The organism is Mycolicibacterium tusciae, assembly GCF_002086795.1.
Lineage (GTDB): Bacteria > Actinomycetota > Actinomycetes > Mycobacteriales > Mycobacteriaceae > Mycobacterium > Mycobacterium tusciae.
Window position 1 is genome coordinate 1 of sequence record NZ_MVIM01000018.1, and the last position, 54,117, is coordinate 54,117.

The 54,117-nt window shown below is 66.2% G+C and carries 66 protein-coding genes (1 of these 66 only partly in view); 35 read left to right on the forward strand and 31 right to left on the reverse strand.

The annotated features are described in order from the left end of the window. The first annotated feature begins 64 nt into the window (after positions 1-64). On the forward strand, positions 65-811 hold the full coding sequence (yaaA, locus tag BST47_RS24795) for a peroxide stress protein YaaA (protein ID WP_083128344.1): 747 nt from the start codon (positions 65-67) through the stop codon (positions 809-811). 40 nt (positions 812-851) lie between these two features. On the opposite strand, the gene BST47_RS24800 is transcribed toward yaaA, so the two are convergent. After that, the gene (locus BST47_RS24800) at positions 852-1,361 is read right to left on the reverse strand and encodes a hypothetical protein (RefSeq protein WP_083128441.1); all 510 of its coding nucleotides are present in this window, start codon (positions 1,359-1,361) and stop codon (positions 852-854) included. Between the two features lie 97 nt (positions 1,362-1,458). On the opposite strand from BST47_RS24800, the gene BST47_RS24805 reads away from it, so the two are divergent. Further along, positions 1,459-2,319 (forward strand): oxygenase MpaB family protein, encoded by an 861-nt coding sequence (locus BST47_RS24805; RefSeq protein ID WP_083128345.1) that lies wholly within the window; start codon positions 1,459-1,461, stop codon positions 2,317-2,319. A gap of 1 nt (position 2,320) precedes the next feature. Here BST47_RS24805 and BST47_RS24810 read toward each other — a convergent pair whose 3' ends face one another. Continuing rightward, the gene (locus BST47_RS24810) at positions 2,321-3,952 is read right to left on the reverse strand and encodes a long-chain fatty acid--CoA ligase (RefSeq protein WP_083128346.1); all 1,632 of its coding nucleotides are present in this window, start codon (positions 3,950-3,952) and stop codon (positions 2,321-2,323) included. Positions 3,953-4,246: 294 nt separating this feature from the next. Between BST47_RS24810 and BST47_RS31545 the strand changes: the two genes are divergently transcribed. The 4 genes from BST47_RS31545 to BST47_RS24830 all read left to right on the forward strand — a co-directional run bounded on the left by BST47_RS31545 (position 4,247) and on the right by BST47_RS24830 (position 6,595). Continuing rightward, the gene (locus tag BST47_RS31545) at positions 4,247-4,414 is read left to right on the forward strand and encodes a hypothetical protein (protein ID WP_337360522.1); all 168 of its coding nucleotides are present in this window, start codon (positions 4,247-4,249) and stop codon (positions 4,412-4,414) included. A gap of 66 nt (positions 4,415-4,480) precedes the next feature. Further along, on the forward strand, positions 4,481-4,732 hold the full coding sequence (locus BST47_RS24820) for a hypothetical protein (RefSeq protein ID WP_207568693.1): 252 nt from the start codon (positions 4,481-4,483) through the stop codon (positions 4,730-4,732). Between the two features lie 62 nt (positions 4,733-4,794). After that, entirely contained in the window at positions 4,795-5,643 is an 849-nt protein-coding gene (locus BST47_RS24825; protein WP_083128347.1) for a hypothetical protein, read from the forward strand. Between the two features lie 37 nt (positions 5,644-5,680). Next, positions 5,681-6,595: an alpha/beta fold hydrolase gene (locus BST47_RS24830; RefSeq protein WP_083128348.1), complete on the forward strand. Its 915-nt coding sequence runs from the start codon at positions 5,681-5,683 to the stop codon at positions 6,593-6,595. A gap of 51 nt (positions 6,596-6,646) precedes the next feature. Here the strand turns inward: BST47_RS24830 and BST47_RS24835 are convergent, their stop codons facing one another. Then, positions 6,647-6,871 carry a hypothetical protein gene (locus BST47_RS24835; protein ID WP_083128349.1) on the reverse strand — a complete coding sequence of 75 codons (225 nt, stop codon included), beginning with the start codon at positions 6,869-6,871 and terminating at the stop codon, positions 6,647-6,649. Between the two features lie 104 nt (positions 6,872-6,975). On the opposite strand from BST47_RS24835, the gene BST47_RS24840 reads away from it, so the two are divergent. After that, positions 6,976-8,088 carry a carboxylate-amine ligase gene (locus BST47_RS24840; protein WP_234809849.1) on the forward strand — a complete coding sequence of 371 codons (1,113 nt, stop codon included), beginning with the start codon at positions 6,976-6,978 and terminating at the stop codon, positions 8,086-8,088. Here BST47_RS24840 and BST47_RS24845 read toward each other — a convergent pair. After that, positions 8,042-8,770, reverse strand: a complete 729-nt coding sequence (locus BST47_RS24845) for a 2OG-Fe dioxygenase family protein (RefSeq protein ID WP_083128350.1) — start codon at positions 8,768-8,770, stop codon at positions 8,042-8,044. The two genes, BST47_RS24840 and BST47_RS24845, sit on opposite strands and share 47 nt — an antisense overlap. A gap of 74 nt (positions 8,771-8,844) precedes the next feature. Then, positions 8,845-10,104: a competence/damage-inducible protein A gene (locus BST47_RS24850; RefSeq protein ID WP_083128444.1), complete on the reverse strand. Its 1,260-nt coding sequence runs from the start codon at positions 10,102-10,104 to the stop codon at positions 8,845-8,847. A 58-nt stretch (positions 10,105-10,162) separates the two neighbouring features. Here BST47_RS24850 and BST47_RS24855 point away from each other — a divergent pair, with 58 nt between their 5' ends. Then, positions 10,163-10,549 (forward strand): PaaI family thioesterase, encoded by a 387-nt coding sequence (locus tag BST47_RS24855; protein ID WP_083128445.1) that lies wholly within the window; start codon positions 10,163-10,165, stop codon positions 10,547-10,549. A 9-nt stretch (positions 10,550-10,558) separates the two neighbouring features. Here the strand turns inward: BST47_RS24855 and BST47_RS24860 are convergent, their stop codons facing one another. Both BST47_RS24860 and BST47_RS24865 read right to left on the reverse strand, forming a co-directional pair. Beyond that, positions 10,559-11,902, reverse strand: a complete 1,344-nt coding sequence (locus tag BST47_RS24860) for a pyridoxal phosphate-dependent decarboxylase family protein (protein WP_083128351.1) — start codon at positions 11,900-11,902, stop codon at positions 10,559-10,561. Positions 11,903-11,941: 39 nt separating this feature from the next. Next, positions 11,942-12,691 (reverse strand): glucose 1-dehydrogenase, encoded by a 750-nt coding sequence (locus BST47_RS24865; RefSeq protein ID WP_083128352.1) that lies wholly within the window; start codon positions 12,689-12,691, stop codon positions 11,942-11,944. A gap of 78 nt (positions 12,692-12,769) precedes the next feature. Between BST47_RS24865 and BST47_RS24870 the strand changes: the two genes are divergently transcribed. The 7 genes from BST47_RS24870 to BST47_RS24900 all read left to right on the forward strand — a co-directional run bounded on the left by BST47_RS24870 (position 12,770) and on the right by BST47_RS24900 (position 19,655). Beyond that, positions 12,770-13,846, forward strand: coding sequence for an NAD(P)H-dependent amine dehydrogenase family protein (locus BST47_RS24870; protein ID WP_083128353.1), 1,077 nt, complete (start codon positions 12,770-12,772; stop codon positions 13,844-13,846). A gap of 11 nt (positions 13,847-13,857) precedes the next feature. Next, positions 13,858-14,625: an HAD family hydrolase gene (locus BST47_RS24875; protein WP_083128354.1), complete on the forward strand. Its 768-nt coding sequence runs from the start codon at positions 13,858-13,860 to the stop codon at positions 14,623-14,625. Positions 14,626-14,636: 11 nt separating this feature from the next. Beyond that, positions 14,637-14,993, forward strand: a complete 357-nt coding sequence (locus BST47_RS24880) for a VOC family protein (protein ID WP_234809850.1) — start codon at positions 14,637-14,639, stop codon at positions 14,991-14,993. A gap of 103 nt (positions 14,994-15,096) precedes the next feature. Next, positions 15,097-16,230 (forward strand): nitronate monooxygenase, encoded by a 1,134-nt coding sequence (locus tag BST47_RS24885; protein WP_083128356.1) that lies wholly within the window; start codon positions 15,097-15,099, stop codon positions 16,228-16,230. Next, the gene (locus tag BST47_RS24890) at positions 16,227-16,676 is read left to right on the forward strand and encodes a hypothetical protein (protein ID WP_234809851.1); all 450 of its coding nucleotides are present in this window, start codon (positions 16,227-16,229) and stop codon (positions 16,674-16,676) included. The genes BST47_RS24885 and BST47_RS24890 overlap by 4 nt, the downstream gene beginning before the upstream one ends. Positions 16,677-16,756: 80 nt before the next feature. Next, the gene (locus BST47_RS24895; protein WP_083128357.1) at positions 16,757-17,350 is read left to right on the forward strand and encodes a TetR/AcrR family transcriptional regulator; all 594 of its coding nucleotides are present in this window, start codon (positions 16,757-16,759) and stop codon (positions 17,348-17,350) included. Continuing rightward, positions 17,343-19,655: a molybdopterin-dependent oxidoreductase gene (locus BST47_RS24900; RefSeq protein WP_083128358.1), complete on the forward strand. Its 2,313-nt coding sequence runs from the start codon at positions 17,343-17,345 to the stop codon at positions 19,653-19,655. Before BST47_RS24895 ends, BST47_RS24900 begins: the two co-directional genes overlap by 8 nt. On the opposite strand, the gene BST47_RS24905 is transcribed toward BST47_RS24900, so the two are convergent. Continuing rightward, positions 19,630-20,181 carry a TetR/AcrR family transcriptional regulator gene (locus tag BST47_RS24905; RefSeq protein WP_083128359.1) on the reverse strand — a complete coding sequence of 184 codons (552 nt, stop codon included), beginning with the start codon at positions 20,179-20,181 and terminating at the stop codon, positions 19,630-19,632. The two genes, BST47_RS24900 and BST47_RS24905, sit on opposite strands and share 26 nt — an antisense overlap. 60 nt (positions 20,182-20,241) lie before the next feature. Here BST47_RS24905 and BST47_RS24910 point away from each other — a divergent pair, with 60 nt between their 5' ends. Both BST47_RS24910 and BST47_RS24915 read left to right on the forward strand, forming a co-directional pair. Beyond that, positions 20,242-20,871 (forward strand): DUF2867 domain-containing protein, encoded by a 630-nt coding sequence (locus BST47_RS24910; RefSeq protein WP_083128360.1) that lies wholly within the window; start codon positions 20,242-20,244, stop codon positions 20,869-20,871. Further along, entirely contained in the window at positions 20,868-21,359 is a 492-nt protein-coding gene (locus BST47_RS24915) for a hypothetical protein (protein WP_083128361.1), read from the forward strand. Before BST47_RS24910 ends, BST47_RS24915 begins: the two co-directional genes overlap by 4 nt. 3 nt (positions 21,360-21,362) lie before the next feature. Here the strand turns inward: BST47_RS24915 and BST47_RS24920 are convergent, their stop codons facing one another. Next, positions 21,363-21,965, reverse strand: coding sequence for a hypothetical protein (locus tag BST47_RS24920; protein ID WP_083128362.1), 603 nt, complete (start codon positions 21,963-21,965; stop codon positions 21,363-21,365). 230 nt (positions 21,966-22,195) lie between these two features. On the opposite strand from BST47_RS24920, the gene BST47_RS24925 reads away from it, so the two are divergent. Continuing rightward, positions 22,196-23,440: a cytochrome P450 gene (locus BST47_RS24925; RefSeq protein ID WP_083128363.1), complete on the forward strand. Its 1,245-nt coding sequence runs from the start codon at positions 22,196-22,198 to the stop codon at positions 23,438-23,440. Here the strand turns inward: BST47_RS24925 and BST47_RS24930 are convergent. After that, positions 23,433-23,732, reverse strand: coding sequence for a hypothetical protein (locus BST47_RS24930; protein WP_083128364.1), 300 nt, complete (start codon positions 23,730-23,732; stop codon positions 23,433-23,435). The two genes, BST47_RS24925 and BST47_RS24930, sit on opposite strands and share 8 nt — an antisense overlap. Before the next feature lie 111 nt (positions 23,733-23,843). Between BST47_RS24930 and BST47_RS24935 the strand changes: the two genes are divergently transcribed. The 5 genes from BST47_RS24935 to BST47_RS24955 are packed head-to-tail and all read left to right on the forward strand — an operon-like array spanning position 23,844 to position 26,909. Beyond that, the gene (locus tag BST47_RS24935) at positions 23,844-24,632 is read left to right on the forward strand and encodes a helix-turn-helix domain-containing protein (protein WP_083128447.1); all 789 of its coding nucleotides are present in this window, start codon (positions 23,844-23,846) and stop codon (positions 24,630-24,632) included. A 31-nt stretch (positions 24,633-24,663) separates the two neighbouring features. Continuing rightward, positions 24,664-25,086 carry a lipoprotein LpqH gene (locus BST47_RS24940; protein WP_083128365.1) on the forward strand — a complete coding sequence of 141 codons (423 nt, stop codon included), beginning with the start codon at positions 24,664-24,666 and terminating at the stop codon, positions 25,084-25,086. Between the two features lie 2 nt (positions 25,087-25,088). Beyond that, positions 25,089-25,463, forward strand: a complete 375-nt coding sequence (locus BST47_RS24945; RefSeq protein ID WP_083128366.1) for a nuclear transport factor 2 family protein — start codon at positions 25,089-25,091, stop codon at positions 25,461-25,463. A gap of 52 nt (positions 25,464-25,515) precedes the next feature. Beyond that, positions 25,516-26,238 carry a FadR/GntR family transcriptional regulator gene (locus BST47_RS24950; protein ID WP_083128367.1) on the forward strand — a complete coding sequence of 241 codons (723 nt, stop codon included), beginning with the start codon at positions 25,516-25,518 and terminating at the stop codon, positions 26,236-26,238. Further along, complete coding sequence (locus BST47_RS24955) at positions 26,235-26,909, forward strand: sterol desaturase family protein (RefSeq protein ID WP_083128368.1); 675 nt, start codon at positions 26,235-26,237, stop codon at positions 26,907-26,909. The genes BST47_RS24950 and BST47_RS24955 overlap by 4 nt, the downstream gene beginning before the upstream one ends. Before the next feature lie 7 nt (positions 26,910-26,916). Here the strand turns inward: BST47_RS24955 and BST47_RS24960 are convergent, their stop codons facing one another. From BST47_RS24960 to BST47_RS24970, 3 genes are all read right to left on the reverse strand, one after another. Next, on the reverse strand, positions 26,917-27,654 hold the full coding sequence (locus tag BST47_RS24960; protein ID WP_083128369.1) for a L,D-transpeptidase: 738 nt from the start codon (positions 27,652-27,654) through the stop codon (positions 26,917-26,919). Positions 27,655-27,777: 123 nt separating this feature from the next. Next, positions 27,778-28,395, reverse strand: coding sequence for a Pr6Pr family membrane protein (locus BST47_RS24965; RefSeq protein WP_083128370.1), 618 nt, complete (start codon positions 28,393-28,395; stop codon positions 27,778-27,780). Further along, positions 28,392-29,801 (reverse strand): DUF7159 family protein, encoded by a 1,410-nt coding sequence (locus tag BST47_RS24970; protein WP_234809857.1) that lies wholly within the window; start codon positions 29,799-29,801, stop codon positions 28,392-28,394. The genes BST47_RS24965 and BST47_RS24970 overlap by 4 nt, the downstream gene beginning before the upstream one ends. A gap of 203 nt (positions 29,802-30,004) precedes the next feature. Between BST47_RS24970 and BST47_RS24975 the strand changes: the two genes are divergently transcribed. Further along, positions 30,005-31,471 carry a peptide MFS transporter gene (locus tag BST47_RS24975; protein WP_083128448.1) on the forward strand — a complete coding sequence of 489 codons (1,467 nt, stop codon included), beginning with the start codon at positions 30,005-30,007 and terminating at the stop codon, positions 31,469-31,471. A gap of 10 nt (positions 31,472-31,481) precedes the next feature. Here the strand turns inward: BST47_RS24975 and BST47_RS24980 are convergent, their stop codons facing one another. Continuing rightward, positions 31,482-32,423, reverse strand: coding sequence for a threonine ammonia-lyase (locus BST47_RS24980; protein WP_083128449.1), 942 nt, complete (start codon positions 32,421-32,423; stop codon positions 31,482-31,484). A gap of 72 nt (positions 32,424-32,495) precedes the next feature. Here BST47_RS24980 and BST47_RS24985 point away from each other — a divergent pair, with 72 nt between their 5' ends. From BST47_RS24985 to BST47_RS25000, 4 genes are read left to right on the forward strand one after another with little or no spacing between them, the layout of a single operon-like run. Then, positions 32,496-32,945, forward strand: coding sequence for an acyl-CoA thioesterase (locus BST47_RS24985; protein WP_083128372.1), 450 nt, complete (start codon positions 32,496-32,498; stop codon positions 32,943-32,945). 25 nt (positions 32,946-32,970) lie between these two features. Then, a complete protein-coding gene (gene speB / locus BST47_RS24990) occupies positions 32,971-34,014 on the forward strand; it encodes an agmatinase (RefSeq protein ID WP_107529083.1) in 1,044 nt (347 codons plus the stop codon). 35 nt (positions 34,015-34,049) lie between these two features. After that, complete coding sequence (locus BST47_RS24995; protein WP_083128373.1) at positions 34,050-34,427, forward strand: thiol-disulfide oxidoreductase DCC family protein; 378 nt, start codon at positions 34,050-34,052, stop codon at positions 34,425-34,427. Between the two features lie 7 nt (positions 34,428-34,434). Further along, entirely contained in the window at positions 34,435-34,959 is a 525-nt protein-coding gene (locus BST47_RS25000; protein WP_083128374.1) for a GNAT family N-acetyltransferase, read from the forward strand. On the opposite strand, the gene BST47_RS25005 is transcribed toward BST47_RS25000, so the two are convergent. Next, positions 34,949-35,491, reverse strand: coding sequence for a lipoprotein LppJ family protein (locus tag BST47_RS25005; protein ID WP_083128375.1), 543 nt, complete (start codon positions 35,489-35,491; stop codon positions 34,949-34,951). The genes BST47_RS25000 and BST47_RS25005 overlap by 11 nt on opposite strands. Continuing rightward, complete coding sequence (locus tag BST47_RS25010; protein WP_083128376.1) at positions 35,488-36,135, reverse strand: TetR/AcrR family transcriptional regulator; 648 nt, start codon at positions 36,133-36,135, stop codon at positions 35,488-35,490. The genes BST47_RS25005 and BST47_RS25010 overlap by 4 nt, the downstream gene beginning before the upstream one ends. Before the next feature lie 58 nt (positions 36,136-36,193). Between BST47_RS25010 and BST47_RS25015 the strand changes: the two genes are divergently transcribed. Beyond that, entirely contained in the window at positions 36,194-37,039 is an 846-nt protein-coding gene (locus BST47_RS25015) for an alpha/beta fold hydrolase (RefSeq protein ID WP_083128377.1), read from the forward strand. Here BST47_RS25015 and BST47_RS25020 read toward each other — a convergent pair. Then, entirely contained in the window at positions 37,036-37,920 is an 885-nt protein-coding gene (locus tag BST47_RS25020; protein WP_083128378.1) for a cyclopropane mycolic acid synthase family methyltransferase, read from the reverse strand. The genes BST47_RS25015 and BST47_RS25020 overlap by 4 nt on opposite strands. Before the next feature lie 388 nt (positions 37,921-38,308). After that, entirely contained in the window at positions 38,309-38,608 is a 300-nt protein-coding gene (locus BST47_RS25025; RefSeq protein WP_234809852.1) for a putative quinol monooxygenase, read from the reverse strand. A gap of 102 nt (positions 38,609-38,710) precedes the next feature. Here BST47_RS25025 and BST47_RS25030 point away from each other — a divergent pair, with 102 nt between their 5' ends. After that, entirely contained in the window at positions 38,711-39,016 is a 306-nt protein-coding gene (locus BST47_RS25030) for a hypothetical protein (protein WP_083128379.1), read from the forward strand. Here BST47_RS25030 and BST47_RS25035 read toward each other — a convergent pair. The 3 genes from BST47_RS25035 to BST47_RS25045 all read right to left on the reverse strand — a co-directional run bounded on the left by BST47_RS25035 (position 38,958) and on the right by BST47_RS25045 (position 41,356). Further along, positions 38,958-39,857, reverse strand: coding sequence for a cytochrome c biogenesis CcdA family protein (locus BST47_RS25035; protein WP_083128380.1), 900 nt, complete (start codon positions 39,855-39,857; stop codon positions 38,958-38,960). The two genes, BST47_RS25030 and BST47_RS25035, sit on opposite strands and share 59 nt — an antisense overlap. 13 nt (positions 39,858-39,870) lie before the next feature. Then, positions 39,871-40,374, reverse strand: coding sequence for a disulfide bond-forming protein DsbE (locus tag BST47_RS25040; protein ID WP_083128381.1), 504 nt, complete (start codon positions 40,372-40,374; stop codon positions 39,871-39,873). Between the two features lie 100 nt (positions 40,375-40,474). Continuing rightward, complete coding sequence (locus BST47_RS25045) at positions 40,475-41,356, reverse strand: TIGR03854 family LLM class F420-dependent oxidoreductase (protein ID WP_083128382.1); 882 nt, start codon at positions 41,354-41,356, stop codon at positions 40,475-40,477. A 108-nt stretch (positions 41,357-41,464) separates the two neighbouring features. On the opposite strand from BST47_RS25045, the gene BST47_RS25050 reads away from it, so the two are divergent. Then, the gene (locus tag BST47_RS25050) at positions 41,465-41,929 is read left to right on the forward strand and encodes an SRPBCC family protein (RefSeq protein WP_083128383.1); all 465 of its coding nucleotides are present in this window, start codon (positions 41,465-41,467) and stop codon (positions 41,927-41,929) included. 10 nt (positions 41,930-41,939) lie between these two features. Here the strand turns inward: BST47_RS25050 and BST47_RS25055 are convergent, their stop codons facing one another. After that, positions 41,940-42,902 (reverse strand): alpha/beta hydrolase, encoded by a 963-nt coding sequence (locus tag BST47_RS25055; protein ID WP_083128452.1) that lies wholly within the window; start codon positions 42,900-42,902, stop codon positions 41,940-41,942. Between the two features lie 265 nt (positions 42,903-43,167). Between BST47_RS25055 and BST47_RS25060 the strand changes: the two genes are divergently transcribed. Then, positions 43,168-43,671, forward strand: a complete 504-nt coding sequence (locus tag BST47_RS25060) for a Cif family virulence factor (RefSeq protein WP_083128384.1) — start codon at positions 43,168-43,170, stop codon at positions 43,669-43,671. 16 nt (positions 43,672-43,687) lie between these two features. After that, positions 43,688-44,191: a nuclear transport factor 2-like protein gene (locus tag BST47_RS25065; RefSeq protein ID WP_083128385.1), complete on the forward strand. Its 504-nt coding sequence runs from the start codon at positions 43,688-43,690 to the stop codon at positions 44,189-44,191. On the opposite strand, the gene BST47_RS25070 is transcribed toward BST47_RS25065, so the two are convergent. Continuing rightward, on the reverse strand, positions 44,188-46,113 hold the full coding sequence (locus BST47_RS25070) for a flavin-containing monooxygenase (RefSeq protein ID WP_083128386.1): 1,926 nt from the start codon (positions 46,111-46,113) through the stop codon (positions 44,188-44,190). The two genes, BST47_RS25065 and BST47_RS25070, sit on opposite strands and share 4 nt — an antisense overlap. 134 nt (positions 46,114-46,247) lie before the next feature. On the opposite strand from BST47_RS25070, the gene BST47_RS25075 reads away from it, so the two are divergent. Then, entirely contained in the window at positions 46,248-47,483 is a 1,236-nt protein-coding gene (locus BST47_RS25075) for a cytochrome P450 (RefSeq protein WP_107529086.1), read from the forward strand. Here the strand turns inward: BST47_RS25075 and BST47_RS25080 are convergent. Next, positions 47,446-48,771 (reverse strand): FAD-dependent oxidoreductase, encoded by a 1,326-nt coding sequence (locus BST47_RS25080; protein WP_083128388.1) that lies wholly within the window; start codon positions 48,769-48,771, stop codon positions 47,446-47,448. The two genes, BST47_RS25075 and BST47_RS25080, sit on opposite strands and share 38 nt — an antisense overlap. 56 nt (positions 48,772-48,827) lie before the next feature. Between BST47_RS25080 and BST47_RS25085 the strand changes: the two genes are divergently transcribed. Further along, positions 48,828-49,481, forward strand: a complete 654-nt coding sequence (locus BST47_RS25085) for a TetR/AcrR family transcriptional regulator (RefSeq protein ID WP_083128389.1) — start codon at positions 48,828-48,830, stop codon at positions 49,479-49,481. Here the strand turns inward: BST47_RS25085 and BST47_RS25090 are convergent. The 7 genes from BST47_RS25090 to BST47_RS25120 form a co-directional block, all read right to left on the reverse strand. Further along, positions 49,478-50,179: an HAD family hydrolase gene (locus tag BST47_RS25090; protein WP_083128390.1), complete on the reverse strand. Its 702-nt coding sequence runs from the start codon at positions 50,177-50,179 to the stop codon at positions 49,478-49,480. The genes BST47_RS25085 and BST47_RS25090 overlap by 4 nt on opposite strands. Further along, on the reverse strand, positions 50,176-50,613 hold the full coding sequence (locus BST47_RS25095; RefSeq protein ID WP_083128391.1) for a hypothetical protein: 438 nt from the start codon (positions 50,611-50,613) through the stop codon (positions 50,176-50,178). The genes BST47_RS25090 and BST47_RS25095 overlap by 4 nt, the downstream gene beginning before the upstream one ends. Before the next feature lie 119 nt (positions 50,614-50,732). Then, the gene (locus BST47_RS25100; RefSeq protein WP_083128392.1) at positions 50,733-51,134 is read right to left on the reverse strand and encodes a cupredoxin domain-containing protein; all 402 of its coding nucleotides are present in this window, start codon (positions 51,132-51,134) and stop codon (positions 50,733-50,735) included. A gap of 74 nt (positions 51,135-51,208) precedes the next feature. Further along, positions 51,209-51,601, reverse strand: coding sequence for a hypothetical protein (locus tag BST47_RS25105; protein WP_083128453.1), 393 nt, complete (start codon positions 51,599-51,601; stop codon positions 51,209-51,211). A gap of 14 nt (positions 51,602-51,615) precedes the next feature. Continuing rightward, entirely contained in the window at positions 51,616-52,305 is a 690-nt protein-coding gene (locus BST47_RS25110; RefSeq protein WP_083128393.1) for a YoaK family protein, read from the reverse strand. A 30-nt stretch (positions 52,306-52,335) separates the two neighbouring features. Then, complete coding sequence (locus tag BST47_RS25115; protein ID WP_083128394.1) at positions 52,336-53,442, reverse strand: glycosyltransferase; 1,107 nt, start codon at positions 53,440-53,442, stop codon at positions 52,336-52,338. A 101-nt stretch (positions 53,443-53,543) separates the two neighbouring features. Next, positions 53,544-54,117: the 3' portion of a dienelactone hydrolase family protein gene (locus tag BST47_RS25120; protein ID WP_083128395.1), read on the reverse strand. Its footprint extends 338 nt past the window's final position; only the last 574 of its 912 coding nucleotides appear in the window; the start codon falls outside the window, past its right edge; its stop codon occupies positions 53,544-53,546.

Here is a 54,117-nt window from a genome sequence, read left to right on the forward strand (position 1 = left end):
GCCCCCACCCCCCGCTGCCCCGGCGCCACCGGCCTGACCCGAAGGGCGCGATAACGTCTGCGGCGTGATCGTGCTGTTGCCGCCGTCGGAGACCAAGCATCCCGGCGGCGACGGGCCACCGCTGCGCCTGGACGCGCTGTCATACCCCGAGCTGACGCCGCTGCGCGCCGAACTCGTCGACGAGCTGGTCGAGCTGGCCGCCGACGAGTCGGCGTGCAGTCGCGCACTCGGGCTCTCGGCTTCTCAACACGCCGAGATCGAGCGCAACGCCGCACTATGCGATGCGGCGACGCTGCCTGCTATCGACCGCTACACCGGCGTGTTGTACGACGCGCTCGACATCGCATCGCTGACGCGCGTCGCGGCGAGCCGTGCCCGGGCCAGGCTCGCAGTCGGCTCGGCACTGTTCGGGCTACTGCACGCCGACGATCACATACCCGCATACCGGCTCTCCGCGACATCGAAGCTGCCCGGTCAACCCGCCCTGTCGACGCGCTGGCGACCACTGCTCGAGCCGGCGCTCGCAAAGGTCGCAGCGCATGAGCTGGTCGTCGACCTGCGGTCAGGCTCGTACGCGTCGCTCGGAAGGTTGCCCGATGCCGTGCGGGTCGACGTCGTGTCCGAGAATTCTGACGGCAAGCGCACGGTGGTCAGCCACTTCAACAAGGCGCACAAAGGGCGGCTGGCCCGCGCGCTGGCCTCCACCCGATCCGAGCCTGACACCGCGGCCGCGGTCGCGACGATCGGGCGGCGCGCCGGCATGCGCATCGAACGCGAAGGCAGTCACTTGACGGTAGTGGTGCCGACTTGATGCGGTCAGAAACGACTTTGCCGCCAATACAATTCGCGTTCTAGATGGGAGCGATCAAGTCCGTCGTGTAGAACTCCGCCGGATTCTGCGAGAACCTGTCTGGGCGACTGATGAACACCCAGGCGCCCGTCGCCCATGGCTCGATGGAGTCCTGCAGAGAGGTCGACCCCGCGCCGGCGCCATCGGTGTTCAACGAAGTCTGCGCGACGCCGGGATCGGCACCCCAACAATGCTGCGCAGGGGTACGCGGTACCTGGATCATCCTGACGTCGTAACGCATGTTCGGCACGGCGGTAGCGAGCTGAACGTCAGCGGTCAGCGTGGAACCGTCCGACCGCAACGTGCCGAGCGGCCTCCCCATCCCGCTCGGGCCGTTGTAGTCGGTCTCGCTGAAATCGCAGCGGCGCAGAATCTGCGAGAACGGCAACACGGTGCCGCCCGCTCCAGCGGCGACCCCCGCGTCGTTGGTACCGTCGGCGAGCGCTGCCGCAGGAGGCGCCGCCAAAACCATCGCTGCCGTCAGCGTCAAAATCCGCGTCGTTCGTCGCATAGTCCCGAGTAAATCACCGATCAGTGGCGCGATGGGCAATTCCGGCCGGTCGATCGATCGGCAGGGCAGCACCGTCGCGCTCCCGTACGGTTGAGTCATGACGGTGTTGCCGGACGTTGCGGCCGTACGGAAGCAGCTGGGACGCAGCCTGTTCGGTTTGGTTGCGGGCCCGGACGGTCCGGAGAAGCGTTCCCGCATTCACGACACGCCCGGCCCGCGGTGGTTCGACGAGGACCGCCCGATTCGCCGTGTGCACGCCGACGCGTCGATGTTCGTCGGCGGGCTGCGCGCACTCCTGCTGCAGTCCCTGCATCCGCTGGCGATGGCGGGCGTCGCCCAGCACTCCGACTATCGGGGTGACCCGTGGGGCCGCCTTCAGCGCACCAGCACCTTTCTTGCGGTGACCACATTCGGTACGGCTACCGATGCGCAGCGCGCGGTCGATCGGGTGCGCGGTATCCACCGACGGGTGAGCGGTGTGGCTCCCGACGGCAGGCCCTATACCGCCGGCGACCCGCACCTGCTCGAGTGGGTACACATCGCGGAGGTCGACAGCTTCCTGCTCGCGCACCAGCTTTACGGGGCGCACCCGCTCGATCAGAGTGGCCGGGACGGATATGTGGCCGACACCGCCCGCGTCGCCACGGCACTCGGTGTCGTCGACCCGCCGCGGACTGAGCGGGAACTGGCCGAACGTATCGAAGCCTTCCGCCCGGAGTTGACGAGCACGCAGTCGGCCCGAGAGGCGGCCCGCTACTTGTTGTTGACTCCCCCGCTGCCCGTTTTCGCGCGAGCTCCTTACGGTCTGCTCGCGGCGACGTCGGTGGCGATGTTGCCGCCATGGGCACGGTTGCCGCTGCGGCTGCCCTACTTTCCGCCGGTCGAGGCCACGCTCATCCGGCTGTCGGGCCGTGTCGTCGTCGGCGGAATCCGGTGGGCACTGACCGCGACCAGTTGAGTCAGTCCCGGCACTCGACCACGTCGTACACGCCGTCGGCGTAGAGCGACCGGATGTGCTTTTTGTCGAACTTGCCGACGCTGGTCTTGGGCACCTCGTCGATGAAGGTCCACCGCTCGGGCAGCCAGAAGCGGGCCACCTTGTCGCACAGGTGGTCTCGCAGCTCCTGCGCACTGGATGACGCGTCGCTCTTGATCACAACGGCCGCCAGCGGTCGTTCCTGCCAACGCTCGTCGGGCACCGCCACCACAGCGGCCTCCAGCACCGCGGGATGTTCCATGATGCACAGCTCGAGTTCCACCGACGAGATCCACTCGCCGCCCGACTTGATCACGTCCTTGGCGCGGTCGGTGAGCGTGATGAATCCCTGCGGGTCGACTCGACCGACGTCGCCGGTACGCAGCCAGCCGTCGTGAAACTTCGCAGCATCGGCATTCTGGTAATACCATCCCGTGATCCACGGTCCGCGAATCTCTATCTCGCCCACAGCTTTACCGTCGTTCGGCAGCACTGCGCCCGCGTCGTCGACGATGCGGATTTCGACACCGCATGCGACCCGGCCTGCCGAGGCCCGCAAGGTCCAGGCATCTTCCCCGGTGACCTCGGGCGGCGGCGTCGCGATCGCGGCCAGCGGAGACGTCTCGGTCATGCCCCAGCCCTGACGAATGACCACACCGAAGTGCTGCTCGTACTCCTTCATCATTCCCAGTGGCACGGCCGACCCGCCGCAGCACACCGTCTTCAACGAGGAGATGTCCCGCTCGGGATGGGCGTGCAGATACTGCAGTACGTCGTTCCAGATCGTCGGGACCGCCGCCGCGAAGGTGGGCCGGTGCAGCTCGATCATGTCGACGAGTGGCTCGGCCTGCAGGTACTTGTCGGGCAATAGAAGGTCGGCCCCGGCCATCACGGCCGCATATGGCTGCCCCCAGGCGTTGGCGTGAAACATCGGCACAACCGCCAGCACCCGATCACCGTCGACCAGGCCGATCGCGTTGGCGGTGTTGACGCTCATCGAATGCAGATATGTCGATCTGTGGCTGTAGACAACGCCTTTGGGATTTCCCGTGGTGCCGCTGGTGTAACACATTGCGGCTGCCGACTTCTCGTCTAGTTCGGGCCAGTCGTACGTAGTGGGCTGGCCTTCGAGCAGGTCGTCGTAGCGGATGACGTTCCTGCCCGACGCCGCCAGCGGTCCGGGATCTCCCTCGCCAACCGTGACCACGGTATGCACCGTCGTCAGGTTCGGTAGCACCGCGGTGAACAAGGGAAGTATCGACATATCCACCAGCACAATGGAATCCTCGGCCTGGTTGGCGATGAACGCGATCTGCTCACCGACCAGCCGAATGTTCAGGGTGTGCAGCACTGAACCCATGCACGGGATGGCGAAGTACGCCTCGAGATGCTCCTGATTGTTCGGCATGAACGTGGCGACGCGCTGTCCGGCCGTGGCACCGAGCTGTCGCAGGCCGTGCGCGAGTTGAGCGACGCGCGTACCGAGTTCGCCGAAACTGATCTCGCGGTAGCCGTCGGCCGTCCGGGAAATCACTTTGCGACCGGAATACCACGTGGTCCCATGCCGCAGGATCCCGGTCACGGTCAGCGGAAAGTCTTGCATCGTGCTGTCCATGTCACCCCCAAGGCGCATCGTTGGCAGGCATTCATGATTGCCGATCACCGCAGCAGTTCGGGAGGAAACGCACAACGTGCCCGTTAGCATCACTCGACATGGCGCAGTACGGGTATCCGCCGGTCGGCCCACCGAAGCCTCCGGTCTCCGGCGGTGATATCGCTGTCTCCGTCACCGCGCTCATCCTGACGGTGGTAATGGGCGCGGTTGCGTCGTTTCTCGGACTCTTCTCGCTCGCGTTCATCGACTCGTGTCCACCGGCGAGCTGCAGCGTGGGGCGCCGTCACCGCGGTCATGCTGGCGCTCGGTATCGCCGCGGTCATCGGCGTGGTGGGCCTCGTCGTGACGGTGGTGCAAATGTTCCGCCGGAAGCGCAGCTGGCCGTTCGCGGTTGCGACGCTGGCGCTGTGCACGATCACGGTGTTCCTCGGCGGCGTCGGCTACGTGCTCGCCGTCGGATGAACCGAGGCGGCCGGCCATTGGCCGAATCGCGCCTCTGACTCGGCGGAGTCACCTACCGTTTCAAGGGTGGAGATAGACCCTGCACCAGAAACTGAAGCCCCCGGCCTGGTACCGGTCGGGGCACTGCGCTCAGGGGACCCAATCACCGATGTCAACGGTGGCGGTCAGCACTACATCGTTCTGGAGTCCAAGAAACTCGGCGAAAGCTGCGTCGTTCTCGAGCTGGAATCCAAGGCCAACGACCAGATCAGGGTAATCGAGGCGTCCTTCCCTGCCGACTACGTGATGAGCCTCACGCCTCGCCATCCCATTCTGTGATCTGGCGCTAGCCGCGTGCTTCGTTGGAGACTCATGCAAACCCCGACGAAACGGAGCACCGAATGCTGCGCGACATCCGTGAACTGACCGAATCGCCAGAGGAGTACGCGGCCGAACTGCGTAGGCGCTGGGGCGGATTGTTGAGCTACCGCTACATCGGGCGCAGCTACGCGTCGATGGATCTCGTCACCGAGGACAACACCGTCACGCTGCGCCACGACATGCGTAACCCCGCGGGCGGAGTGCTGCTCGCCGTGTACGGCATCTCGGCGCCAGAGAGCGGTCATATGTCGGACCTGGAGGCCGTGCCCAACCCCGTTATCCACTCATGCCAAATCGTCGACGCCGGCCGTGACGTTCGCCGAATCGAGATCATCTCCGAGGAACTCAAGGTCGGCCGCCAAATGGGGTACAGCCGCGCGAAGATCGTCGACGCGGATCGTCCCGACCGTGTGCTCGCGCTGATCGAAGGTCAGGGCGTGACGATCGGCACGCCGCCTGAGGGGCTCGAACGAATGGAGGCGAATCCCCTTGAGGTCGTGGACTCCCCCGATCTGCCTCCGCTGTGGAAGGTGTTCGGCGGCTATCGACGGTCCGACGGGAACTGGGGTCTGCCCGAGCTCGCAGCGGAAGTCGCGTCGCCGGACGCAGCGCTGCACATCGGACCTCAATTCGTCATTCTCGAGACGGCGGCCGCCGATGCCGCAGCCATCCTTGCGGGGACCGACCGCATCCAGGGCGTTTCGACGCATGTGATGTTCCTCGCGCGCGGCAAGGTCGGTCCGTTCCGGGTCGAGACCGAGCCGATGAACGGTGCCGACGGCATGATCGCGGTGCGCGTGCTCATGCGCGACGAGGGGAACGGGCACCGGTTGATCACGACGGCGTCCTACCAGTTCCGCCCGGTGTAGCGCCGAGAGCGGCGAGGCGGCATGCGACACTTTGGCCATGGTTGTCGCAATCGCCCGTCCCAAGCTCGAAGGCAACATCGCTGTCGGCGATGATCGCCAGATCGGATTCGCCGAATTCGGAGACCCCCAGGGCCGCGCCATTTTCTGGCTGCACGGAACGCCCGGCGCCCGGCGCCAGATCCCGATGGAAGCCCGCGTCTTCGCCGAACAGCAGCACATCCGGTTGATCGGAGTGGACCGGCCGGGCATCGGCTCGTCCACGCAGCACAGCTATGACACCGTCGTCGCCTTCGCCGACGATCTGCGCACCATCGCCGACACGCTGGGCATCGACAAGTTCGTCGTCGTCGGCCTGTCGGGTGGTGGGCCGTACACGCTCGGCTGCGCGGCGGCATTGCCCGATCGCATCGTCGCCGCCGGCGTCATCGGTGGGGTCGCCCCCACCATGGGTTCAGACGCCATCACCGGGGGGCTGATGGGCAATCTCGGTACGCGGGTCGCCCCGCTGCTGCAGGTGGCCGGAACCCCTATCGGACTGCTCGCCAGCGCCATCATCCGGCTGATCCGCCCCGTCGCATCACCCGCCGCCGACCTGTACGGCCGGGTCTCGCCGGAGGCCGACCGCAGACTGCTGGCCCGCCCGGAGATCAAAGCGATGTTCCTCGACGACATCCTCAACGGCAGCCGCAAGCAGATGGCGGCGCCGTTCTCCGACGTCGTCGTCTTCGCCAGGGACTGGGGTTTCCGGCTGAGCGACATCAAGGTGCCCGTCCGCTGGTGGCACGGCGATGCCGACCACATCGTGCCGTACGCGCACGGGCAGCATGTGGTGTCGCGGCTGGCCGATGCCGAGCTTTATCCGATGCCCGGCGAAAGCCACCTCGCCGGACTCGGCCGAGCCGAGGAGATCCTGCACACGATGCTCAAGGTGTGGGACGAATACGGCTCCTAGCGTGCCGGCCCATTTTTGACCCCGCGCGGTGCTGGGGTCGCGTTCAGCCGATCAGCGCTTGAGCCAGGCTGCGACGGCGTCCAGGTCTCTGGAGTACGTCATGAGAAAATCGTCGTGGTACAGCGCACCACCGCTGATCTTGTCGTCTCCCTGCCAGATCACGTGCACGCGCACCGGGCTACGGGTGTAGTAGTCCGTGCGTTCCGTGTCCCGACGATGCCACCCGGCTGCCACGGCGCGCTCGGACAGCTGGTTGCGCTCGGTGGCTGCTGTCATTGGGTATTCCTCCTGTGTCGCCCGCCTAGGTTATCGGGTCCTCGGGAAAGGTTTGTGCCGATGATCGGCTTGCAGTTCTTCACCGCTGATATCACCGAGCTCGCGTGTACGTGAGCCTCTCCGATGTTCCGACGATAGGCGTTGAGGAGGAATTCCTCCTCATCGACCCCGTGAGCCGCTTGCCGCAACCAGTCGGCGAACGCGTGGTCGCGGGCGCGAAGCACGCGATCGGCGAGTTGGTCTCCGGGGAGTTCGCACAATGTCAGCTCGAGGTCAAAACGCCACCCTGCAGCACGGCCGCGCGACTGCGAGCAGAACTGATGCGGCTGCGAACGGCCGTGGATACGGCCGCCGCGGCGGAAGGCGTCCGGATCTGCGCGTCCGGCACCGTCGTGCTCGACGACGGTTTGCCTCCCGCCGTCGGCAGTCATCCGCGCTACCGGGCCGGGCTCGCGCAGTATCGCGCGATGATGGATGACTTCGCGCTGTCCGCCCTCCACGTGCATGTGCATCTGCCTGATCGAGACATTGCGGTGTTGGTCTGCAACCACCTGCGGCCGTGGCTGCCCTTGCTCGTCGCGCTGAGCGCCAATTCACCCTTCTACCACGCAAAGGACACCGGCTATGCGAGCTGGCGGGCGGTGATTCGAAGTCGTTTTCCATGCCTGGGCCCGCCGCCATACGCTGAATCGCTGACGCATTCCGAGGAGATCGCCAAGATGATCGCCGCCTCTGAGGCCATGCTCGACGCCGCGACCCCGTTCTGGGATGTCCGCCTGAACCCGCGGCTACCCACGTTGGAAGTGCGCGCCATGGACGTCACAACCGATGTCGACGACGCCGTCGCTGTCGCCGTATTGATCAGAGCGCTCGTCACCACCGCCACGACCCTGGCCATCGCCGGCGACCCCGGTCCGCGTATCAGCGCCGAAGTGCTGCGCAGCGCATATTGGCGCGCGGCCCGCGATGGGTGGTGCGGAAACGGTGTCGACGCAATCACGGGACACATCCTCCCCACAGCCGCCCAGCTCGAAAATCTTGTCGCACACGTCGGGGCTGCGCTGAAATCCGCGGGTGACACGACGGTCGTCGACGCGCTGCTGGACCGCCTGACCGCACGCGGAACCGGTGCCGAGATGCAACGCGCATCCGCCCAGCGGCGAGGCACGCTCACCGACGTTGTCGACGACCTGATGGCGACGACGGCGCGAAGGTGAGGACCAGGACATCGCGCCACGCGGGCTCGTCGGGATCACGCGGCCGAATCGGTGAGACACCGTGCAGAGTCCTGCGGTCGTCACCGAGCAACAGCGTGCCGGGCTCGTGCATCGTCGTCTCCATCAGGCGAAACCCTTCGGGGTCGCACACCGTGCTCGCACCCCCGACCGCGTTGTGGCGGCTGATCAACAAGGAGCTGACCAGCGTGACACCGTCGCGGTGCAAGCCCTCGGGCGTGGGATTGCCGCCTCCGGCCGCGGTCGCGACGACGCGAAAGGGCGTCACCTGGGCGTGCCATTCGTCGCAGGGATCGAGCTCGACGGCAAGCTCCCCCAGTAGCACGAGAAGGCCGCGCAACATCGGATCGGACATGAACCCTTCTGTCAGGCCAAGGAAATGGCGCTCCCGGTCGACATACAACGGGTTGGAGCCGTCGGGCTGGACGAATGCGCAGAGCGGCATCGGCTCCGCCGTCCGGTCCGCTGAGTTGTACAGGTAGTGCCCATACCGTCGCAGGCGCTGCGTGCCGAGTTCTGCGGCATAGGGATCGCGCACCAGCTCGTCCCAGTGAGCACCGAAAAGGTGCCACGCCGCCGCGCCGACGCCAAGGCATGCATTCACCTCCGCGGGTGCCATCAGATAGGTGCCCGTTTCGCGCAGTTGTCGGAGTGCCATCGTCATCGCCGGACTTGGATACCCGGCCGCGACGAGCTGATGCCGTCAACGTCGAAATTGCGTCGACCTCTCGTGATCGGTCAGCTCAGCGCGCGGCGCAGCAGGTGCATCGCGACGGTGGTCGACCGTTCACGGACGTCGGACCGGTTACCGGGTAACCGCATCCGGCGCACATCGGTGGTGCCGTCGGCGAGCTTCACGCAGAAACAGACCGTGCCCACCGGCTTGTCCTCGGAGCCGCCACCCGGCCCGGCGATTCCCGTGATCGCGACCGCGGTGTCGGCGGCAAACCGGCGCAACGCCCCCTCGGCCATCGCCTCGGCGACAATTTCCGACACCGCGCCGTGCGCTTCGATGAGTGCCGGGTCCACGCCGAGAAGTTCGGACTTGGCCTCGTTCGAGTAGGAGACCACTCCTCCCGCGACGTACGCCGACGATCCGGGCAGATCCGTCAGCCGGGCCGCCACCAGACCCGCCGTGCAGGATTCGGCGGTAGCGATCGTCCGTCCGGCCAGCAACGCCGCAACCTGATCGTCGACGGTGGCGCCGTCCTCGGAGAAGATCTCGCCGCCATGGCGCTCGCGCAGCAGCCTCATCAGGTCGGCGTACACGGCGGCGGCGTCCGGTTCGTAGCGGGTCACCATCTCGATTTCGCCGCGCCGAAGGCAGGTGGTGATCTCGAGCCGTTCGAAACCGTCGACGTGCGCTTCGGCCTCGCGCAGCGTGTCGGCGAGCCCCGACTCCGGCAGACCGAACATCCGCACCATCTCCTGTTGGTACGTCGTCCGGCCGGCGATCGCCTCCTGCACCGCAGGCGTTTGCAGAGCAGACGGCCACATCGGCTGCAGCTCGCGCGGCGGGCCGGGCAACACGACGACCGTCGGTTTCCCCGGTACAACGACGCCCGGCGCGGTGCCGACCGGATAAATGACGTGGGCACCCTCGGGTATCAGTGCCTGCTTGCGGTTGGCTGCGCGGACCGCCTCCAGATCGACGTTGGGGTAGCGCGCCATCAGGCGTTGCACGATGTCGGCGATCTTGACCTCGAGCTCGTTGTCCAACACCAACTCTCGGCCGCAGAACCGGGCCACCGTCGCGACCGTCATATCGTCGGCGGTCGGGCCCAGACCTCCGCTCGTGACGATGAGGTCCACACCCTCGGTGGCGAGGAACCGCAGTTGCGCCTCGATGTCGTCCGGCCGGTCCCCGCAGATGGTGATGTGCGCGAGTTCGACACCCAGCTCGAGCAGTCGGTCAGCGATCCACGGCCCATTGCGGTCGGTCACCCTTCCGGTGAGGACTTCGGTTCCGGTCACCACGATGCCCGCGCGTGCGCTCACGCCGTACGACACTACGCATCTCGGACGTGGGACACGAAGGGCGGTAATGTCGTTCCGCATGACTGCGCCGAGGTCGCTGCGGGAGCTCTTCGATCAGCTCGGCCTCGCCGAGGTCCCGTCGACCGACGACAGCGTGATCATGGAGATGCCCGTCGACGAACGCACCGTCAACACCGCGGGCGGACTGCAGGGCGGGTTGATCGCCACGATGGCCGACGTGACCGCGGGCCAACTCGCCGCCCGGGCCACACCGTTCGGGCACGCGATCGCCACGACCGATCTCTTCATTCGCTATCTGCGGCCGATCAAGGTCGGGCCGGCCCGTGCGGTCGCGCGCATCCTTCGCACCGGCAAGCGGTCCGTCGTCGTCCAGGTGGACATCTACCGGGCCAACGACGACCAGATCGGTGCCACGGCGACGGTCAACTTCGCCGCCGTCGACTGATCGGGCGCTCTATTCGGTGCGGGCCAGCACCTCGCGGACGATGTCGAGCGTCGTCGCCGGGTGGAGGAAGGCGAAGCGGCCGACTGTCTCCCCCTCCCATTTGGTGGGCGGGATGAACGCCACCTCGTCCTCGTGCAGTCGCTGCGCCCACGCGTCGTAGTCGACGGCGCTCCAGCCGAGCCGGCGGAACAGCACCACGCCGAGATCCGGCTCGCGGATCAATTCCAGTTGGGGTGCGGCGCGGATCAGCTCCGCGGTCTGACGTGCGAGCGCCGCGGCGACCTCGATGGCCTGTCGATAGGCCTCCAGGCCGTACACCGCGAGGGAGAACCACAGCGGCAATCCCCGCGCCCGCCGCGTGAGGTGATACGCGTAGTCCGACGGATTCCACTCGCCGGTCGAGGTGTGAATGACGTCGAGATACGACGCGTCCTGAGTGTGGGTCGCCCTTGCCAGCTCGGGATCGCGGTACAACAGCGCACAGCAGTCGAACGGTGTGAACAGCCATTTGTGGGGGTCCAGGATGAACGAGTCGGCCTGTTCGAGCCCGATGTACTTCGGCCGCAGTGACCGGGCGAAGATGCCGGAACCGCCGTATGCACCGTCGACGTGGAACCACCAACCACGTTCTCGCGCAAGCGCTCCGACGCCGGCGAGGTCGTCGATGATGCCCGCGTTGGTCGTGCCGGACGTGCACACCACGGCGGCGATGTTCTGCGCGTCGGCGGGCACCGCCGCGCGAACAGTGTCGGCGGTGAGCCGGTGATCCGGCGTCTCGACCACCAATGCGTCCATCTCGAGCAGCCGCAGGGTGTTGACGATCGACGAGTGCGCATCGGATCCGACCACCACCCGCAGTCGGCCGGTCGCACCACGCTTCTTCGCGGTCTCGCGCGCCACCGCGAGCGCCGACAGGTTCCCCGCCGAGCCACCTGAGACGAAGCATCCGCCCGATGTCGTCGGCATCCCGGCTTCGTGTGCGATCACGCGCAGCACCGAATTCTCGGCCGCGATCGCGCCCGAGGCCTCCAGCCAAGAGATGCCTTGAATCGAGGCGCACGACACCAACATGTCGAACGCCAGACTGGCTTTCGTCGGCGCGGCCGGAATGAAGCCGAGGAAGCGCGGACTGTCCGCGGAGATGACGCTCGGGGCGATCACCGAGGTGTAGACGCCGAACACCTCATCCGGCGGTCGCGGCGTCTCGCGGATCACTCCGTCGAGTCGCTCGTAGAGCTCGTCGATCGCCAACGTGCCCTTGTCGAGTGGGACCGGGCTCATACGCAGCCGGTTCTCGGCGTAGGCCAGCACACTGCGCAGCATGTTCTCGGTGTTCTGGTCGACTTCATGCATGCCTGAAGTCTGGCACCGGTGCGCCCCGGCCGAGCGGGATTAACCCAGCGGCAGCGGCTTGTGCGGAACGTCGGTCACCAGTCCGCCGTCCATGACGAACTCGGCGCCCGTCGCGAACGACGACTCGTCGCTGACCAGGAACACTACGAACGGCGCGACCTCTTCGGACTGGCCGGGCCGCCGCAGCGGCGCGGTCACCATGTCGTCGGGGAAATGCTTCGTCATCGGGGTGCGAATGAAGCCCGGATGAATCGAGTTGACCCGGATGTTCTTGGGGCCCAGTTCGATCGCCGCCGACTTGGCCAGTCCGCGGACCGCCCACTTCGATGCGACGTAGGGGTGCACCATCGGTGCGCCGCGCAGTCCCTCGATGGACGACACGTTGATGATCGAGCCGCCACCCGCCTTCTTCATCTCTTCGACGACGGCCTGCATGCCCAGGAAGGTGCCGGTCAGGTTGACGTCGATGACCTGCTGCCATTTGGCCATGTCGAACTTGCCGATCTGGCCAAGCGCGACGATCGCGGCGTTGTTGACGAGCGCGGTGACCTTGCCGAACGCCTCGACGGCGACATTGACCGCCGCTTCCCATTGCTCGGCATCGGTGACGTCGAGATGGACATAGCGCGCCGATTCTCCAAGTTCATCGGCCAGCGCCTTGCCCTCCTCGTCGAGGATGTCCCCGATGACCACCTTTCCGCCCTCGGCGACCAGCGCCCTGGCGTGAGCGGCCCCCATACCGCGAGCTCCGCCACTGATCAGTGCCACTTTTCCGTCCACGCGTCCCATGGGGCGTCAGGTTACCGCACCACCTCGAGGAACTAGAACCTGTTCCAATTTCGGAGGGCAGCTTGCATACTGCTCGCCATGGCAATTCGCGTCGCACTCCTCGGCACCGGCAACTGCGGCAGCCTGGCGCTGCGGCAACTGATCACCGACGCGCGCTTCGACCTGACCGGCGTGTGGGTGTCGACGGAGGCCAAGGTGGGCAAGGACGCCGGCGAGCTCGCCCGGCTGGATGTCACCACGGGCATCACCGCGACCAACGACCTCGAGGCCATCGTCGCCGCAAAGCCCGACTGCGTCGTCTACACCGCCATGGGCGACACGCGCCCCCGCGAGGCACTTGCCGACGTGCGCACGTTCTTGTCCGCGGGCATCAACGTCGTCGGATCGAGCGTCGGCGCGCTCCAGTATCCGTGGGGACTGCTTCCCGACAAGGCCATTCAGAAAGTGGAAGACGCTGCGCGCGAAGGAGATTCGACCGTCTTCTTCACCGGAGTCGATCCGGGCTTCTGCACCGACCTGCTGCCTTTCGCGCTGGCCGGCACGTGTCAGAGCATCGAACAAATCCGCACGATGGAGATCGCCGACTACGCCACCTACGACGGTGAGACGGTGATGTTCGACGTGATGGGCTTCGGCAACGCGATCGGCGATCTGCCGATCCTCTATCAGCCGGGCGTGCTGTCCATCGCCTGGGGCACCGCCATCCGCCAGCTCGCCGCCGGCCTTGGCATCGAGGTCGACGAGATTCGCGATTCCGTCGAACAGGAGCCGGCTCCCGAGGACCTGCACGTCGCCGTCGGCACGATCAAGAAAGGCACCGTCGCCGCGGTCCGCTTCCTGATCGAGGGCATGGTCGGCGGGAAGCCGGTGATCGTCGTCGAACATGTCACGCGACTGGACCCCGATCTGCGTCCGGACTGGGCCCAGCCCGCTCATCCGGGTGGCTCGTATCGAGTCGAGATCACCGGTGAGCCGTCGTACTTCTGCGACATCGTGCCGATGAGCCGCAACGGCGGCGCCCCGTACGCGGCCATCCTGGCCGCCGCGGGCCGCATCGTGAACGCGATCCCCGACGTCGTCGCCGCACCCGCGGGCATCCGGACCACCTTGGATATGCCGCTCGTGACCGGAAAGGGTGTCGTCGCAGCCACGTAGGCTGGGGCGCGATGACCGCGCAGCCCGTGGCCGAGGACCCCACTGCCGAGATCGCCGCAAGTGAACCGGGGGCGCACGTCGGTGCCTTTTTCGACCTCGACGGCACCCTGGTGGACGGCTTCACCGCAGCGGCGCACGCCAGCGACCGCTTCAAACGCAGGCAGGCCGGCATCGGCGAGATCCTGGGGGTCTTCGAAGCGGCGATGCGTTACCGACTTCGCCGGATGCGGTTCGAACATCTGTTGACCAGGGCGGCGGGTTATCTCCGCGGCGAGAGGCTGGCCGACCTCGACGACGTCTGCGAGCGAATCTTCGTCGACAGTCTGGCCACCCGGGTCTTTCCGGTCATGCGCGAGATCGTCGCGGCGCATCAGGAACGCGGCCATACCGTGGTGCTCACCACCTCGGCAGTGACCATCCATGCCCACCCGGTCGCCCGCTATCTCGAGATCGACCACGTGCTGTGCAACCACTTCACGCTCGACGGTGACGGCCGCCTGACCGGTCAAATCGAGAAACCCGTCGTCTGGGGGCGGAACAAGGCCAGCGCGGCAACGCGTTTCTGCGACGTCAATCAGGTTGACCTGCAACGCAGTTACTTCTACGCCGACGGCGACGAGGACGCGGTGTTGATGGCGATGGTCGGCAACCCCCGGCCGGTGAACCCGCGCCCGAAACTCGCCACGCTGGCCGCCGACCACGACTGGCCGGTCCTTCGCGTCGTCGGCAACCGCGGGCGACGGCGCCCGTCGTTACGCAGGTTCGTCGGCTACGACTGACAGGAGCATCGGTGCCGGACAAATTCAACGACATCGCCGCGGTCATCGCGACCAGGGACTACGCCGCCGCCCGCGCCTGGTACATCCGGGTCATCGGCCGCGAACCCGACCTGGAACCGATCGAAGGCGTCGGCGAGTGGCAGATCGCCGCGACCGCGTGGCTTCAAATCGTCGAGGATCACGACCGGGCGGGCAAGACCGCGGTGCGTCTCGGGGTCGACGACCTGGGGGCGCAGATCTCGGCATTGGAGGCCGAGGGCATCGCGACCGGTGAACTCGTGGTGATCGCCGATCTGGTCAAGGTCGTCGACGTCGCCGATCCGGACGGCAACGAGGTTTCCTTCGTCCAGGACCTGACCGGCGAATAGCCCTCATCTGCCGGCAATACCCCCCGAACGGTCACAACCGCCCGACGACGTACTAAACTAGAACACGTTCCAATTCGTGATCCGGGCCCATCGAGGAGCAGTCATGCGCACCCCCATCTGCGACGAACTCAACATCGAGTATCCGATTTTCGCCTTCACCCATTGCCGGGACGTGGTGGTCGCCGTCAGCAAGGCCGGCGGATTCGGCGTGCTCGGCGCGGTCGGCTTCTCCCCTGAGCAGCTCGAGATCGAGCTGAACTGGATCGACGACAACATCGGCGACCATCCCTACGGCGTCGACATCGTCATCCCCAACAAGTACGAGGGCATGGACTCGACCGACCTCGATCCCGAGGTGCTCAAGAAGACGCTCAACGACCTGGTGCCGCAGGAGCACATCGACTTCGCGAAGAAGGTGCTGGCCGACCACGGCGTTCCCGTCGAGCACAGCGACGACGACGCACTGCAGCTGCTCGGCTGGACCGAGGCCACCGCCACCCCGCAGGTCGAGGTCGCGCTGCAGCACCCGAAGTGCACCCTGATCGCGAACGCGCTCGGCACCCCGCCCGCCGACATGATCAAACACATCCACGACGAGGGACGTAAGGTCGCCGCGCTGTGCGGCTCGCCGTCGCAGGCGCGCAAGCATGCCGATGCCGGTGTCGACATCATCATCGCCCAGGGCGGCGAGGCGGGCGGACACTGCGGTGAGATCGGCTCGATCGTGCTGTGGCCGCAGGTCGTCAAGGAGGTTGCACCCGTTCCCGTGCTCGCCGCGGGTGGAATCGGCAGCGGTCAGCAGATCGCCGCGGCGCTGGCGCTCGGCGCGCAGGGCGCGTGGACTGGCTCGCAGTGGGTGGTGGTCGAGGAATCCGAGCACACCCCAGTGCAGCACGCCGCGTACGTCAAGGCCGAGAGCCGCGACACCGTGCGCAGCCGGTCCTTCACCGGTAAGCCCGCGCGGATGCTGCGCAACGACTGGACCGAGGCGTGGGAGAACCCGGACAACCCGAAGCCGCTGGGAATGCCGTTGCAGTACATGGTGTCCGGGATGGCGGTGGCAGCCACGCACAAGTACCCCAACGAGAGTGTCGACGTCGCGTTCAACCCCATCGGCCAGGTCGTCGGCCAGTTCACCAAGGTGGAGAAGTCCTCGGCCGTGATCGAGCGGTGGGTGCAGGAGTACCTCGAGGCGACCGCCACGCTCAACGAGCTCAATGAGGCTGCGTCTGTTTGATCGCCGCCGCGTGCGCCGGCTTTCTGATCGCCGTCCTGTGGATGGACCTGATGTTCGACAGCCAGGTCCTTCGACACCGCGGCAGGGACGTCCTGCCGGAGGCGGTGCTCGCGTCGATCTCCGGGTACTACTGCCGGGCCACGACGACATCGCGGCCGATGAGTTATCTCATCGCGCTGGTGATGGCGATCCTGTTGGGCGCGCTCGCGGTTCGGTTCCTCACCGGCGATGATCCTTTGTGGCTGATCGCGACCAGTGTCGTGCTGGCCGGCTTTCCGATTGCCTTGGCCATGGCGCGCACGGTTCGCAGCGCCGTTCGCCTCGGGGCGCGCACCGACGATCTCGCCGAACAGTCTCGGTTGGCGCGAGCGGTGTGCGTTGACCACCTGGTGTGCCTGGCCTGCCTGTCGGGCTTTCTTGTCGTCTGGCTGACGCTCGCGGGCTGAACCCCGGCCGCTCGGCGTTGTGTTGGCCCGGCGATTATGTAAGGTGTCATACATAGCAAGCCGGACGGAGGTCCACGCGCATGGTCAGTCCCCGCGAGCGAATGGTCATATCGGCCGCTCTCCTCATTCGCGAGCGCGGCGCCCACCCGACCGCCATCGCCGACGTGCTGGAGCACAGCGGAGCCCCGCGCGGATCGGCCTACCATTACTTCCCCGGCGGGCGCACCCAGCTGCTGTGCGAAGCGATCGACTACGCGGGCGAGTACATCGCGGCGAAGATCGCCAAAGCCGAATCCGGCATCGACGCACTCGACAGGTTGTTCGCCGACTATCGAAAGCAGTTGCTGAACAGTGACTTTCGCGCGGGGTGTCCCGTCGTCGCCGTCAGTGTGGAGTCGGGTGACCCCGAGAAGCCCGACGCCGCCGCGGCGGTGATCGAGCGCGCGGCCGCGGCCTTCAGTCGATGGACGGACCTCATCACCACCCGCCTGATATCGGACGGCGTCCCCAAGCCGCGCGCCGCCGAACTCGCCATGCTGACAACCACATCCGTCGAAGGCGCGATCGTCGTCGCGCGCGCATCTCGAGACGTCACGGCTCTCGACCTCGTTCATGGCCAGCTACGCGCCCTCGTACTGGCCGAGACCTCGGAAAGGAAATCCGGAGATGACTAATCAGGACGTCGCCGCCGTAGCGGCTCCAGAAGATTGGCACCCGACCGCGTGCATCCTCTGCGAATGCAATTGCGGGATCGTCGTCCAACTCGACGGCCGCAAGCTGGCGAAGATCCGCGGCGACAAGGAGCATCCCGCCTCGCAGGGATACACCTGCAACAAGGCGCTACGGCTGGACCACTACCAGAACAATCGCAGCCGACTGACCTCTCCCATGCGCCGACGTCCCGACGGTAGCTACGAGGAGATCGACTGGGACACAGCGGTCACCGAGATCGCGGCGGGCTTCAAACGCATCGCCGACACCTACGGTGGCGACAAGATCTTCTACTACGGCGGCGGCGGGCAGGGCAACCATCTCGGCGGCGCGTACAGCGGCGCATTCCTCAAGGCGCTCGGCTCGCACTACCGTTCCAATGCGCTCGCCCAGGAGAAGACAGGCGAAGCGTGGGTGGACGCCCACCTCTACGGCGGCCATACGCGAGGCGAGTTCGAGCACGCCGAAGTATCGGTGTTCATCGGTAAGAACCCGTGGATGTCGCAGAGCTTCCCGCGGGCGAGAACGGTGCTCAACGACATCGCCAAAGACCCCGAGCGCGCCATGATCGTCATCGACCCGGTGATCACCGACACCGCGAAGATGGCCGACATCCACCTGCGCGTGCGACCAGGCACCGACGCGTGGGCGTTGGCGGCCCTGGCCGCGGTGGTCGCGCAGGAAGACCTGTGCGACAAGGAGTTTCTCGCCGAGCACGTCAACGGTGTCGACCCCGTGCTGGAAATCCTGCGCACTGTCGACGTCGCCGACTACGCGCTGCGGTGCGGCGTCGACGAGGAATCGATTCGCGCGGCGGCGCGACGGATCGGTGCCGCTACGAGCGTGTCCGTCTTCGAGGACCTGGGCATCCAACAGGCCCCCAACAGCACACTGTGCTCCTATCTCAACAAGCTGCTCTGGATCCTTACCGGAAATTTTGCGAAACGCGGTGCCCAGCACCTACATTCGTCCTTCGGTCCGCTGTTCCGTCACACTCCCGACGTCGGCCGCACACCGGTCACCGGTGCCCCCATCGTCGGCGGGCTGATCCCCAGCAACGTCGTACCGCAGGAGATGCTGGGCGATCACCCGGACCGGTTCCGAGCCATGATCGTCGAGAGCAGTAATCCCGCCCATTCGCTGGCGGATTCCCACGCGTGCCGCGAGGCGTTCAGCGCGCTGGAACTGATGGTGGTGATCGACGTCGCGATGACGGAAACCGCGCGTCTGGCCCACTACGTGCTGCCGGCGGCATCGCAGTACGAGAAGGCCGAGTCGACCTTCTTCAACCTCGAATTTCCGCACAACACCTTCCATTTGCGGCACCGATTGATGGAGCCCCTCGAGGGAACCCTCCCCGAGCCGGAGATCTGGGCCCGTCTGGTGCGGGCGCTCGGCGTGGTCGACGACGAGGAGCTCGAACCGCTGCGGCGCGCCGCAGCCGAAGGTCGCGAGGCATTCACCGTTGCCTTCCTGCAGGCTGTGGGCGCCAGTCCGATGCTCGGCAAGGTACTCCCCTACGTGCTGTACGAAACGCTGGGACCGACTCTGCCCGAAGGGCTTTCGGGAGCCGCGGCACTGTGGGGGCTCGCCCAGAAGGCGGCCATGACGTATCCCCAAGCGGTGCAACGGGCCGGGCACGCCGACGGCAACGCGCTGTTCGACGCGATCCTGTCGAGTCGCTCCGGCGTCACGTTCACGGTGCACGAATACGACGACGACTTCGCGTTGATCACGCACGCCGATAAGAAGATCGCGCTGGCGATGCCGGAGATGCTCGACGAGATCCGCGGTCTGTCCGACGCGCAACCGCACTTCACGACACCCGACTTCCCCATCGTGCTCTCCGCCGGCGAACGTCGCGCCTACACGGCGAACGACATTTTCCGCGACCCGACGTGGCGCAAGCGCGACGCCGACGGCGCGCTGCGGGTCAGCCTCGAGGACGCCGAGGCATTCGGCCTGGTCCACGGTGCGCGGGCCCGCATCACCACCGCGGCGGGCAGCGCGGAAGCGAGCGTCGAGATCAGCGAGGCGATGCTACCGGGTCACGCGTCACTGCCCAACGGGTTCGGTCTCGACTTCGTGGACGGGGAGGGCCGGGAACACGTTCCTGGCGTGGCGCCGAATGCGTTGACGTCGTCTGACTGGCGTGATGCGTACGCCGGCACACCGTGGCACAAGCATGTGCCCGCCCGGATCGAAGCGGTGCCCACGAGGATCGCAGCGGTGGGCGCCGCCTCTAGTCAGCCAGCAGACGCCCCGTAGCTCGTTCAAGAACCTGGCGCCGACTGCTTGTCCCGTGGTCGGCGGCAATGAAGTGGTTGGCGATCGCCAGCGAGAAGGCGAGCATGGCGCGCGCCTCGACATCGTCGGCGTCATCGTTGAAGGCGCCGATCAGCGCGCGCAGGTACTCCATTCGCCGGTTGTCCACGCGCCGTAAACGTTTGGCGACCGACTTGTCGCGGCGCGCCCAGTCGCGCACCGCGAGGTCAATCGGCAGTAGCTGCTTGGAGAAGGTGAGCATGCCCGCCCTGCGCACCTTGTCCCGCGCATCTCCACCTTCGGCCTCCACCCGGTCGAGAACCTCGTCGGTGCTGCGGTGCTCCCACTCTTCCAGCAGCGCATCGAGCAAGGCTCCCCTGCTGTCGAAGTGGTGGTAGAAGCCGCCACGGGTGACTTCCAACGATTTCGCGAGAAGGTCTACCCGCACCGCATCCGGTCCGCCCGCCGCAAGCGCTTCCAGCCCGGCGTCGATCCACGTGCCACGGGGCGTGCGGGTCTGGGCGACCATGATCCTCCAGCTGAGTTGACGGGGCTTGACCACTGCGGTCAACCAAGCATACAGTACTGTATGTTTGGTTCCGCGATACTCGACAAGAGCGAGCACATGCAGCGGCCGTGGCGAATCCACGACCTTGCCAAGGATTTTCAGGTTCTCGATGTGTGGGCACTGCCGACACCCGGTGGTGAAGGCGACTTCAGACAACTGGTCGACCTATGGTCGACGTTCGATCCGGGAAAGTCCTCTCCCGTCGTGCGGGCCCTGTTCGCCATTCGGTGGACCCTCGGCAGGTTACTGGGCCTCGACCGGACCGACGCGGGTCTGGGCGCACGCGTCGAGACGTTGCGGGACCGGCTTCCAGACGACTTGCGTGACGCCCGAAACGATCTCGCGAGAGACGGGTCTCCATTCAGTCCGCTGTACCTCACCGACGATGAGTTCGCGATGGAGATCGCGAACCAGACGGTGCACGGTGTCCTGCATGTCGGGTGGGTGCCCGACGCGGCCGGGGGCTCGCGACAGTTTCGCGGACAGATGGCCGTTCTCGTCCGCCCCAATGGCGCGTTCGGTGTCGCGTACATGGCGGCGATTGCTCCGTTTCGCCACCTGATCGTCTACCCGCTGATGATGCGCGACATCGGTCGAGCCTGGCGGGAGCGCCGCAGCGGGTCCGCTCCCTCTCAACGGGGACTTCGGTGAAGCGCGCCGCGACCGCCCAAACCGTCGCCCGTCAGATCACGCCGCCTCCCGGCACCCGATCGGCGAGCACGCTCGGCCGCGTCGACTATGAAGATGCATTCGTCATCGACGTCTGCAAGCCGTCCGCTCTATCCGCCGAGCAGTGGATGCGCACAATCCTGGAAGGCGCGCCCGCAGCGGTGAGGCTTCAGCTGCTGTCCGGCTGGTCTGCACTCGGCCTCAGGGTGAGCCTGTCGAAAGCAGACCGATCGGTGCTCGGCTGGCAGATCCGCACGGCAGAACCGGATTTCGTACTGCTGGGAGCTGAGTCACGGCTCGGCATGCCCGCGGAGCTGCTCTTGAGGCGTGAGACCGACCGGTTGCTATTTGCCACCTTCGTGCGCCACGACAATGCGTTGGTCCGCGCGCTGTGGGCGCCCGTGGTGCCCACTCATGTACGGATGGTGCAGGAACTGCTGGCAAGGGTCGGCAGCGACGTCCGATCCTGACCGCTACGGGGTCGGCGGCGCAGGCGCAGCGGGAGGCGCGGGAGCAGTAACCGGCAGCGGCGCGCCTGGAGCCGGCGGGGGCGCCGCGGGCATCTGCTGCGCCGGATTCGCCGAGAGCCCCGGCGGCGGTGTGGCGTTGGCGTTCATCGGCCGCTGCGTCAGCAGGAGCAGAGCGTCCTTACCGCTGACCTCCTGCGTCTGAACGGCATGCCAGAGGTCACGGAGGTAGGAACCGCCGGCGCTCGGTTGCGGGGTCATGCTGGTGCCCGGGGGCAAGTTCTCGGGGCTGGCCAGGTGCGGGACCTCCGCGGGCGGTGCGGCATCGCCCGGGACGGGAGCGGCAGCCGGCGAGGCGGGCGTTTCCGGTGCAGCAGGCGCGGGGGCGGCTGCCGGCACGAGGGGTGCGGGCGCAGCGACGGGCTGCGCCGGCGGCGCCGCGGGCGCAGGACCCGGAAGAACGGGTGCCACGACCGCGGGGGGTGCGGGAGGCGGTACAGGAACGCCGGGATCGGCCTGCGCCGTCGTCGCTCCTGCCAGCAGCGCAGCGAGTGTTCCCACGCCCGCGAGGGCCACTGTCGCGGCCTTCACCTCTATGTCGATTCCCACCGGAGCCCCCTTCCGCAACCTGGACCGAATCCCGTCTAACGAATGCTTCAGTTTGATCGTCAAAATTGTTACACCTGGGTCCCGAGTGAACAACCGGTCAGATTCAAGCGGGCTGTGGGAACACGTTCTACTTCGGAGTATCTGTAACCGCCCGCAGCGGGCCCCAACTGTGGTGTAGCAATGGATTGCCGGCCTAGACAACGTCATATGATCGATGCTGAGGATTCCTTATGCCAACTCCGAACCTTCCGCCTGGATTCGACTTCACCGACCCCGACATTTACGCGGAGCGGCTGCCGGTCGACGAGCTCGCCCACATGCGGAAGGTGGCCCCGATCTGGTGGCAGAAGCAGGAACGGGGCAACCTCGCGTTCGGCGACGAGGGGTTCTGGGTCGTGACCAAACACAAGGACGTCAAGGAGGTGTCGCGGCGCAGCGACGTTTTCTCCTCCAATAAGAAGACCGCCCTACCCCGGTACCGCGACGAGGCCGATCCGGGATCGTTGGAGGCGGGCAAGGTCGTGCTGCTCAATCAGGACGCGCCGCATCACACCCACCTGCGCAAGATCATCTCGCGGGCTTTCACTCCGCGGGCCATCGAGTCGCTGCGCGACGAGCTGCGTGTTCGGGCGCACGACATCGCCAAGCGGGCCGCGGCCGAGGGATCCGGCGATTTCGTCGAGCAGGTGTCGTGTGAACTTCCACTGCAGGCGATCGCCGGCCTGATGGGCGTCCCCCAGGAAGACCGCATGAAGCTGTTCGAATGGTCCAACCAGATGGTCGGCGACCAGGATCCCGAATACACCAGAAACGACCCGACGGCCGCATCGGTCGAACTGATCATGTACGGCATGCAGATGGCGGCCGAGCGCGGCAAGAACCCCGGTGACGACCTCGTCACCAAGCTGGTTCAGGCCGACGTCGAGGGCCACAAGCTCACCGACGACGAGTTCGGCTTCTTCGTGATCCTGTTGGCGGTGGCTGGCAACGAGACCACCCGTAATTCGATCACCCAGGGCATGATGGCGTTCACCGAATTCCCGGACCAGTGGGAGCTTTTCAAGAAGGAACGGCCCTCGACGGCGGCCGACGAGATCGTCCGCTGGGCGACGCCGGTCACCTCCTTCCAGCGCACCGCGCTCGAGGACACCGAGCTGGGCGGCGTCGAGATCAAGAAGGACGACCGGGTGGTGATGTTCTACCGGTCAGCCAATTTCGACGAGGAAGTGTTCGAGGACCCCTACTCCTTCAACATCCTGCGGGATCCCAACCCGCACGTCGGCTTCGGCGGCACCGGCGCCCACTACTGCGTCGGTGCGAACCTGGCCCGGATGACGATAGACCTCATCTTCAACGCCATCGCCGACGAAATGCCCAACCTCAGACCGATTTCGGCGCCCGAACGACTACGGTCCGGCTGGCTCAACGGCATCAAGCACTGGCAGGTCGACTACACCGGCGCCGGGGCTACCTGACCGGATAGTCGACCAGCGAACGCCAGTAGTCCTCGGGGATCTCGACGTTCGACCGCATGGCGATGGCGAGTCCGGCCGCCATGGCGATACCGAGCAGGCCCAGCCACAGGCCTGCCAGCGCGATGACGACCCACGCGATCGCGGTGACCGTCGGCCATGGTGAAAGCAGCACCAGCACTGGGGCGAAGAAGAACCCGGTGCCGATGTACCACGACGAACCGGCCCGATCGGAGATCAGCACGACGTGCAGCCACCTCGGGATCGGGCGGTCGACGGACGGTGCGGTCCGCATGATCGTTCTCCTCTGCTCGACTGACACCATCGACCCTCCCCGACCCGGGTAAGTGGTGCAATTACCTGACGAGTAATCGCCATGGGTGCGTCGGTGCGCGACACTGGGCCGATGACGACCGCCGCTGTGCAGACTCCGCCGTTCGGCACGATGATGCGCGATTGGCGGCAGCGGCGGCGGCTGAGCCAGCTCGACCTGGCGATCGAGGCGGACGTGTCCGCGCGCCACGTCAGTTTCATCGAGACCGGTCGCTCGAGTCCGAGCCGGGCGATGGTGTTGCGCCTCGCCGAGGTGCTCAACGTTCCGCTTCGCGAACAGAACCAGTTGTTGATGGCCGCCGGACTCGCCCCGGTCTACAGCGAGCGGTCCCTGCACGATCCGGGCATGGCCGCCGTCCGCGACGGCGTCGAACGGGTGCTCAGCGCTTACGACCCATTTCCCTGCGTCGTCGTTGACCGGGGTTGGCAGATCGTGCATGCGAACGCGGGTGCCGGTCTGCTGCTCGAGGGCGTCGCGCCGAGTCTGCTCGAGCAGCCCAACGCGCTTCGCATCTCGCTGCATCCCGACGGCCTCGCACCGCGCATCCGCAACCTCGCGCAGTGGCGCCACCATGTCATCGAGCGGCTTCGCCGCGAGGCCGCGGTGAGTGGGTCGAGCGACCTGTCAGCGCTGCTGGCCGAAATCGAGTCCTTTCCAGGCGGATTCGACGCAACCCGCGATCTCGGCGGTGTCGCGGTGCCGTTGGAGCTCTACACCCAGCAGGGGCAGCTGCTCACCTTCCTGTCCACGGTGACGACATTCGGCACAGCGCTCGACCTGACCGCAGCCGAACTGTCCATCGAGGCGTTTCTGCCCGCCGACGAGGCGACCGCCGCGGCGCTCGGAGTGAAATGCCCATGACGGACCGTCAACCGCAATAGAGTCATCCGACATGGACAATCGACTTGTCGCGACGGTCGCCGTTGCGCTCGCCGCCGCAGCAGCAGGGTGTTCAACGCCGCCGGCCGCACTGGGCGGCACCACCGCGAAGGTGACCATCGACGGCAAGAACGCAGCCGAGGCGCAAGCCGTGGTGTGCTCGCAGACCGGGTGGATGTGGAACATAAAGACCCCCGGTGAGCCGACGAAGCTGACGGCGTTCCTGAACAGCGAGGGCGGCGACGTCACGGTCCAATCCGTCGATTTCCGCGATCTCGGCGGGTTCACCGGAACGTTCTGGGACGGCCGCGTCGGCAAAGCCGAGGTGACCGGCCAGGGCGGAAAATTCACGATCACCGGCGAGGCCGATGGTTCGTTCAAGGACAATCCGAGCAATGCCGTGACGGCGACGTTCCGTATCGAAGCCAGCTGCTGAACGTGGTACACCCCTTTCGCGCGGCCATCGAAGCCAGAGATCTCGACGCTGCAGTCGCCCTGGTTCGCGAGGACGTGGTCTTTCGTAGCCCTGTCGTCTTCACTCCGTACGAAGGGCGAGAGGCCCTGAGGCAGATCCTCGCGGCGGTCATCGACGTTTTCGAGGACTTCCGCTACATCCGTGAGATCGGTGCCGAGGGTGCGGCCGACCATGCCCTGGTGTTCGAGGCCAGGGTGGCCGACAAACAGGTGCAGGGCTGCGACTTCATCCACGTCGACGCCGACGGCGTTATCGACGAGTTCACCGTCATGGTGCGCCCCCTGCAAGCGATGCTCGCGCTGGCCGAGGCAATGAAGGCGCGACTTGCCGCAGGATAGGTAACTGGTCTGACCACTTGACCTCTGGCCACCTGCCTGGCACTGTGGCGGTATGGCCCTTCAACCGGTGAACCGCCGCTCGGTGCCCGAGGATGTGTTCGAACAGATCGTCGCCGAGGTGCTCAGCGGCGAAATGCAGCCCGGAGAATCGCTGCCCAGTGAGCGCAGGCTCGCCGAGGTGCTCGGGGTTTCGCGGCCCGCCGTGCGCGAGGCGCTCAAGCGCCTCACCGCGGCAGGTCTGGTCGAGGTGCGTCAGGGCGACGCCACCACGGTGCGCGATTTCCGTCGCCACGCCGGCCTCGACCTGCTGCCCCGGCTGCTCCTCCGAGCGGGCGAACTCGATGTGTCCGTCGTGCGCAGCATTCTGGAGACCCGCTTACACAACGGACCCAAAGTCGCCGAACTCGCCGCCCAGCGGCGTACTCCCGAACTCGCCGGAATCCTCGATGAGGCGTTGCTTGCCCTGGCCGCCGAGACCGACCCCGTCGAGCGGCAGCGGTGCGCACTGACGTTCTGGGATCACATCGTCGACGGTGCGGACTCGATCGCACTCCGGCTGATGTACAACACGCTTCGCGCCACCTACGAGCCCGCGCTACCTGCCCTTGCCGCGGTCATGGCCGACGAGGTGGGCCGCCCGCAGGCCTACCGCGAATTGGCCGATGCGATCGCCGCCGGCGACTCTGCGCGGGCCAGACAAGCCGCACACGACCTACTCGAACCCGCGACGACCTCGCTCCTGTCCGCCCTCGATGACCTCAAGGACCAATCATGACCACCGCCGCCGCACGTACCGCACGCAAGAAGATGACGCTGCGCGACGCCGCCCGACAATTCCTCAAGTACCCCTCCCCCTGGATGATTGGCGCTGTCCTCGTCGTCGCGGTGGTCGCGCGGGTCATCGTCGGCGACTGGCAGCTCACCGACGCCCTCGTACCGCTGGCCATCGTGGCGGTGTTCCCATTCTTCGAGTGGATGATCCACGTGTTCATCCTGCACTGGCGCCCGAAACGGGTGGGCCGGCTCACGATCGACCCACTGCTGTCCAGGGAGCACCGCGCCCACCACGTGGATCCGCGCAGCCTCCCCCTGATCTTCATCCCCTGGAAATCGCTTGCGACATGGGTACTTCCGCTCGCAATCGGAACGGCACTGCTGGCGTTCCCCCGGCTCGGGATGGGCCTGACATTCCTGGTGTGCATCGCAGTGGCGGGGCTGGTTTACGAGTGGACCCATTACCTGATCCATACCGACTACAAGCCCAAAACCGCTGTCTATCGGTCGATTTGGCGCAATCATCGCAATCACCACTACAAGAACGAGCACTATTGGTTCACGGTCACCAGTTCCGGCACTGCAGACCGCGTGCTGCAGACGTACCCGGACCCGGCCGCGGTGGAGAACTCACCGACGGTCAAGAACCTGCACGCCGAGGTGCCGGCCTAGCGAAACGCTACGCCTCGACGATGATCGGATCGCCGATCCGAACCGTGTTGTAGTACCAGTCCGCGTTGTCCGGGCTGAGGTTGATGCAACCGTGGCTGACATTCTCATAGCCCTGGGAACCGGTCGACCACGGCGCGCCGTGCACGTAGACACCGCCCCACGTGACACGCACCGCGTCGTAGACGGTGAGCTTGTAGCCCTCCGGATCGTCCAGCGGGATGCCGATCGTCCGCGAATCCATGATCACGACCGATTGCTTCTCGAGTGCGGTGAAGCTTCCGGTCGGTGTCGCGAACCCGTACTTGCCCATCGACGCGGGCATTTCGCGCATGACCTCACCATCCACGCTGACGGTGAAGGTGTGATTGCTGATGCTGGCGACTCCGACCGTGGCCGACCCGGTCTGGAAATTCGCCTTCGTGCCATCGACGGACAGCGCAATCGTGCTGTGCGCCGGCCAGAACTCCGTCGGATTCCATTGCATGACATGGTCATTGAGCCAGCTGAACTCACCCGCAGGCGTGTCCGTTGACGTGATCTCGAGGCTACGCTCCGCCGCCGCACGATCCGCGATGCGCCCCGCGAAGGTCACGGTGACCGGATGCGCCACACCGACTGTCATGCCGGACGGCGAGATGCTGACCACGTCAGTCGGAGTGGAGACACCGGCGGACACGGTCGCAACGGAGCCGGACAGGGCGGCAACCATGACGGCGATCACGGCCACGAATCGAAGCTTCAGCACACTTTCATCCTAGTTCGTCCGGGAGAGTCAGCGAGGTAGCCGCAAGTCCCACGGGCCGCCGCATGTCGTCACCAATATTGTTTTCCATATCGACAGATCATCGAATCCGCCGCTCAGAACGTTTCAAACGGCATCGATTCGCGCGGGTGTAGCGAGCCGGTTCACTGCCAGCAACGCATAGCCGACGGCGAGCACACCGCCGCCCAGCACACTGACGTTGAGCAGCACCGTAGCCACGCCGACACTGGCGGGATCCAGGAAATAGTAGGGCGCGCGGCGGCCGGCCTCGTTGAGAATCACGACAGCCACCACGACATAGAGCGCGGGATACGTCAGCCATGCCACCGGATGCCACCAGTGCACCCGTCCCTGCCCACGCCCGACGAGCAGCCAGTCGCTGACCGCCAGGACCGGCACGCCGACGTGCAGCAGGAAGTTCGCGACCGTGTAACCCATGCTCCGTTCCGTCAACAGCAGATTCCACACGACACCGGCGATCAAGACATAAAGCACGACTGCTCCGCGGAGCCCCACCCGGGCGTCGGCGCGTGGCGAGACCAGAGTCCACAGGTAATACGCCGCGGCGAGGATGTTGACCTGATAAGTGAAGGTGATCAGCCGCCACGTCACGCCAGAACGCGAGGAAAGCTCGACGGCCACCAGCGCGATGAGCACCGCGGCCACGATCGAGACACGCAGCACCAGACGCAGAAACGCGGGACCGGTGACCGATGCCGTCACTGAGGCGGCAGCAGCGGCGGCGCCTCCGGTGGCGGCGCAGGGGCGTCGGGCGGCACCGCAGCGGCTTCGGGCGGTGGCGCGGGCGGAGCGCCCGGCGCCGGAGGTGCCCCCGCGGCGGCGGGCACGGGTGCCTGTGGTGCGGGGGCCTCGTCGTTCCCGCCGATGTTCGACAGCCGGTCCTTGAGCCGGGTCAGCAGACCTGGGCGCTGCTGCACCGGCGTCGGCTGCGCGGGGACCAGACCCGGTGCCGGCGGCGCGGCTGCGGGCGGCAGCGCTTCGATCGGGGCGACGGGCGGGGGCAAAACGGGAGCCTCCGGAACCGTGGCGTCGATTGGGGCGGCCGACGGAATGCCGTCGACCGGCGGAGTCTCGGGAATATCGGCAGGGGCGGCCTCGGGCGGTGCCACCTCGGTGGGTGGCGCTTCCGGCAGGGGCGCCGGTGCGATCGGAATCGGGGCGGCGGCGCTCGGCGCGGCGGGCAGGGCGGCACCGGCGGCGGCCGACGCGATGTCAGGGGACGTCTTGGCCGCGGGCCGTGGCTCTGGTGCGGCGATGTCCCGCTCGGGCGTCACCTCGAGGCTGACGGCCACGGACACCGAGACGACGAACGTCACTGCACCCGCCACGAGCATGGCCAGCGGGCCGGTCGTGCCGAGCTGCCTGCGGCGCTCCCTCGGCGCCCGCTCACCGACACGGCCGATCTCGATGACCTCCGAGTTGTGCGCTGACGCGAGCGCGGCGCCCCTGGCCAATGCGAGTTCGGATTCGGCCGGAACGTACACCGGCACCCCCAAGATGTCCTCGAGCCGGGGCACGACGCCGTGGAGTTCACTCCCCGAACCGACCACGACCAACGCCTCAGGGGGCCAGTCCGCCCGCGTGAACACGGCACTCAGCCACCGAAGCAAGGCCTCTTCGGTGTCGATCGCATGGTTGACGGCAGTCTGCACGGCGCCATCGCCGGAGTGAACGATCAGCGTGATCACCGTTTCGGGCTCGATCACACACACCGCGGTCACTTCGTACCCGATGACCTCGGCGATTCCCCATGCCAGGGCTTCCGTCGCCTCGGGCATCCGAATGGGCACCACGTTGTCAAAACCGCGGTCGTTCAACGACTTCAACAGCAACGAGGCCTCAGCGTCGGCCCCCTCACTCCACGTCACACCAATCGAGTGCAAGCGCTGACCACGGGTTGCCGCGATCGCCTCGGTCCGCAGCACGGCGGCGGCCGCCTTCTCCGAGGTGTCGAACGGCGTCGCGTGCCGGCCGGAAACGATTTCGAAGGCTTCACGGTCGACCGTAGAACCGTCGGCGTCCTGCCCTTCGACGAGCACGAGACCGACGGCGGACGGCGTCACCGATAAGCCGAGTACGGCGTCCATACCACCCTTCCGGACGTCCATCTGTTCGGGGTGACCTTACCCGCGCCCGCGTGAGCTGGCTCACCGGGCGGGGGTCCCGGCAGCCGCGCGAAGGTCTTCATACCTGCTCGGCGGTGTGCTGTACCGACGAAAGCCACTGCACGTTCACGACTGTGGCTTTGCCCGCGCGCCGCGCTCTTTCGATCGGTCGGCCCGATTGCGTCCCGAGTGGCAGGGTGACGCCCATGGCAGCGACAGGACATCTGGCGGGCACACCTGCCGGGCGCACGGTGTTCGGCCATCCGATCGGTTTGACGAACCTGTTCGGAGTCGAGCTCTGGGAGCGATTCTCGTTCTACGGGATGCTGACAATCCTCGGGTATTACCTCTACTACTCGCTCACCGACGGTGGCCTTGGCATGCCCAAAGCCACCGCCACCGGGATCGTGGGCGCCTACGGCGGGCTGGTCTACCTGGCGACAGTCCTGGGCGGCTGGATCGCCGACCGGGTGCTCGGCATGGAGCGAACCGTCTTCTACGGCGGCCTGGTGGTGATGTGCGGTCACATCGCGCTCGCCTTCGTACCGGGGTTCGCCGGTGTCGCCGTCGGGCTCGTCTTGGTGGCGCTCGGTTCGGGCGCGTTGAAGGCCAATGCGTCGTCGCTGCTCGGCACGCTCTACGAGAAAGACGATCCGCGCTGCGACGGCGGCTTCACCCTGTTCTATCTGGGCATCAACCTGGGTGGCTTCATCGGACCGCTCGTGACGGGCCTGCTGCAGACGCGGATCGGGTTCCACTGGGGATTCGGTGCCGCTGCCGTGGGGATGGCGCTGGGACTCACGCAATATGTCGTGTTCCGACGCAACCTCGGCGACCACGGCCGAATCGTTCCGAACCCGTTACCCCGCACCGCGATTGGCTGGTACGCGGGCGTCGCGGTCATCACGGTCGCGGTGATTGCGGCCGCGTTCGTGACAGGCCTGGTCAAGCTGTCCAATCTGTCGCAGGTCACAACCGGGGTGCTCGTCGCCGCGGCGGTCGCCTACTTCGTCGTGATGCTGACGAGTTCGAAGGTGGCACCCATCGAGCGGACCAGGCTGCGGGCGTTCATTCCACTGTTCATCGCCAATGCGGTGTTCTGGTCGTTGTTTCAGCAGATCTTCACCGTGCTCGCGATCTACTCCGACGAACGGATGAACTGGTCGATCTTCGGCTGGACCGCGCCGTCGAGCTGGATCGGATCGATCGAACCGGTATGGATCATCCTGCTCTCACCACTGTTCGCGATCATGTGGACCCGGCTCGGTCAGCGCGCGCCCACCACCCCACGGAAGTTCGCCTATGGCGTCATCGGTATGGGCGTGGCGTTCCTGTTGTTTCTGCCGATGTCGGGTACGACGGGTAAGGCCGTTCCCGCACTGTGGGTGCTCGGCATCATGGCGGTGTTTGCGATCTCCGAACTGCTGTTGTCGCCGATCGGCCTTTCGGTCACGACAAAGCTTGCCCCAGAAGCGTTTCGGGCCCAGATGATGGCACTGTACTTTTTCTCGGTCGGTGTGGGCACATCGATGTCGGGCGTGCTGTCGGGCTTCTACGATCCGGCACACGAGTTCGCATACTTCGGCGTTCTCGGCGCCGTCGCCGTATGCGTCGGTATCGGCGTATTCGCGTTGTCCCCCTGGATAAGCCGATTGATGGAAGGCGTGCACTGACGCCCGAAAGTCATCCCGCGAGGATGTCGCTCAGCGCACGTGGGTCGATGTTCCCGCCGGACAGCACCATCACGGTGCGACCGGGTGGCGTGTGACCCTGGCGGTAGGCCGCCAATGCGACCGCACCACTGGGTTCACTGACCAGATGCGTCCTGGTCGCGAGTTCACGTACTGCGCTTTTGATCTCGCCCTCGGAAACGGTGATGATGCCGTCAAGCACCCGCTGCAGATGCGCGAACGTCAACTCCGAGGGTTGCGACCGAAGGCCGTCGGCGATCGTGCGGTTCCGGTCTTCGATCGGCCAGTCCACCCGATGCCCCTTCGCGAGTGCCTCGGCGGTGTCGGCGGCGAGCTCGGGTTCCACGCCGAAGACACGGGCTTGCGGGCACAGCGCCTTGATGGCCGTGCCGATCCCGGAGGCCAGGCCGCCACCGCTCACCGGGACGAGGACGTTCTCGACGGCGGGCAGATCCTCGGCGATCTCGAGGCCGATCGTGCCCTGTCCCGCGATGATGTCGGGGTGGTCGAACGGCGGAACCAGCACCCCGCCCGTCTGCTCGAGCACCTCGGCGGCGACCCGTTCGCGCTGCCCGGCATCGCAGAGCACCACTTCGGCGCCGTGACCGCGAGTGGCGTCGACCTTGACCGCAGGCGTCTCCTTCGGCATGACGATGGTCGCCGGAATTCCATAGACGGCGGCGGCGTATGCCACCGCCTGAGCGTGGTTTCCGCTGGAATACGCCACGACGCCGCGGGTGCGCACCGACTCGTCGAGGTTGCCGATCGCGCTGAACGCGCCGCGCACCTTGAAGGCGCCGATGGGCTGCAGGTTCTCGGGTTTGATCCACAGCGGCCGGTCGGCGTCGGCCCACAGCGTCGGGAGCAACGGCGTGCGCACCACGAACGCGTGAATCCGTATCGCCGCCGCCCTGATGTCGTCGATGGTCACCATGTCCACGGGTTCAGTCTTCCCGAACGTCAACACGCTGCAACCCTGGCCGGGCCTGCTCGCTAGGGTGATGCGGTGACCTCGTTTTCGTTGCCGATCACGCCGCGTTACGCCGAGGTCGATCAGCAGGGCGTCGTTTTCAACGGTCACTACCTCACCTGGTTCGATGAGGCGTGCACCGGCTTCCTCGACCATCTCGACGTCACCTATCCGGGGCTGATCGCGAGCGGGTACGACATCCAGGTGGTGCACAGCGAGATCGACTTCAAGGGCCCGGTCAGGTGGCGTGACGCCGTCCGCGTCGAGGTCAACTGCGACAGAATCGGATCCACCAGCTTCACCCTCGCTTTCAACGTGTTGCGCGGCAAGGACGGCGAACCCGCCGCCGAGCACCAGTCCGCGGTACGCGGTCACAACGTCTACGTCGTCGTCTCGACCGAAGATTGGGCCAAACGCCCCATCCCGCCGCTGCTGCGCGAAGCGCTCACTTCGGTTGAGCGGCAACCCCATAACGTGTCCGACTGAGCCGACACATCTGTACGGTCGACGAATGGGCCACGATCACGATCACGGACATCAGCGCGACCTTCCGCCGGGGATGATCGAACAGCTCGAGCTCGCCTATGCGGGCGTGGCATCGTTCGGGCACCGGCCCTTCCTCACCGAGGTCGAACAGCTGGAGTCGTGGCGACCGGACGTGGCGATCGTCGGGGCGCCGTTCGATGTCGGGACCACGAACCGGCCGGGCGCCCGCTTCGGTCCGCGCGCGATTCGGGCCACTGCCTACGAACCCGGCACCTACCACCTCGATCTCGGCCTCGAGATCTTCGACTGGCTCGAGGTCGTCGACTTCGGCGACGCGTACTGCCCGCACGGGCAGACCGAGGTCTCGCACAACAACATCCGAGAGCGCGTGCACGCCATCGCGTCGCGCGGCATCGTGCCCGTCATCCTGGGCGGCGACCACTCGATCACCTGGCCCGCCGCGACCGCCGTCGCCGACGTCCACGGCTACGGCAACGTGGGCATCGTGCACTTCGATGCGCACGCCGACACCGCCGACGAGATCGAAGGCAACCTCGCCAGCCACGGCACGCCGATGCGACGGCTCATCGAATCCGGTGCCGTTCCCGGCAGCCATTTCGTTCAGGTCGGCCTGCGCGGCTACTGGCCGCCACAGGACACCTTCGAGTGGATGCAAGAACAGCGCATGACGTGGCACACCATGCAGGAGATCTGGGATCGCGGCTTCAAGGAGGTCATGCGCGACGCGGTGAACGAGGCGCTCGCCAAGGCCGAGAAGCTCTATGTTTCCGTCGACATCGACGTGCTTGATCCCGCGCATGCACCCGGCACCGGGACCCCGGAGCCGGGCGGCATCACCACGGCGGACCTGCTGAGGTTGGTTCGGCAACTCTGTCGCGAACACGACGTCGTCGGCGTCGACGTCGTGGAGGTGGCTCCGGCCTACGACCACGCGGAGCTGACGGTGAACGCCGCGCACCGCGTGGTCTTCGAGGCGTTGGGCGGCATGGCCGCCCGCCGCCGGGATGCCGCACCCGACGCCGCGCCTCCGGGACCACCGGCCCGGTAGTCTCCGGCGGGGACGCCGACGAGGATAATGAGGGCATGTCCGGAACACTGTTCTTCGATGGCAACTGTGGGATGTGCACCCGATCGCGGAACTTCCTGCTGAAACTCAACCGCACCGGCGACCTGCACACCGAACCGCTGCAGACACCCGGCACTGCGGAGCGGCTCGGCGTCGCCGATTCGAACCTGATGGATTCGGTGCGTTGGCTGGACGCCGAGGGAAACGTGTACTCGGGGGCCGAGGCGGCCAACGCCGCGGTATCGGTCGCCCTCGGCACCCGGATTCCGCTGATGATCTACCGCATCCCCGGTATTCGAGCACTCGAGGAAGCGGTCTACCGCTGGGTCGCCGACCATCGGTACCGCTTCCCCGGCACCACCCCATACTGCGAATCGAATCCGGTCGCCTGCTGAACGGCCGATGAGCCGCAACGATGTAGCGATCCGGCCCGCCGTCACCGACGACCTCGACGCGATCGCAGAGATCTACGCCCATCACGTCATGACTTCAGTGGCGACCTTTGAGCTGACTCCCCCGACCGCAGACGAGTGGCGCAGGCGCTTCGACGACGTCGCCGAACGCGAATTGCCTTTTGTCACAGCGAGCTTGGACGGCAAGGTGGCGGGCTACGGCTACTGCGCACCGTGGAAGCCGCGGCCGGCCTATCGCCACACCGTGGAAGACTCCGTGTACCTCGCGCCGAGCGCGGTGGGACTGGGCATCGGCGGCATGCTGCTCGATACCCTGCTCACCGAATGTGGCCGCATCCGGGTACGGCAGGTCATCGCAGTCATCGTGGACACGGCTGGCGCCGCGGCCTCCCTTGCGCTGCACCGCAATCGCGGATTCATCGACGCCGGACGGCTCACTTCGGTCGGGTACAAGCACGGCCTGTGGCTCGACACGATGTTGCTGCAACGCAGCATGGCCGAAGTCACAGACTGACTTCCGTCCACGCCGGACTGTCGTTTCGATGGTCCGTCGTGTTGCGGCATTCGCCGTATATCCGCACCGTGGCAAAGCCTACGTCGTCGACGTTGCGCTGCAGCACAGCCGTGACGCCGTCGCGGGTGAGTTTTCGGCCGAAGCGCTCGGCGGTGGCGGGGGCGTTCGCCCAGCCGTCGGCGATCATCGCCGAGGCGACCTCATCCAAGCGGCGTCCCCAATCACCCTGCGGGAGTCTGAAACTCATGTGAAGGACCGCCTGATAGGGCGGGTCGTTGTCGCTGACGCAGGAGACGAAGGCGTAGCCGGCGGTGGCGTCCTTCAGGTGTGCGGTGGCGACGATCTGCCGGCCCGGTCCGACGACCTGCTGCGCCGCCTGCTCATCGGTCAAGGGCACGATGTCCCGCTGGAGCGCGTCAGCTTCGTGCCGGTCGACGACGATGAACGCAGTCCCCAGGACCAACGACAGCACTAGCGCCGCCATGAGCAGTCCCCTGGACCGCGGTGTGGAGATCCAGCCCGCCCCGTTCATGACGGCAGCTCACCGCGCCCGGCGATCCCGCTGATCAAACGCGCGCATACGGCATCCATCTCACTGCGCGCCTGTTCGCGATCGGCGGCGCGGGACACGAACAGCGCCGCTTCGTCGAGCGCGCCGAGCAGCACGTGCGCCGTCGGCCGCAGCGGCTGTTCGGGGACCGCGCCCTCGGCGATCGCGTGGGCAAGCATGCCCTCGATGATCCCGAGCCCGTACTTGACGCCAACAGCGCGCCAGCGGTCCCAACCCAGCACCGCTGGGGCATCGATCAGCACGATCTGCTGAACATCGGGCGCCGCGCAGCCATCGAGGAACAATCGTGCCCCGACCTGCATCGCCTCCAGCGGATCGAGCGGCTGCAGCTCGGTGATCTGCCGCGCGATGTCCTCCACCAGCTGCTGCTCCACCTGCTCGTAGACCGCCGCGAACAGGCCGATCTTGTCGTCGAACTGGTGGTACAGCGCGCCTCGGGTAACCCCGGCCGCTGCGACGATGGCCTGAGTCGAGACGTCGCTGAAACCCTTGTCGGCGAACAACTTTCGACCGGCATCGATCAGCAGCGCGCGCGTGGCGGCGGTGCGCTCCGCCTGGGTGCGCCGGGTGGTCGATGTCGCTCCGGCCCGATCGTTGACTTTCATACAGCGTGCACGTAACTTTCATACCAAGTGTTTGTAAGTTATGGGAAGGATAGCGAACATGCCGCAGGCCGTACTGGATCAAGCGACCATCGAGTACCGCGTGTTGGGTCCGGAGGACTCGCCGCACCCGCCCGTGGTGTTCGTGCACGGAATCCTCGTAGACAGCCGGTTGTGGGATCGGGTGGCCGACGGGCTGGCAAAGCGTGGCTTCCGGTGCTACCTGCCGAACTGGCCGCTGGGCTCGCACACGATTCCGGTCAACGACGGCGTCGAATTGTCCCCGCCTTCGGTCGCGGCCATGATCGCCGACTTCATCGTCGAGCTGGGTCTTTCGGACGTCACCCTGGTCGGCAACGACACCGGTGGCGGATTGTGCCAGCTGGTCATCGATGCGTACCCCGACCTTGTCGGCCGGCTGGTCCTGACCAACTGCGACGCATTCGACAAGTTCCCACCGTTCCCGTTCACGCTCGTGTTCGCGCTGCTGCGCGGTCCGCGGTCGATCAAGGTGCTGTTCGAGCAGATGCGGATCAAGGCGCTGCGGCATTCGCCGCTCGGCTTCGGTCTGCTTGTCAATCCGGACGCCCAACTGACGGCGTCGTGGCTGGAGCCCGGCCGCACCGACGTCCGGATCCGGCGAGACCTGGCACGCCTGCTGCGCGCAGTCGCCAAGACCGACCTGACCGATGTGTCGACGCGCCTGCCGCGCTTCACCAAACCGGTCACCATCGTCTGGGGTCAGCGCGATCGCGCATTCACCCCGGCGCTCGGCCGCAGGCTGGCGGCTCTGTTCACCGACTCGACGCTGATCGAGGTGCCCGATGCGAGAACCTTCGTCTCGCTGGACAGGCCGGGAGCGGTTATCGACGCCGTCGCGAAGATCGGTGCGGGCAGGCCCGCCTAGCTCTTGGCGAGGGTGAACTGGCAGATGTCGGTGTAGCCCTCACGGAAGAGGTCGGCGCAACCGGTCAGGTACTTCATGTACCGGTCGTAGACTTCTTGGGACTGAATCGCGAGCGCTTCGTCCTTGCGGGCCGACAGCTTGTCCGCCCAGATGTCCAGAGTGCGGGCATAGTGCAACCGCAGCCGCTGAGCGCGCTTGAGCTGAAAGCCGGCCTCCGCGGCGTGCTGCTCGACCTGAGACGGCTTCGGCAGATCACCGCCGGGGAAGATCTCGTCCATGATGAACTTCGAGAATCGGACGATTCTCATGGTCAGCTTCAGGCCCTTGTCCAAGAACTCCTGGTCTTCGGGCTTGATGATCGTGTGCAGCATCATCACCCCGTCCTCCGGGAGCACCGCGTAGGCCTTCTTGAAGAAATCGTCGTAGCGATCGCGGCCGAAATGCTCGAAGGCGCCGATCGAGACGATGCGGTCGACGGGTTCGTCGAACTGCTCCCAGCCCTGGAGCAGCACCCGCTTGGAACGCGTGCTGGGCGAGTCGGCGAACACCTTTTCGACGTGGGCCTTCTGGTTTTGACTCAAGGTGAGGCCGATGACGTTCACGTCGTACTTCTCCAGCGCCCGGTTCAGCGTGGCGCCCCAGCCGCAGCCGATGTCGAGAAGCGTCATTCCGGGCTTCAGATCCAGTTTGCCGAGCGACAGATCGATCTTGGCGATCTGCGCCTCCTCCAGCGTCATGTCATCGCGCTCGAAGTACGCGCAGCTGTAGGTCTGCGTCGGGTCGAGGAAGAGCCGGAAGAATTGGTCGGACAGGTCGTAGTGCGCCTGCACGTCCTCGAAATGCGGTTTGAGACCGCTCGCGTCGCTGGTCGTTTCTGGCAAGGTATATAGCCTCTGACGTTTGGTTCTGGAAAATTTGCGAAGGCCCCGCATCGGTGCGGAGACCTCCCCCGTCATGTGCGCAGTTTACGCACAGTACATGAGCCAACCCCTATTGGCCTCATCGGTGAATCCACCCGTCGCGGGCGCCACTTATCTGACGCCAGCGAATATTTTCGCATCCTGGTCCTTCGTCATTGACGGGGCGGGCTGCCAACTCGTGTTCAACCGCGCCTATACCCACGTCCACGGCCTTTAAGCGTCGGCGGTACCGGTCTGACGGTCGGGTCGTGTCGCCCCTGCTGCGCTGTCCGAACCGACCCTCAGCAACGCGACGCGCACCGGCGGCACCCAGCGCAACGTCAGGGATTTGTCACAACCACGATCCGCGTCAACTGAGTTTGCGGGCCGCGCCGACGTCGTACTCGGCCACCGACGCAGCGAGGATGGCCGCCCCCTGTTCGCCGCCGACACCGCTGCCACGGAACTCCTCGACCGCAGCGTGCGACTCCCAGCGTTCGAGGATGTTGATCCGCCCAGCGTCGACAAGGTCGGCCGACAACGCGAAGTCCAGACAGCCCGCGGTCGCGCGGGCCTGACGGACAACGTCCACGCACCCCGCCAGATAGTCGTCGCGCCGCGCGGGGTCGACGATGAGATGACCGGCGACGATGACCTCCTGCAAGACCACAATGACCTCCTATGTGCACCGCGGTGACTGCAATGGAGACTGCGACGCCCGGCGGAACTCATCGACTTCCCGGAACCGGCGTGCGGTAGTAAGCATGAAGGCATGAACCTGCGAGACGTTTCAGAACTGCGCGACGCCGCCCATCCCGATGCCTCACGCGTGTACGGACAGCCGCACCAAACCGCGGACGGCACGACGGTCATACCGGTGAGCAGGGCGCGCGGCGGCGCCCTCGGGGTGTTTGTCGTCAAAGACGGCCAGGCCGCATGGGTTCCCGCCGCCGACGCCACCCGCATCGCGTTGCTGGGCATCTTTGTCGGACTCGTCTCGGCCGCATGCGCCGGCATAGCTATGGTTCGTCGGCCGCCGTGGCCCGACCTGCACGGCGATATCTCGTCGCGGTTGTAGTCCCCGCGCGCACGGCCACGAGCACGACTGCGAGCGCGGCCACCAGCGCCACCCACGGCCACGCTCCGTGTTGATGTGTCCAGCCGGCTATCGCACCCTGTATCCGGCCGGCGGCGGCGATCACTGGATCAGTCGGGTCACCGTCAGCGGTGAACAGACGCACCTCGTAAACGCCGTAATAGCTCACGTAGAGACCGACCACGACAAGCAGCGCGCCACTGATTCGGTTGAGGTAAGGAGTGATTCGGCGCATCCGGTCGGCGACGGCTGAACTCGCCACGGCGGCGGCAACGGCCAACGCGCCCACCACCAACGTGAATCCGGCGGCGTAGGCGACATAGACGAGTGCCCCGCCGACTTGGGAATCACCCTTGAACGCCATCCCGGTGACCGCGAGGAAAGGGCCGATCGTGCAGGACAACGACGCGACGGCGTAGCTGAGGCCGTAGCCGAACATCGAGCCCAGGCGCGCAGTCGGCGCCGAACGCGTGTGCACCGCCGGAATCAGCGCCGAGAAGTCGCGGCCGAGCAACAACCAGACGCCCAGGGCGACGAGGACCACGCCGATGACCACCGTGACGTACGGCAGGTAACGCTGCACCGTCGATGCCGCGGCAATCGTCAGCAGTCCGAACGTGCCGAACACCGCGACGAAGCCGAGCGCCATGGCCGCGGTCGCCGCGACGGCACGGCCTAGCGCAGTGAGCGCGCCGCCTCGTTCGCCGTTGGCGTCGCCCCGCACCACCAGTGCCAAATAGGCGGGCAGCATCGCAAAGCCGCACGGATTGAGCGCGGCGACCAACCCGGCGGCGAACGCCAGACCGATCAGATCCTGGTCCACGCGCGACGACCGGCTAGGCGAGCGCCGCTACCCGATCGGACAGTTCCTTCAGGGGCATCGCCGAGGTCGGATTGTTCACGAACGACGACGAGCCGTCCGCGCGGTAGAAGACGTAGGCGGGCTGCCAGGGCACGTCGTAGCGCGCCCAGATGGAGCCGTCGGCGTCGTTGAGATTCGTGAAGCCGAGGTTGTATTTCGACACGAACCCCTGCATGTCCGAAACGGCCGAGCGGGCCGCGACCCCGACGAAGGTCACGTCGGGGTTGGCTGCAGCGACCTGGCTGACGTTCGGCGCCTCGGCGTTGCAGAACGGGCACCACGGCGTCCAGAACCACAACACCGCGGGCTTGCCGACCAGGCTCGCACCCGAGAACGGCGCGCCGGACAGGGTCGTACCGGTGAACTGGAGGCGGTCGTCGGCGAGGGCGGCGGGTGGGCTGACGAGGCCGAGCGCCAGCAGGGCGGCCAGCCCTGCGATCATCACCGATCGACCAATCCGCAAGAACCGAAGCCTCATCTCGATCTCCTTCCGGTCATGGCGCCGCAGACGTATGGCCTGAACACGCCCTTCAACACACGCTACGACGGCCGATATGGTTCACCGCCAAATCGCCTAGTCAGTTCTGCCGCGGTAATAGTTCAGTCACAAACCGGTCGATGAACTCCGATGGGTTGGAACGGCCGGCAGGCCGGATGACGAACTTGCTCAATCCCGCTTCGAGGTAGGCGTCGAGTTGACGGTGCAGGCCCGACCAGCTGTCGGCGATGAATTCCGACGGATCCACGTCCGGTCTGCGGCGACGGATTGCGGCGGCAAACTCGTCCGGCAGGGCGCCGTCGGACACCGCGAGGTTGATGCCGTAGTGGTCGGCGTCGATTTCGCGCCCCGCCTGCTCGGCTGCCTGTTGGATCTGTTCGCGTCCGGCACGGGCCTCGGCCGGCGTCAGAAAGCTGCCGAGCCATCCGTCAGCCAACTGTCCGATGCGCCGAAAGCTCGCGGGCGCCGAGCCGCCGAGCCAGATGTCCAGCGCCTTGACCGGTCGAGGGGCGACAGCGACCGAACTCACGGAGTAGTAGCCGCCGGTGAACGACACATCGTCTTGTTCCAGAACGGATCTCAGCAGTCGCAACGACTCGTCGAACACCGCGGCCCGCGCGCCGTCGGGGACGATGAAGATCTGACGTTCCCCAGGGATGGCGGGCCGCAGGCCGAATACCGGGAGCACCCGCCCGGGCGCCAGTGCCGCCAATGACGCCAGCTGTTTTGCCACCAGCACCGGATGCCGACCCGGCAGCACCGCAACCGAGGTGCCGACCTTCAGGTTGACGGTCCGTGACAGTGCGTGCGCCATGCCGATGAACGGGTCAACGGCCTTGCTGTAGACGAGTTCGGAGAACCACAGCGAATCCACCCCCGCCGACTCGAGGTGGTCGACGATTTCGGGCAGTTCGTCCGGGCCGGTTTCCGCGCCCAATCCGACACCGAAACGAATCTTCACACCGCACCTCCTGACTCTGCGCAAATGCTACGGAACGCTCGGTCGGGCCCCTTGCTACCGTGCAAAGTGCGTGAGGGCAAAGGCAGTATTCCGACGGCAGGAGTAGCGATGGACGGATCGGTGACGGTGTCGATGGCGGCTCCCGCGGACAAGATCTGGAATCTGATCGCCGACGTACGCAACACCGGCCGCTTCTCACCGGAGGTGATGGAAGCGGAGTGGGTCGGCACAGCGACGGGTCCTGCGCTGGGTGCCCGTTTCCGCGGGCACGTCAAGCGCAACGAGATCGGACCCGTCTACTGGACGACGTGCGAGGTAACCGCCTGCGAGCCGGGACGCGAGTTCGGCTTCGCTGTCTTGCTCAACGGCAAGGCGGTGAACAACTGGCACTATCGTCTCACTCCGACCGACGGCGGTACCGACGTCACCGAATCCTTCCGGCTCGACGACTCGCTCACCATGAAGCTCTTCTCGATCTTCGGCGGGCAACTGCGCCGCCGCCGCAACATCCGTGACATGCGCAAGACGTTGGAGCGGATCAAGGCTGTCGTCGAGGCACCGGACGCTGCCTGACCGCGGCCCGCTACAGACCGCGCAGACGGCGCACGCGATCGCTGATCGCCCGCCGCGACACAGCCGCCTCGTGGGCCAGGGCCTCGAACGCATGGGGGCAGCCCGGGTACACGTGTAACTCCGTCGGGACGCCCGCGTCACCCAGCCGCCGGGCATATTCGATGTCCTCGTTGCGAAACACGTCCAGATCACCGACGTCGATGTAGGCGTCGGGCAAACCGGTGAGGTCCTCGGCGCGCGCCGGTGCCGCGTACGCCGAGACGTGGTCTCCGCCGGCGTGCTCGCCAAGCAGCGCACCCCATCCGGTGAGGTTGTCGTCGTAGGTCCACGTCAGGAACGGCAGCAGCTCCGGATTGGGCGTCATGGGCCGGTCGTCGAGCATCGGATAGATCAGGATTTGTTGTGCGACAGCGGGACCGCCGCGGTCCCGCGCCAGCAGGCACACCCCGGCCGCCAGCCCCCCACCGGCGCTGTCGCCCATCACCGCCAGGCGTGCGGGGTCGACGCCGAGGTCGGCCGAATGTTCGGCCAGCCAGAGCAGCGCGCGGTAGCAGTCCTCGACCGGCGTCGGGTCTGGATGATCGGGTGCGACGCGGTAGTCGACAATCAGCATCGGCACACCCGACGCGGCCACATACTCCCGCACCGCGAGGTCGTACAAGGCACCGACGTGCTCGAGGCCGAAGATCATCCCCCCACCGTGCAGATAGAGCGCGGCGCTACCGGGGCCGTCGACTCCGGACGGGTGATACCAGGTGAGGTCCAGCGCCGTGCCGTCCGGCGCGGTCATGGAGTGCTGTGCGGTGTCGACACCGGCGGTGGGGGCTCGCCGGGAGGCGACGAGATCGAACATCCGGTGACCGCTGACGCGGCGCGCTTCGACGTCGCCGACGGCTGCGGGCTCTGACTCGCCGACTTCTGCGAACAACGGCGCCATCTCCGCGAGTACCTGCGCGTCGATACCGAGTGTCATGGCAGCGACAGTAACGCGGATGAAGGTGACGACGACGGGAATGGCTGTTTCGCACTGTGCGGCAGGCGCTTTCGTCGGGATGTCGTTTCCCGGGCTCATCGCTGGCGACCGGCGCCCTCGCAGGGATCACAGCGCTGACGAAGTCGGTGTTGCTGTGGTAGGGCGGAAAAGCCTCCCGGGGTCCAGCTGCCTTTGGTAGAACAGGTTCTAGTCCCTGCGCTACGCGCGTGGGCCCATCATTTCGCGAGCCAAGGGAGTCACCGCGATGAGCAAATGGTCACGTGAAGAACTCGAAGAAGCCTGGCGCCGCTACCAGGAATCCGTCGTCGACGTCGGAAAGACTTGGGACTGGTCCAGTTACGCCGACCATTTCACCGAGGATGCCCGCTACGTCGAGCATGCGCTGGGCAACATGGAGGGCCGCGAGAACATCCGCGAGTGGATCGTCTCGACGATGAACACCTTCCCCGGCAGCGAGATGCCGACATATCCGGTCGAGTGGTATTCGATCGACGTCGACAAGGGCTGGGTCATCTTCAAGAACATCAACACCATGCGGGATCCGGGCGACGGCAGCGTCCACGGCGCAGGCGTCATCACCGTGCTGGAGTACGCCGGTGATGACAAGTGGAGCTACGAAGAAGACGCCTACAACCCGATGAACTTCATGTTGATGATCCAGCAGTACATCCAGCGCAGCCACGAACTCGGCACGATTTCCGACGACGCCAAGGCATTCGCCAAGAACATGAACTGGGAACTGACCTGACGTTTAGGAGAGACACATGAGTCGGTGGTCACGCGAGGAGATCGAGGAAACCTTCCAGCGTCACCAGGACCTGGTCGTCGAGATCGGCAAGTCGTGGGAGTGGGCGCGCTACGGCGAACTGTTCACCGAGGATGCGACCTACGTCGAACATCTCTACGGCAAGATGGCGGGACGCGACAAGATCAGCGAGTGGATCGCGTCGACGATGGACACCTTCCCCGGTAGCGAGATGCCCTTCTACCCGGTCACGTGGTACTCGATCGACGTGGAGAAGGGTTGGGTCTTCAGCGAAATCATGAACCGGATGAAGGATCCCGGGGACGGCACCATCTACGAGGCTCCGTGCATCACGATCTTGCGGTACGGCGGCAACGGAATGTGGCACAACGAAGAGGACGCCTACAACCCGACGAACTTTCTCCCGATGGTCCAGGGCTACATCCAGCGCAGCCACGAACTCGGCACGATTTCCGACGACGCCAAGGCATTCGCCAAGAACATGAATTGGCAACTGGCCTAACGGATCACGAAGTCCTTCGGATTCGGCTCCCGCGTCCAGGTCCAGTAGTCGACGAGGCGCCACGGGCTCAGTGTGTGGATTTCGCCGAAGCTGTTCTTGAAGAACGAATGCTTGATGGTCGGCTGTGACCACACCATCTTGGCCATCTCGGCCTGGCTACGCTCATGCCAGTCCGTCGTCTTCTCGACCGTCGGCTCGATCGTGGCGTGTCCGCCTTCGATGAGCAACTCCAGACACTCGCTGATATAACGCATTTGGCACTCGGAGTGGAAGATCAGGCTGCCGCCGCTTGCCAGCCAGGTGCCGGGACCGTTCATGCAGAAGAAGTTCGGATAGTCCGGAATCGTGATCCCCAGATATGCCGCCGGCCGCTCCCCCCAACGCTCGCTGAGGATCTCGCCGTCCCGACCGCGAATCGTCATGGGCCACAACATCTTGGTGTGCTCGAAGCCGGTGGCGTACACGATGACATCGGCCGGATATCGGGTGCCGTCCTCGGTGACGACCGCGTCGGCTTCGATGTGGTCGATACCCGTGCGCACCAACTCGACGTTGTCTCGGGTCAGCGTTTTCAACCAGCTGCCGTTGTCCTGCAGGGTGCGCTTGCCGGTCGCCGGATAATCGGGCACGACCTTGGCCGCCAGATCGGCGTCGTCGCCGACCTGACTGGTGATCCACTCGGTGAACATGATCCGCGTGATCTCGTTGATCTCACTGACGGCTTTGTCCTGGTCGGGGTAGTCCGGGTCGACGCGCGCCGCGTCCAGTCCCTTGTCGCACCCCGGCCAGAAGATCAGGAAGCGGTACCACCGGCCGTAGAACGGCAGGTGGCGAAGTGCCCACTGAACACCGGGCCCCACCTTCTCGTGGTAGTTCGGATTCGGGAACATCCATTGCGCGGTGCGCTGAAACACGTTGAGACGGTGGACGTTCGGAGCGATGGTCGGGGCGATCTGGAATCCACTGGCGCCCGCGCCGATCATCGCGACGTTCTTGCCGCGCAGATCGACCGAGTGGTCCCATTCGCTGGAGTGGAACGCCGGTCCGGCGAAATCCTGCTGGCCGTCGATGTGCGGCGTGTGCGGCCGATCGAGCTGTCCGACCGCGCTGATCACCGCGCGGGCGGTGAGCTCCTTCGTCTCACCGTGGCGGTCGCGCGCGCGGACCGTCCACGTCGCGTCGGCGTCGTTCCACGAAGCCTCCGTCACCTCGGTTTCCCAGAGGACATGCGGCTCGATGTCGTACTTCTCCATCACACCCTGGAAGTACGACTGCAGCTCCGGCTGCTCGGCGAAGAAGTGTGTCCAGTGATCGGTCGGCTCGAAGCTGTAGCAATAGAAATGATTTCCGACGTCGACCCGCGCACCGGGGTAGGTGTTCGCGTACCACGTCCCGCCGACGCCCGCGTTCTTCTCGACGATCGTGAACGGAATCCCGGCTTCCTTGAGCCGGATCCCCGCCAGCAGTCCGGATTCACCGCAGCCGATCACCACGACGGGGAAATCTTCGCGGGCGGATTCGGTCACCTCGCCCGTCGCCCTGGCGTCGCGGCCGTCGAGCTCCATTTCCTCGAGCACCATCGGTACGTACTCGGCGGGCACCGGCTCGCACACCAGCCACTGCATCATCTCGTGCAGCAACTCGGCGCTGACGGGTTCGGGTTCCGGGCAGCCCCGGTCGCGGTAGTCCGCGATGACCTCGAGGGCGATCTTGCGGACCGCGGCCTTGTCCTCTTCGGACATGTAGCCCTGGACTTCGTTGAGGAACAGGCCTGCCGGCTTCAAATCACCGCGGATCAGCGACGGGTCGCCGGACATGTGCACCAGCGACAGCGTCAGGGTCGGGATGCTGACGTCCAGCAACGCTTCGGCTATTTCGTCGTCCGTCGCCGTAAAGGGTTGTCCGGCATGTGGGTTACGCACCCACGAGTGCTATCACGCCAAAACGGCAATTGGAACATGTTTCAGAAATACGTGACGACGGCTCGACCTGAACCTACTCTCGACGAGTGGGCATTGCGACGCGCGTGAACGGTACCGCTCCCCCGGACGTGCCGATGTCGGACATCGACCTCGGCGATTGGAAGTTCTGGGTCCTCGACGACGATATGCGCGACGGGGCGTTCGCCACGCTGCGACGCGAGGCGCCGGTCTCCTTTCACATGCCCCTGGAAACCCCAGGCGTGGTAGCCGGGCCCGGGCATTGGGCGGTGACCCGGTTCGACGATGTCCACTTCGCCAGCCGTCACCCGCAGATTTTCAGTTCCAGTCCCGGTATCACCATCAACGACGCCAACCCCGAGGTGTCGGAGTTCTTCGGCTCGATGATCGCGATGGACGACCCGAAGCACCTGCGGCTGCGCAACATCGTCAGCAGGGCGTTCACCCCTCGCGTCGTCGCTCGCACCGAAACCTCGGTCCGGGAGCGGGCACGCCGCCTGGTCGAGAAGATGATCGCCGAGCACCCCGACGGCTCGGGCGAGGTCGTGACGGAGCTGGCGGGGCCGCTGCCGCTGCAGGTCATCTGCGACATGATGGGCCTCCCCGAGGACGACCACGATCAGATCTTCCACTGGACGAACGTGATTCTCGGATTCGGCGACAAGGACATCGCCACGGACTACGAGGAGTTCGTCAAGGTCGCGATGGACATCGGCGCATATGCGACCGCGCACGCCGAGGATCGCAGAGCGAATCCGCACGAGGACCTGACGACCGCACTGGTGCATGCCGAGGTCGACGGTGAGCGGTTGACGTCGGCCGAAATCGCGTCGTTCTTCATTCTGCTGGTGGTCGCGGGCAATGAGACCACCCGCAACGCGATCAGCCACGGCGTACTCGCGCTGACCCGGTATCCCGAGGAACGCGCGCGGTGGTGGGCGGACTACGAGGCGCTGGCGCCGACGGCCGTCGAGGAGATCGTGCGGTGGGCGTCGCCGGTCATCTACATGCGGCGCACGTTGACCGAGGACTGCGAGCTGAGCGGCACCAAGATGTCGGCGGGCGACAAGGTGTCCCTCTGGTACTGCTCGGCCAACCGCGACGAGGACAAGTTCGCCGATCCGTGGACGTTCGACCTGGGCCGCAACCCCAACCCGCACGCCGGCTTCGGCGGGGGCGGTGCGCACTTCTGCCTGGGCGCCAACCTCGCGCGCCGCGAGATCAGCGTCGTCTTCGAGGAGCTGCACCGCCAGATTCCCGACATCGCCGCGACAGAGGAACCTCGGCGACTGTTGTCGCCGTTCATCCACGGAATCAAGCGGCTGCCGGTGTCCTGGACACCACCGAGATGAGCTCCTGACGACTGGGCCCTTCGGGTGGAGTCGGCCGCCATCCGCGCGAGTAGATCTCGCGAGCACGTGGCTCGACCAGCAGGAGGCTGTCGGGCAAGCCATCCATGGTGATGTACGGCGCGACGGCCTCGGTGAGGCGCGGGTCGGCCTCGGCTGCCGCAACGATCAGATCTGACGGCAACCGGCGTCCGAGGTCGATGTCACCACCCGACCACCGACGGACCCGGTCACTGTCGACGACCTGGTGGTCGGCGAACCACGGCTTGATGTTGGCGGTGCACCAGGCATCAAATTCCGTTGTCACGCTGACGATGTCGTCGTTGTTGCCAGTCAGCATCCTCACCAGCTGACTGGCCTGCATGAAGGCCAACGCGATGCCGCGGCCAGCCAACGGCGTCGTGGTGCACACGGAATCTCCGACAGAGATCAGTCCGGGAAGGGCTGGACGACCGGAGTCGTCGAGCTGACCGCGGTAGTGGTTGTACAACCGCCCGCCGGCCAGAACTCCCATGATCGGCAGCGAGCGGTCGGCGTCGATCCAGTCGGCCAGCACCGGGATCGCGCCCACCGCGGCCTCGAACACCCCGTCATGCCGGAGACGGTGCAGACGACGATCCGCGCCGTCGTGGATGAGCGTGACCGTGAACGTGTCGTTGTCGTGCAAGAACGTCACCGCCGCGTACTCGGGAAAGTTCAGAGACAAACCGATCACTGAATTCGTCGGGCCAGGACGCGCACCCGGTCGCAACCGATACTGCCGACTGACGTAGGCGGCCCCGCAGTCTGAACCCTCACCGCGGCTGCGCGCCGCGCCGGCGATGCGGCCCGCACGACCCGAGGCGTCGATGATCAGATCGACGTCCAGCACGTCGGCTCCGATCCTGACTCCGGCGGCGCGTCCTCGCTGAACCACCACCTCGGTCACATGTCCCTCAACAACGCGTATCCGGGGGTCGCTGGTGGCACGGCGCCATAGTTCGCGCTCGAACACCATTCGGCGGCAGTGCAGCGCGGCAGCTCGACTGTTGGGACCCGATGTCATCACTACCGAGGCTCCTGCCGAGAGCAGACCGGCCAGCACGTCGGGCATTTCGGCGTCCAATGCGTCGACCACCTGCCCGCGAAAGCTGTGGGCATGCTGAAACTGCATCACTCCCCTACGGCGCCACTCGGCGTGGGCCGGCGGCCCGGGTTCGCGATCAACCACGACGACCTCGCGTCCCCGGCGAGCCAGCGCGATCGCGGTGAACAGCCCGGTGGGGCCTGCGCCGACGATGACGGCTTTCATGAATACTCCAATTGAGGTAACATACGATGTAATGAATACGCACAGGGTTACCTAGAATGTCGTCGGGTGTCAAGCGCGACTATCGATCGGACTTGCGCGCGGCGCAGGCGCTCGAAACGCGCCGGGTCATCGTCACCACGGCTTCTGAGCTCTTCGCGGCGCGGGGTTACGGGGCGACGACCGTCGACGCCGTCGCGGAAGCCGCGGGGGTCAGCCGCAAGACGGTGTTCACTGCAGTCGGCGGCAAGCTCGATCTCCTCAAGACCGCGCTGGACTGGGCGGTGACCGGCGACGACCGGCAGCTGGCGCTGGCGGATCGCAACGACCTTCGCGAACTGCTCGAGCAGTCAGATCCGGAGAAGCTGATCACCGGATGGGTCCATGTTCTGGTGGATATCGACATCCGCGTGGGCCCCCTGATGCGCGCGCTCGAGATCGCCGCGAACGGGGACACCGAAGCGCAGGACTTGCTGGACGAGTCGCAGCGGCGGCGTCTAGCAGGTGCACGCACGATCGTGCGACGGCTGGCCGCCCTCGGCGCGCTCAAACCCGATCTCAACCATAACCAGGGTGTCGACATCGCCTGGCTGGCCTCGGACCCGATGCTGCATGACCGGCTGGTGCGCACGCGAGGGTGGTCGCGGGGCCGTTTCGAGCAATGGCTGGCCGAATTTCTTTTGGAGCAGCTGATCGGTGAGTCAGTCGACTAACGGGCTCCGACCAGGTTGGCGAGCGCCGCGATCGGCGTGTCGTCGAGGTGCTGGCAGAGATCGATCGCGTCCTCGAACACCTGGTGGGCCCCGGCCTCCTCGAGTTCGCACTTGGACACTCCGCCGCTGAGCAGAGCAATGGCGAGCACGCCGGCGCGTTTGCAGGCCTCGACGTCCCACACCGCATCACCGACGAACACGGCGTGCGCAGCCTTCACTCCGGCACGCTCGAGGGCGACGTTGATGATGTCGGGCTTCGGCTTGGCGGTGTCCACATCGGCCGACGATGTCATCGCCGACACCAGGTGATCGCACTCCAGCACGTCGCGCAGGATGGCGAGCTCGTCATCGGGCGCCGACGTGGCCAGTACAACCTGCACCCCTAGCTGATGAACGGCTTCGAGAAGCCCCCGCGCACCCGGCAACGGCCGCAGCAGCGAGGCGCTCTCCTTGTAGTACCGGGAATGCAGGTCCTTCGCGCGCTCCTGGACATCGTCGTCGGCGTCGCCGGTGAGCATCGAAACGAGGGTGGTGCCGTCCATGCCGATCGAGCGGTGAATCCGCCACGCGTCCACCGGAATTCCGACGTCGGCGAAGGCGCGGGACCATGCGTCGACGTGGTGGTAGTTCGAGTCGACGAGGGTGCCGTCGATGTCGAACAGCACCGCCGCCGCGGGCTCCCTCTTGCTCGGTGTCACGAACGCAGATTCTCCTGCGTTGCGGGACGCTGCTGCGACGTCGTGGGCATGTCGGCGCGCACTTCGTCTGCCTTGCCGGGGGCGGTTTCGGCAGTGCTGCCCTTCGGATCCAGCTGGTCCACCCGCTCACGGTGCGCATCGAGTTCCTCGCGGGTGGTGTCGACCTCTTCGCGGTGGCTACGCGCGTTGTTCTGCAGGCGAGCGGCCTCGGCCGCCTTCGCCTCCGCCTCTGCCTGCGCGGCCTTCGCTTTCGCCTCGGTCTCGGCGGCCACGGCTTCGCGCTTCTCGAGATGCTCTGTGCGCTGCCCGATTTCGCCCCGTAGCCGTTCGGCTTCGGCACGCCGGCGTGAGTTGCGAACGGTCCACGCGACAAACGCGATGACGACTATCGCCGCGACAGCGACAACGATCCAGATGACGGCGTTGCTATCCATGTCGGCTCCTTCGAATTGCCCCGGGTCACGACGATTGACGAACCCGCTAATTCTGCGGATGCCCGTCCGTCGATACGTCTAAACCGCAGCGGGACGAAGGAACCGGATGCCGGCCGGGTTTACTGGACGATCAAGGTGCCCTTCATGGAAGGGTGGTACACGCAGTAGAACGCGTATTCTCCCGGCTCGGTCGGCGCGGTGAGTGTGCCCTGTTCTCCGGCGTCGACGTGCACGTCGAACTCGCCTTCGGTCTCAGACGTCACGGAGTGCTCGGCCGAGTCGTCGTTCTTGAGCGTGATCGTCGCGCCCGGTGCGACGGTGATCGGATCGCCGAAGCTCATGTTCGCCATCGTGATCGTCGGGCCCGACGCTGCGGCGGTACTGCTGGTGGATTCTGGGCTTGCGGTCGCGGTCGCGGTGCCGCTATCGCCCTCTGAGGTGGTGTAGCTGGATTCGCTGCCGCACGCGGCGATCGCGGCGGCCAGGCAGATGGTCGCGCACACCAGCAAGATTTTCTTCATCGCGTCTCCTGAAGTCGAACACGATTATCGACCGGTTGCGGTCCAGCCAGGGCGCTTTTGGCAACCGCGCCGGATCAGACCGTCGCGGTGAGAGGCCCGACCGGCGTGCACACCGGCTGCGGCGGATTCCCGGTGTTCGCGCATCCCCGGCCTGTCGAGACGTAGGTGGCGCCGGGCTCGTGCGGCGCGTAGAAGACCTGCGCGGGCAGCACTCCGTTGCTCGCCTGGCATTTGGGGGGCCCGGGGCTGCCCTGCATCTGCAGACAGGCCACCGAGAGGTAAACGTTCGATCGCTCGCACGCGCCCGGTGAGATCGTCGCGGTGACCATTCGCGTGCCCGACACGTCCACGACCTGCGGCGGGGACAAATTGTAGGTGCAGGTGGGCGGGGGTTCGGCGACGGCGATGGCGGTGGAGGCAAGCGGCAGCGTCGCTGCGGCGATGAGGTACGTCAGCGACCGGATCATCCCTGGATCGTAGATCACCGCAGGTAGTGCTCATCGACGATGAACAAACAGAGTGTGATGGCCAGAAATCCGGCAGGCAGCCAGATCGCATGCACTCCCCACGCGACGCTGGCGAATGAACCCGCGAGGGCCCCGAGCCCGAAGACGGTGATCAGCGCACCATAGACCCCGAATGCGCGCCGTGACTCCGCGTGTTTCTCGACGAACGCGTCATACCCGGACTCCATGAGTCGCATCAGGTTGCCCGTGGTCGCGACCGGCAGATAGGCCAGGTCACCGATGTTGCGGAACAGGCCGATCTGCATGGCCGCCAGGAAGGAGATCGGCACGGTCACGTAGCTGTGGGGCACCGAGGCGGGGACGAAACCGATGATGCCCAGCGAGGCGGCCTGCACGGCCATGGTCCAGCGCAGAGCATGTGGGACGAGGCGCTCGACGCGGCCGGATTTGATGTGCGATGCCAGCGCCATGCCGACGATGAAAGCGAGCAGCGGCCAGACGTGGGCGAGCGCCGCGGACCACTTGCCTTCCGACGTGTTGATCGCACCGAAGATGACGTTCGCGGTCTGCACGTTGGCGAACACACCACCGCGCGCGATGTAGGTGTACGCGTCGAGGAATCCGTTGGCCACCGTGAGCAGCAACGCGAACCACAGGGTGCGGGTTCGCTCGATTTCTTGTGGGCCGGTCGGCACGCCACCCATGCCGACAACCTAATCGGTCGCCGGGGCGGTCTAACCCGCACCCAGCGCGTTCAGCATTCCGGCGGCAGCTCGCGGCCAGGTGAACTGTTCTGCGCGGCGTCGTGCATCGTTGCGCCGCAACCGCTCTGGACGGCTGATGATTGTCGTCACCGCCTGCGCGATGGCATCCGGGTCGTTGTCTGCTGCGGCACCACTTTCGGCGGTCAGAAGTTCCGCGAGCGCCGACGTCCGCGAAACCACCGCCGGCGTACCGCAGGCCAACGCCTCCAACGCGGCAAGGCCGAACGTTTCGTGCGGACCCGGCGCGATCGCGACGTCGGCGGTCGCCAGGATGGTGGCCACGGTGTCGCGGCACCCGATGTAACCGGTGAAGTCAACGGGCAGGCGGGCGGCCTGGCGTTCGAGCCTGGCGCGCATCGGGCCTTCACCGACGACCACCAGGCGGGCGTCCACACCCGAGTCGCGCAGGGAGGCAACGGTATCGATGCTGCGGTGCGCATGCTTCTCCACCGAAAGACGGCCGCAGTGCACCAGCAACGTCTGCTCGGGGCTGGCCCACTGTCGGCGGACCGAGCTGGATCGTCGGCTCGGATGGAATTGCTCGAGGTCCACGCCAAGTGGCACCGTGACCACGTTCGTGGCGTCGATCCTGTCGAACTCCGCACGCGCGAACGCCGTGGTGCACACGACCGCGTCGTAGCTCTCGGCGGTGCGGCGGTTGGCGGCGTCGGCGATCGAGCGGGCGGCACGCGCCGGAAGTACCTGCCCGACAAGGCGATCGAGCCGCTCATGGGAGATCATCACCGTCGCGACATCGCGCTGCCTGCCCCATTCACCGAGCGAGCGCAGGGTGAGGCGGTCGGACACCTCGAGTGCGTCCGGCGCCAAGTGCGCCAGCAGTTCGGTGACGGGTCCGGGCAGCACGGCACGATATCCACCGGTGAACGGGATGAGCCGAGCCGGCAGCGAGATTCGAACGACTCCCGATGGCAGCTCGTGCCGTTCGAAGGTTCGGCCCGGGACCACCAGGAACACCTCGTGTCCGCGGGCACAGTACTCAGCGCCGAGACGATCCACTGCCGTGCGCAGACCTCCCGAACGCGGGCCGTAGAAATTCGCGACCTGTGCTACCCGCATGAGCTGAATTTGACCGCGACGCATGTGCGGTCAACAACGCGACATCAACCGGTGGGACAACACACCGTGAACACCGCGAGTGACCGTGTCGATAGGGCGACTCAGGCGACGTGCGCGGTGAACCAGTCCTGCACCCGGCGCCAGGCGTCCTCGGCGGCGGTGGCGTTGTACCGGTCGCCGGTGTCGTTGAAGAACGCATGGTTGGCGTCGGGTTCGGTGACCAGTTCGAACACCAGGCCAGCCTTCTCCAGGGCCGCCCGCGCGACCGGCTCGGTAGCGTTGACGCGCTGGTCCTGGGCGGCGTAGATACCCAGCACTGCAACATCTTTGGAGCCGGCAAAATCCGGGTTGTCGGGCGTCGGACCGTAGAACGGCACGGCGGCGGCCAGCCGCGGCTCACCGGAGGCCAGCAATCGCCAGACGAAACCGCCACCCATGCAGAAGCCGACCGCGGCGACCTTCTTGCCCGGCACCCGGCGTTGGAGCTCGTCGATTCCCGACTTCAGATCCGCCAGGGCGGCTTCGGGGGGCAGCTTGCCCAGGGCCGCCGTGGCTTCGGCGGGATCGGCGAACGTACCCGTGCCGCCCTGCGCGGACAGCAGGTCGATCGCGAGCGCGGAGTAGCCGATGCCGGCGAATCGCCCGGCCACCGAGCGGATGTAGTCGTTGAGTCCC

Excerpts from the sequence above, each read along its gene's own strand:
- BST47_RS24935 (WP_083128447.1), top strand. The coding sequence starts at position 23,844 with ATGACGACCGCCGCTGTGCAGACTCCGCCGTTCGGCACGATGATGCGC.
- BST47_RS24800 (WP_083128441.1), bottom strand. The coding sequence starts at position 1,361 with ATGCGACGAACGACGCGGATTTTGACGCTGACGGCAGCGATGGTTTTG.
- BST47_RS24860 (WP_083128351.1), bottom strand. The coding sequence starts at position 11,902 with ATGCATGAAGTCGACCAGAACACCGAGAACATGCTGCGCAGTGTGCTG.
- speB (WP_107529083.1), top strand. The coding sequence starts at position 32,971 with ATGGGCCACGATCACGATCACGGACATCAGCGCGACCTTCCGCCGGGG.
- BST47_RS24975 (WP_083128448.1), top strand. The coding sequence starts at position 30,005 with ATGGCAGCGACAGGACATCTGGCGGGCACACCTGCCGGGCGCACGGTG.
- BST47_RS24825 (WP_083128347.1), top strand. The coding sequence starts at position 4,795 with ATGCTGCGCGACATCCGTGAACTGACCGAATCGCCAGAGGAGTACGCG.
- BST47_RS24955 (WP_083128368.1), top strand. The coding sequence starts at position 26,235 with ATGACCACCGCCGCCGCACGTACCGCACGCAAGAAGATGACGCTGCGC.
- BST47_RS25050 (WP_083128383.1), top strand. The coding sequence starts at position 41,465 with ATGGACGGATCGGTGACGGTGTCGATGGCGGCTCCCGCGGACAAGATC.
- BST47_RS24940 (WP_083128365.1), top strand. The coding sequence starts at position 24,664 with ATGGACAATCGACTTGTCGCGACGGTCGCCGTTGCGCTCGCCGCCGCA.
- BST47_RS24980 (WP_083128449.1), bottom strand. The coding sequence starts at position 32,423 with ATGGTGACCATCGACGACATCAGGGCGGCGGCGATACGGATTCACGCG.
- BST47_RS25085 (WP_083128389.1), top strand. The coding sequence starts at position 48,828 with ATGTCGTCGGGTGTCAAGCGCGACTATCGATCGGACTTGCGCGCGGCG.
- BST47_RS24835 (WP_083128349.1), bottom strand. The coding sequence starts at position 6,871 with ATGACAGCAGCCACCGAGCGCAACCAGCTGTCCGAGCGCGCCGTGGCA.
- BST47_RS24910 (WP_083128360.1), top strand. The coding sequence starts at position 20,242 with ATGTTTGGTTCCGCGATACTCGACAAGAGCGAGCACATGCAGCGGCCG.
- BST47_RS25060 (WP_083128384.1), top strand. The coding sequence starts at position 43,168 with ATGAGCAAATGGTCACGTGAAGAACTCGAAGAAGCCTGGCGCCGCTAC.
- BST47_RS25110 (WP_083128393.1), bottom strand. The coding sequence starts at position 52,305 with ATGGGTGGCGTGCCGACCGGCCCACAAGAAATCGAGCGAACCCGCACC.
- BST47_RS24950 (WP_083128367.1), top strand. The coding sequence starts at position 25,516 with ATGGCCCTTCAACCGGTGAACCGCCGCTCGGTGCCCGAGGATGTGTTC.
- BST47_RS24875 (WP_083128354.1), top strand. The coding sequence starts at position 13,858 with ATGACCGCGCAGCCCGTGGCCGAGGACCCCACTGCCGAGATCGCCGCA.
- BST47_RS25075 (WP_107529086.1), top strand. The coding sequence starts at position 46,248 with ATGTCGGACATCGACCTCGGCGATTGGAAGTTCTGGGTCCTCGACGAC.
- BST47_RS25030 (WP_083128379.1), top strand. The coding sequence starts at position 38,711 with ATGAACCTGCGAGACGTTTCAGAACTGCGCGACGCCGCCCATCCCGAT.
- BST47_RS25100 (WP_083128392.1), bottom strand. The coding sequence starts at position 51,134 with ATGAAGAAAATCTTGCTGGTGTGCGCGACCATCTGCCTGGCCGCCGCG.
- BST47_RS25055 (WP_083128452.1), bottom strand. The coding sequence starts at position 42,902 with ATGACACTCGGTATCGACGCGCAGGTACTCGCGGAGATGGCGCCGTTG.
- BST47_RS24970 (WP_234809857.1), bottom strand. The coding sequence starts at position 29,801 with ATGGACGTCCGGAAGGGTGGTATGGACGCCGTACTCGGCTTATCGGTG.
- BST47_RS24810 (WP_083128346.1), bottom strand. The coding sequence starts at position 3,952 with ATGGACAGCACGATGCAAGACTTTCCGCTGACCGTGACCGGGATCCTG.
- BST47_RS25015 (WP_083128377.1), top strand. The coding sequence starts at position 36,194 with ATGCCGCAGGCCGTACTGGATCAAGCGACCATCGAGTACCGCGTGTTG.
- BST47_RS24870 (WP_083128353.1), top strand. The coding sequence starts at position 12,770 with ATGGCAATTCGCGTCGCACTCCTCGGCACCGGCAACTGCGGCAGCCTG.
- BST47_RS25115 (WP_083128394.1), bottom strand. The coding sequence starts at position 53,442 with ATGCGGGTAGCACAGGTCGCGAATTTCTACGGCCCGCGTTCGGGAGGT.
- BST47_RS24885 (WP_083128356.1), top strand. The coding sequence starts at position 15,097 with ATGCGCACCCCCATCTGCGACGAACTCAACATCGAGTATCCGATTTTC.
- BST47_RS25010 (WP_083128376.1), bottom strand. The coding sequence starts at position 36,135 with ATGAAAGTCAACGATCGGGCCGGAGCGACATCGACCACCCGGCGCACC.
- BST47_RS25000 (WP_083128374.1), top strand. The coding sequence starts at position 34,435 with ATGAGCCGCAACGATGTAGCGATCCGGCCCGCCGTCACCGACGACCTC.
- BST47_RS24855 (WP_083128445.1), top strand. The coding sequence starts at position 10,163 with ATGACTGCGCCGAGGTCGCTGCGGGAGCTCTTCGATCAGCTCGGCCTC.
- BST47_RS24865 (WP_083128352.1), bottom strand. The coding sequence starts at position 12,691 with ATGGGACGCGTGGACGGAAAAGTGGCACTGATCAGTGGCGGAGCTCGC.
- BST47_RS24925 (WP_083128363.1), top strand. The coding sequence starts at position 22,196 with ATGCCAACTCCGAACCTTCCGCCTGGATTCGACTTCACCGACCCCGAC.
- BST47_RS24805 (WP_083128345.1), top strand. The coding sequence starts at position 1,459 with ATGACGGTGTTGCCGGACGTTGCGGCCGTACGGAAGCAGCTGGGACGC.
- BST47_RS24930 (WP_083128364.1), bottom strand. The coding sequence starts at position 23,732 with ATGCGGACCGCACCGTCCGTCGACCGCCCGATCCCGAGGTGGCTGCAC.
- BST47_RS24900 (WP_083128358.1), top strand. The coding sequence starts at position 17,343 with ATGACTAATCAGGACGTCGCCGCCGTAGCGGCTCCAGAAGATTGGCAC.
- BST47_RS24830 (WP_083128348.1), top strand. The coding sequence starts at position 5,681 with ATGGTTGTCGCAATCGCCCGTCCCAAGCTCGAAGGCAACATCGCTGTC.
- BST47_RS25095 (WP_083128391.1), bottom strand. The coding sequence starts at position 50,613 with ATGGATAGCAACGCCGTCATCTGGATCGTTGTCGCTGTCGCGGCGATA.
- BST47_RS31545 (WP_337360522.1), top strand. The coding sequence starts at position 4,247 with ATGCTGGCGCTCGGTATCGCCGCGGTCATCGGCGTGGTGGGCCTCGTC.
- BST47_RS24995 (WP_083128373.1), top strand. The coding sequence starts at position 34,050 with ATGTCCGGAACACTGTTCTTCGATGGCAACTGTGGGATGTGCACCCGA.
- BST47_RS25065 (WP_083128385.1), top strand. The coding sequence starts at position 43,688 with ATGAGTCGGTGGTCACGCGAGGAGATCGAGGAAACCTTCCAGCGTCAC.
- BST47_RS25040 (WP_083128381.1), bottom strand. The coding sequence starts at position 40,374 with ATGAGGCTTCGGTTCTTGCGGATTGGTCGATCGGTGATGATCGCAGGG.
- BST47_RS24845 (WP_083128350.1), bottom strand. The coding sequence starts at position 8,770 with ATGACGATGGCACTCCGACAACTGCGCGAAACGGGCACCTATCTGATG.
- BST47_RS24905 (WP_083128359.1), bottom strand. The coding sequence starts at position 20,181 with ATGGTCGCCCAGACCCGCACGCCCCGTGGCACGTGGATCGACGCCGGG.
- BST47_RS25080 (WP_083128388.1), bottom strand. The coding sequence starts at position 48,771 with ATGAAAGCCGTCATCGTCGGCGCAGGCCCCACCGGGCTGTTCACCGCG.
- BST47_RS25005 (WP_083128375.1), bottom strand. The coding sequence starts at position 35,491 with ATGAACGGGGCGGGCTGGATCTCCACACCGCGGTCCAGGGGACTGCTC.
- BST47_RS25105 (WP_083128453.1), bottom strand. The coding sequence starts at position 51,601 with ATGATCCGGTCGCTGACGTACCTCATCGCCGCAGCGACGCTGCCGCTT.
- BST47_RS24895 (WP_083128357.1), top strand. The coding sequence starts at position 16,757 with ATGGTCAGTCCCCGCGAGCGAATGGTCATATCGGCCGCTCTCCTCATT.